This is a genomic window from Candidatus Saccharimonadales bacterium (genome assembly GCA_035317825.1).
Taxonomy (GTDB): Bacteria; Patescibacteriota; Saccharimonadia; order Saccharimonadales; family Saccharimonadaceae; genus DATHGB01.
Genome location: DATHGB010000030.1, coordinates 1 through 49,455 on the forward strand (window position 1 = coordinate 1; position 49,455 = coordinate 49,455).

The 49,455-nt window shown below is 45.2% G+C and carries 54 protein-coding genes; 26 read left to right on the plus strand and 28 right to left on the minus strand.

Annotated elements, in window-relative coordinates; genetic code table 11:
- The first annotated feature begins 373 nt into the window (after positions 1-373).
- Positions 374-805, plus strand: coding sequence for a DUF2000 domain-containing protein (locus VK497_06060; GenBank protein ID HMI09932.1), 432 nt, complete (start codon positions 374-376; stop codon positions 803-805).
- 207 nt (positions 806-1,012) lie between these two features.
- On the opposite strand, the gene VK497_06065 is transcribed toward VK497_06060, so the two are convergent.
- Entirely contained in the window at positions 1,013-2,017 is a 1,005-nt protein-coding gene (locus VK497_06065) for a helix-turn-helix transcriptional regulator (GenBank protein ID HMI09933.1), read from the minus strand.
- A gap of 434 nt (positions 2,018-2,451) precedes the next feature.
- Between VK497_06065 and VK497_06070 the strand changes: the two genes are divergently transcribed.
- Positions 2,452-2,691, plus strand: a complete 240-nt coding sequence (locus VK497_06070) for a hypothetical protein (GenBank protein HMI09934.1) — start codon at positions 2,452-2,454, stop codon at positions 2,689-2,691.
- A gap of 2 nt (positions 2,692-2,693) precedes the next feature.
- Entirely contained in the window at positions 2,694-3,359 is a 666-nt protein-coding gene (locus VK497_06075) for a hypothetical protein (GenBank protein ID HMI09935.1), read from the plus strand.
- A gap of 266 nt (positions 3,360-3,625) precedes the next feature.
- Here the strand turns inward: VK497_06075 and VK497_06080 are convergent, their stop codons facing one another.
- The 4 genes from VK497_06080 to VK497_06095 form a co-directional block, all read right to left on the minus strand.
- Positions 3,626-4,483 carry a Kiwa anti-phage protein KwaB-like domain-containing protein gene (locus VK497_06080; protein HMI09936.1) on the minus strand — a complete coding sequence of 286 codons (858 nt, stop codon included), beginning with the start codon at positions 4,481-4,483 and terminating at the stop codon, positions 3,626-3,628.
- Entirely contained in the window at positions 4,483-5,031 is a 549-nt protein-coding gene (locus VK497_06085) for a hypothetical protein (protein HMI09937.1), read from the minus strand. The genes VK497_06080 and VK497_06085 overlap by 1 nt, the downstream gene beginning before the upstream one ends.
- A 42-nt stretch (positions 5,032-5,073) precedes the next feature.
- A complete protein-coding gene (locus tag VK497_06090) occupies positions 5,074-5,283 on the minus strand; it encodes a hypothetical protein (protein ID HMI09938.1) in 210 nt (69 codons plus the stop codon).
- A gap of 229 nt (positions 5,284-5,512) precedes the next feature.
- Positions 5,513-5,701 (minus strand): YegP family protein, encoded by a 189-nt coding sequence (locus VK497_06095; GenBank protein ID HMI09939.1) that lies wholly within the window; start codon positions 5,699-5,701, stop codon positions 5,513-5,515.
- A gap of 235 nt (positions 5,702-5,936) precedes the next feature.
- Here VK497_06095 and VK497_06100 point away from each other — a divergent pair, with 235 nt between their 5' ends.
- On the plus strand, positions 5,937-6,515 hold the full coding sequence (locus VK497_06100) for an HNH endonuclease (GenBank protein HMI09940.1): 579 nt from the start codon (positions 5,937-5,939) through the stop codon (positions 6,513-6,515).
- Here VK497_06100 and VK497_06105 read toward each other — a convergent pair.
- Entirely contained in the window at positions 6,508-7,515 is a 1,008-nt protein-coding gene (locus VK497_06105) for a DNA cytosine methyltransferase (GenBank protein ID HMI09941.1), read from the minus strand. The two genes, VK497_06100 and VK497_06105, sit on opposite strands and share 8 nt — an antisense overlap.
- Before the next feature lie 306 nt (positions 7,516-7,821).
- On the opposite strand from VK497_06105, the gene VK497_06110 reads away from it, so the two are divergent.
- A complete protein-coding gene (locus VK497_06110; GenBank protein HMI09942.1) occupies positions 7,822-8,580 on the plus strand; it encodes a replication-relaxation family protein in 759 nt (252 codons plus the stop codon).
- Here the strand turns inward: VK497_06110 and VK497_06115 are convergent.
- From VK497_06115 to VK497_06155, 9 genes are all read right to left on the minus strand, one after another.
- Complete coding sequence (locus VK497_06115) at positions 8,572-9,009, minus strand: very short patch repair endonuclease (protein ID HMI09943.1); 438 nt, start codon at positions 9,007-9,009, stop codon at positions 8,572-8,574. The genes VK497_06110 and VK497_06115 overlap by 9 nt on opposite strands.
- A gap of 133 nt (positions 9,010-9,142) precedes the next feature.
- A complete protein-coding gene (locus VK497_06120) occupies positions 9,143-11,536 on the minus strand; it encodes a type IV secretion system DNA-binding domain-containing protein (protein ID HMI09944.1) in 2,394 nt (797 codons plus the stop codon).
- Between the two features lie 4 nt (positions 11,537-11,540).
- Complete coding sequence (locus VK497_06125; protein ID HMI09945.1) at positions 11,541-12,167, minus strand: M23 family metallopeptidase; 627 nt, start codon at positions 12,165-12,167, stop codon at positions 11,541-11,543.
- A gap of 3 nt (positions 12,168-12,170) precedes the next feature.
- Positions 12,171-13,922, minus strand: coding sequence for an ATP-binding protein (locus VK497_06130; GenBank protein ID HMI09946.1), 1,752 nt, complete (start codon positions 13,920-13,922; stop codon positions 12,171-12,173).
- 9 nt (positions 13,923-13,931) lie between these two features.
- A complete protein-coding gene (locus VK497_06135; GenBank protein ID HMI09947.1) occupies positions 13,932-14,546 on the minus strand; it encodes a hypothetical protein in 615 nt (204 codons plus the stop codon).
- A complete protein-coding gene (locus VK497_06140) occupies positions 14,521-15,030 on the minus strand; it encodes a hypothetical protein (GenBank protein HMI09948.1) in 510 nt (169 codons plus the stop codon). The genes VK497_06135 and VK497_06140 overlap by 26 nt, the downstream gene beginning before the upstream one ends.
- Positions 15,030-16,475, minus strand: a complete 1,446-nt coding sequence (locus VK497_06145) for a pilin (protein ID HMI09949.1) — start codon at positions 16,473-16,475, stop codon at positions 15,030-15,032. Before VK497_06145 ends, VK497_06140 begins: the two co-directional genes overlap by 1 nt.
- A gap of 7 nt (positions 16,476-16,482) precedes the next feature.
- Positions 16,483-16,821 carry a pilin gene (locus VK497_06150; GenBank protein HMI09950.1) on the minus strand — a complete coding sequence of 113 codons (339 nt, stop codon included), beginning with the start codon at positions 16,819-16,821 and terminating at the stop codon, positions 16,483-16,485.
- 94 nt (positions 16,822-16,915) lie between these two features.
- Positions 16,916-17,308, minus strand: a complete 393-nt coding sequence (locus VK497_06155) for a hypothetical protein (GenBank protein ID HMI09951.1) — start codon at positions 17,306-17,308, stop codon at positions 16,916-16,918.
- Positions 17,309-17,789: 481 nt separating this feature from the next.
- On the opposite strand from VK497_06155, the gene VK497_06160 reads away from it, so the two are divergent.
- Positions 17,790-18,980 (plus strand): glycosyltransferase, encoded by a 1,191-nt coding sequence (locus tag VK497_06160; protein HMI09952.1) that lies wholly within the window; start codon positions 17,790-17,792, stop codon positions 18,978-18,980.
- A gap of 97 nt (positions 18,981-19,077) precedes the next feature.
- On the opposite strand, the gene VK497_06165 is transcribed toward VK497_06160, so the two are convergent.
- Positions 19,078-19,551, minus strand: a complete 474-nt coding sequence (locus VK497_06165) for a GNAT family N-acetyltransferase (protein ID HMI09953.1) — start codon at positions 19,549-19,551, stop codon at positions 19,078-19,080.
- A 91-nt stretch (positions 19,552-19,642) separates the two neighbouring features.
- On the opposite strand from VK497_06165, the gene VK497_06170 reads away from it, so the two are divergent.
- Both VK497_06170 and dcm read left to right on the plus strand, forming a co-directional pair.
- Positions 19,643-20,158 carry a hypothetical protein gene (locus VK497_06170; protein ID HMI09954.1) on the plus strand — a complete coding sequence of 172 codons (516 nt, stop codon included), beginning with the start codon at positions 19,643-19,645 and terminating at the stop codon, positions 20,156-20,158.
- Between the two features lie 149 nt (positions 20,159-20,307).
- On the plus strand, positions 20,308-21,633 hold the full coding sequence (dcm, locus tag VK497_06175; protein ID HMI09955.1) for a DNA (cytosine-5-)-methyltransferase: 1,326 nt from the start codon (positions 20,308-20,310) through the stop codon (positions 21,631-21,633).
- On the opposite strand, the gene VK497_06180 is transcribed toward dcm, so the two are convergent.
- Positions 21,617-22,291, minus strand: a complete 675-nt coding sequence (locus tag VK497_06180) for an NgoBV family restriction endonuclease (protein ID HMI09956.1) — start codon at positions 22,289-22,291, stop codon at positions 21,617-21,619. The genes dcm and VK497_06180 overlap by 17 nt on opposite strands.
- 175 nt (positions 22,292-22,466) lie before the next feature.
- Here VK497_06180 and VK497_06185 point away from each other — a divergent pair, with 175 nt between their 5' ends.
- Together VK497_06185 and VK497_06190 are read left to right on the plus strand one after the other, a co-directional pair.
- Positions 22,467-22,802: a winged helix-turn-helix domain-containing protein gene (locus VK497_06185; GenBank protein ID HMI09957.1), complete on the plus strand. Its 336-nt coding sequence runs from the start codon at positions 22,467-22,469 to the stop codon at positions 22,800-22,802.
- 53 nt (positions 22,803-22,855) lie between these two features.
- The gene (locus VK497_06190; GenBank protein HMI09958.1) at positions 22,856-23,155 is read left to right on the plus strand and encodes a YciI family protein; all 300 of its coding nucleotides are present in this window, start codon (positions 22,856-22,858) and stop codon (positions 23,153-23,155) included.
- 324 nt (positions 23,156-23,479) lie between these two features.
- On the opposite strand, the gene VK497_06195 is transcribed toward VK497_06190, so the two are convergent.
- The 3 genes from VK497_06195 to VK497_06205 all read right to left on the minus strand — a co-directional run bounded on the left by VK497_06195 (position 23,480) and on the right by VK497_06205 (position 26,933).
- A complete protein-coding gene (locus VK497_06195; GenBank protein HMI09959.1) occupies positions 23,480-26,062 on the minus strand; it encodes a hypothetical protein in 2,583 nt (860 codons plus the stop codon).
- A 207-nt stretch (positions 26,063-26,269) separates the two neighbouring features.
- Positions 26,270-26,623, minus strand: a complete 354-nt coding sequence (locus VK497_06200) for a DUF2200 domain-containing protein (GenBank protein HMI09960.1) — start codon at positions 26,621-26,623, stop codon at positions 26,270-26,272.
- Positions 26,624-26,693: 70 nt separating this feature from the next.
- Positions 26,694-26,933, minus strand: a complete 240-nt coding sequence (locus tag VK497_06205) for a hypothetical protein (GenBank protein HMI09961.1) — start codon at positions 26,931-26,933, stop codon at positions 26,694-26,696.
- A 280-nt stretch (positions 26,934-27,213) separates the two neighbouring features.
- Here VK497_06205 and VK497_06210 point away from each other — a divergent pair, with 280 nt between their 5' ends.
- Complete coding sequence (locus VK497_06210) at positions 27,214-27,918, plus strand: hypothetical protein (protein ID HMI09962.1); 705 nt, start codon at positions 27,214-27,216, stop codon at positions 27,916-27,918.
- A 148-nt stretch (positions 27,919-28,066) separates the two neighbouring features.
- Here the strand turns inward: VK497_06210 and VK497_06215 are convergent, their stop codons facing one another.
- Positions 28,067-28,897 carry a hypothetical protein gene (locus VK497_06215; GenBank protein ID HMI09963.1) on the minus strand — a complete coding sequence of 277 codons (831 nt, stop codon included), beginning with the start codon at positions 28,895-28,897 and terminating at the stop codon, positions 28,067-28,069.
- Between the two features lie 118 nt (positions 28,898-29,015).
- Here VK497_06215 and VK497_06220 point away from each other — a divergent pair, with 118 nt between their 5' ends.
- From VK497_06220 to VK497_06245, 6 genes are all read left to right on the plus strand, one after another.
- A complete protein-coding gene (locus VK497_06220; GenBank protein ID HMI09964.1) occupies positions 29,016-29,954 on the plus strand; it encodes an inositol oxygenase family protein in 939 nt (312 codons plus the stop codon).
- Positions 29,955-30,188: 234 nt separating this feature from the next.
- On the plus strand, positions 30,189-30,980 hold the full coding sequence (locus VK497_06225; GenBank protein HMI09965.1) for a hypothetical protein: 792 nt from the start codon (positions 30,189-30,191) through the stop codon (positions 30,978-30,980).
- Between the two features lie 396 nt (positions 30,981-31,376).
- Complete coding sequence (locus VK497_06230; GenBank protein HMI09966.1) at positions 31,377-31,940, plus strand: antibiotic biosynthesis monooxygenase; 564 nt, start codon at positions 31,377-31,379, stop codon at positions 31,938-31,940.
- Between the two features lie 21 nt (positions 31,941-31,961).
- Positions 31,962-32,840 carry an NAD(P)-dependent oxidoreductase gene (locus tag VK497_06235; GenBank protein HMI09967.1) on the plus strand — a complete coding sequence of 293 codons (879 nt, stop codon included), beginning with the start codon at positions 31,962-31,964 and terminating at the stop codon, positions 32,838-32,840.
- 70 nt (positions 32,841-32,910) lie between these two features.
- Positions 32,911-33,555: a TMEM175 family protein gene (locus VK497_06240; GenBank protein HMI09968.1), complete on the plus strand. Its 645-nt coding sequence runs from the start codon at positions 32,911-32,913 to the stop codon at positions 33,553-33,555.
- A gap of 43 nt (positions 33,556-33,598) precedes the next feature.
- Positions 33,599-34,177, plus strand: a complete 579-nt coding sequence (locus VK497_06245) for an NB-ARC domain-containing protein (protein HMI09969.1) — start codon at positions 33,599-33,601, stop codon at positions 34,175-34,177.
- 114 nt (positions 34,178-34,291) lie between these two features.
- Here VK497_06245 and VK497_06250 read toward each other — a convergent pair whose 3' ends face one another.
- Complete coding sequence (locus tag VK497_06250) at positions 34,292-34,921, minus strand: hypothetical protein (GenBank protein ID HMI09970.1); 630 nt, start codon at positions 34,919-34,921, stop codon at positions 34,292-34,294.
- Positions 34,922-35,032: 111 nt separating this feature from the next.
- Here VK497_06250 and VK497_06255 point away from each other — a divergent pair, with 111 nt between their 5' ends.
- The 4 genes from VK497_06255 to VK497_06270 all read left to right on the plus strand — a co-directional run bounded on the left by VK497_06255 (position 35,033) and on the right by VK497_06270 (position 37,980).
- Positions 35,033-35,887 (plus strand): DMT family transporter, encoded by an 855-nt coding sequence (locus VK497_06255; protein ID HMI09971.1) that lies wholly within the window; start codon positions 35,033-35,035, stop codon positions 35,885-35,887.
- A 19-nt stretch (positions 35,888-35,906) separates the two neighbouring features.
- Positions 35,907-36,287, plus strand: a complete 381-nt coding sequence (locus tag VK497_06260) for a DUF1801 domain-containing protein (protein ID HMI09972.1) — start codon at positions 35,907-35,909, stop codon at positions 36,285-36,287.
- 4 nt (positions 36,288-36,291) lie between these two features.
- Positions 36,292-36,846, plus strand: a complete 555-nt coding sequence (locus tag VK497_06265; protein ID HMI09973.1) for a hypothetical protein — start codon at positions 36,292-36,294, stop codon at positions 36,844-36,846.
- A gap of 156 nt (positions 36,847-37,002) precedes the next feature.
- Positions 37,003-37,980 (plus strand): hypothetical protein, encoded by a 978-nt coding sequence (locus VK497_06270; GenBank protein HMI09974.1) that lies wholly within the window; start codon positions 37,003-37,005, stop codon positions 37,978-37,980.
- 24 nt (positions 37,981-38,004) lie between these two features.
- Here the strand turns inward: VK497_06270 and VK497_06275 are convergent, their stop codons facing one another.
- Positions 38,005-38,442: an SRPBCC domain-containing protein gene (locus VK497_06275; GenBank protein ID HMI09975.1), complete on the minus strand. Its 438-nt coding sequence runs from the start codon at positions 38,440-38,442 to the stop codon at positions 38,005-38,007.
- An 83-nt stretch (positions 38,443-38,525) separates the two neighbouring features.
- Between VK497_06275 and VK497_06280 the strand changes: the two genes are divergently transcribed.
- Positions 38,526-38,873 (plus strand): hypothetical protein, encoded by a 348-nt coding sequence (locus VK497_06280; protein HMI09976.1) that lies wholly within the window; start codon positions 38,526-38,528, stop codon positions 38,871-38,873.
- 323 nt (positions 38,874-39,196) lie between these two features.
- Positions 39,197-40,312 (plus strand): hypothetical protein, encoded by a 1,116-nt coding sequence (locus VK497_06285; GenBank protein HMI09977.1) that lies wholly within the window; start codon positions 39,197-39,199, stop codon positions 40,310-40,312.
- 2 nt (positions 40,313-40,314) lie between these two features.
- On the opposite strand, the gene VK497_06290 is transcribed toward VK497_06285, so the two are convergent.
- A complete protein-coding gene (locus VK497_06290; protein HMI09978.1) occupies positions 40,315-41,013 on the minus strand; it encodes an NUDIX hydrolase in 699 nt (232 codons plus the stop codon).
- 657 nt (positions 41,014-41,670) lie between these two features.
- Between VK497_06290 and VK497_06295 the strand changes: the two genes are divergently transcribed.
- Together VK497_06295 and VK497_06300 are read left to right on the plus strand one after the other, a co-directional pair.
- Positions 41,671-42,225 (plus strand): hypothetical protein, encoded by a 555-nt coding sequence (locus tag VK497_06295; GenBank protein ID HMI09979.1) that lies wholly within the window; start codon positions 41,671-41,673, stop codon positions 42,223-42,225.
- A 49-nt stretch (positions 42,226-42,274) separates the two neighbouring features.
- Positions 42,275-42,673: a DUF1801 domain-containing protein gene (locus tag VK497_06300; GenBank protein ID HMI09980.1), complete on the plus strand. Its 399-nt coding sequence runs from the start codon at positions 42,275-42,277 to the stop codon at positions 42,671-42,673.
- Between the two features lie 107 nt (positions 42,674-42,780).
- On the opposite strand, the gene VK497_06305 is transcribed toward VK497_06300, so the two are convergent.
- The 3 genes from VK497_06305 to VK497_06315 all read right to left on the minus strand — a co-directional run bounded on the left by VK497_06305 (position 42,781) and on the right by VK497_06315 (position 47,494).
- Complete coding sequence (locus tag VK497_06305) at positions 42,781-43,191, minus strand: hypothetical protein (protein ID HMI09981.1); 411 nt, start codon at positions 43,189-43,191, stop codon at positions 42,781-42,783.
- 189 nt (positions 43,192-43,380) lie between these two features.
- On the minus strand, positions 43,381-45,618 hold the full coding sequence (locus VK497_06310; GenBank protein HMI09982.1) for an excinuclease ABC subunit UvrA: 2,238 nt from the start codon (positions 45,616-45,618) through the stop codon (positions 43,381-43,383).
- A 1-nt stretch (position 45,619) separates the two neighbouring features.
- Entirely contained in the window at positions 45,620-47,494 is a 1,875-nt protein-coding gene (locus VK497_06315) for a right-handed parallel beta-helix repeat-containing protein (GenBank protein ID HMI09983.1), read from the minus strand.
- Between the two features lie 92 nt (positions 47,495-47,586).
- Here VK497_06315 and VK497_06320 point away from each other — a divergent pair, with 92 nt between their 5' ends.
- Positions 47,587-48,135 (plus strand): PadR family transcriptional regulator, encoded by a 549-nt coding sequence (locus VK497_06320; protein ID HMI09984.1) that lies wholly within the window; start codon positions 47,587-47,589, stop codon positions 48,133-48,135.
- Between the two features lie 768 nt (positions 48,136-48,903).
- Here the strand turns inward: VK497_06320 and rsgA are convergent.
- Positions 48,904-49,455, minus strand: a 552-nt coding sequence (gene rsgA, locus VK497_06325) for a ribosome small subunit-dependent GTPase A (protein HMI09985.1), incomplete at its 5' end; no start/stop codon positions are given.

Genomic DNA, 49,455 nt, shown 5'->3' on the forward strand with positions numbered 1-49,455 from the left:
TGAAGTTATTATCAATAATAATGACTCATTCGTCATACATGGTCTCATCAACAAACAGCCGTAGATCTTCTAGCTTTTGGTAAGCATCAAGCAGGCTTGGGTAAATAGTGTTCCAATTTCGAGACACTAGGTCAGCCAAGATTATTAACAGATGTGCAGATGCCTCATTTTTTGAGGCATCTGTCTTTGTCTGGCACCCTTTTCTCAAATCAGATGAATATGTAAAGGTTTCAAGCTCACGAAATAGTTGTATACTGAAAGAAATGACTAAGATAGTGCTTCGCCGAATACAACTTCTCCTCGCCCCGTAGGGCGTATATTTCTCACACACTATTTTATTTCGCATAACCCTAAAGCCTAAAAGGACTAAGACATGGACTACATTCCGACTACACACAAATTCGTTGCCGTATTGAACAAGAAAATCCCCACTGGTAACTTGATGAACGCACTGGGGCATATTACGGCAGGTTTTGCCGCTTCGTATCCTGAACCAAAAGAAATGCGCTTTGACAACTACGAAGATGCTAACGGCAATACTCATCCAAATATTTCTGACAATCCCTTTATCGTTCTGCAAGCCGACAATTCGAATAAAATTCGTACCTTCCGCCAAGCGCTTACTGACGAAGGTATTCGTTTTGTTGATTTTACGAGCACTATGACTGTCGGTACCTACGCCGAGCAACAAGAAAAGACCAAAACAACACCCGAGGCTGAACTTGAATATTGGGGCATTGTTACTTTTGGTGAGATAGAAAAGATTAATGCTCTGACCAAAAAATTCTCGCTCTGGCGAAGTTAGTAGAAAGTTATTAATCATAGCGAAGGCTCGATAATAATGACATCGCCTTGGTTGTAGACAAATCCAAATTTCTTTAACTTCTGTCCGACAAGAAGAAAGTCTACGACCAAGGGGTGCCAGCTGACAGACCCACCGCCAGCCAAGTAATCATTTCTAACAAAATACGTCCATTTCGGGCGTATTTTTTTATTTCATCGCTCTTTATACCTAAGAAGCATAACTATCTAGTACCCACTTAAGTATGTCTTCCGTTTGGTCAGCTCCAGGAATGCGCTGGGCTAGCTCATCGAAAGCCTCGACATATGATGCCGTCTGAGCCTTTGACAGTCCATCATTACTTTGACCATGAAGATTGCCATTTACATATACAATTTGTTCATTGTCATCATCCGGCATGTCTAAAATTGAGTAAGGGTAATTCATTAACGGATATGGCCCAGCCTCGTATGGCACTACCTGGATAGTAATATGAAGGTTGAGCTGACCGTTTTTTGCGCCAGTTGTATCGTTAGAGCTGCCAGTTGAATGCAAGCTACGCAACCCGTTTATCGCTAGTGCCATAACGCTATATTTTGTCGGGTCAGAATCAGATAATTTCTCACCACCAATTGCTCGGTGCAGAACAGTTTCGTCAAGAATGACATGTAGCTTTGGGCCGTATTGACCCAAAAGGTACGCAGCACGATTCAGTCGGAAATCATCTAGATCTCTGGCTCGTTCAGAGTCTACACCCGGCTTGAGTACTCGCGCCAATGCGTGGGCATATTCAAGTGGCTGCATCACATCGGGTAGGAAGTCTGGTTCGTATATGCGTACCGCGGATGCTTCGGCTTCATGTTTCAAAAAAGAAGTTTCAGCTTTAGAAAATAAATCATCACCCTCTCTCTTGTGTAGGTCTTTAACAAAACGCGTTTTTTCAATTAGCTCCGAAAAGGTCTCGTCTTTTATACCGTACATCTGAAGCATATTACGAGCGTCAGCAACGCCTATGGGGGTTGGACCATTTTCGATACGATGTAGTTTCGACTTAGACCAGTCGAAATATTTCTGTACATCACCCTGTGTTAAACCAGCAGCAGTTCGAAATTCTAAAAATTGGCGTCGAAGCTCCTCTTCGGCTAAGCCAGGATGCGGTGGTTGCGTATCGACCGGATGGGCAGGATTCGCAACTAATTTGTCAAAGGGACTATCGTGGATAGTATTAGCAGACATTATATTCCTCAATAAGTACTCAATAGTATAACCTTAATAACTTATTGCGATCATAACCTAGATATAAATAAGTGTCAAATTAGTAAACTACTTTAGACAAGGTACTTTCTCCACCCCTATAGTAGCTCAATAAACAAGATACTACTTTCTGGATCTCTGCATACTTCTAGCTCCTACAGTCTCTAGCATATAAGATTCTACGATGATAAATAAAACCCAGTTTTTCTAGCTTCCTGGCAACAAGAATAAAGTCTTCGACCAAGGGGTGCCAGCTGAGAGACTTACAGCCATCCAAGAAAAATGACACATGCGCAAGTATCTGTCATTTTTCTTGTTCGTGAGTTGTGCGGGCTCGAATCCCTTGTGACAATGGCATCTTACCGCCTAGTTTAATAACTCCATCTCTTCTACCAGAAGCTGGTATAATATTTCTTATGGAAGAGGCTCGTAATCCGCATAAAATTATCCAGATCGCTACGGTAGGTTATGGCATGTCCAATTCTGATTATGTCGGCGCAGTGGAGCAGCTAATCGTTCTAACTAGCGAAGGCGAGCTTTTCATTAGGGACTTAAGCACGAAAGGCTCGAAGTGGAAGCCTCTCGAAGGCCCAGTCCTAGGAACCAACATCGGTGAACACGCACACGCAGATCAACAACCCCTGAGCTATGGTTAATAATGGCATCAAATGAGCCTACACTTGACCAACAGTATCTTGCAGGCCGCATTCTAGAGGCAGAGATTGAAGGCATTTTAGAAGTTTTACTAAGCAACTACAAAAACGGAACGAATTACCAAAAGGCATTGGCAGCTATTTCCGTAGCCCAATGTGATCTATTTTCCGGGTTTCTAGAATTGCTTCCTAATAACTTCATCTTTAGTCGAGCCATAATTCTTAGATCGATACTCGAAAACTACGGGATGATGATTCACATAAGAGATAGTGACGATAGATCGAAAGCTTTTCTGAGCACTAACATTGAATTCAGCTGGGAATTAAAGAATGCTTATGCCGATATCAATCCAAGAGTTGAAGACAAATTCTGGTCATCGTCATCTATTAAAGACCGAGTGAAGAAAGTTGGCACAGATTCACATTTTATTTATGACTTATTAAGTCAGTTTACGCATGGAAATAACGTCGCTAGTCTATTTACAGCTAACGAGCAGGCTGACAGTATCCACTTTCTGATAATTAACGAGTACTTGAAAACTTTCGTTCAATTTTACTTTGTACTCGTGCATGATCTTGAAATCTCCGAAAAAATGAGAGACGGGCTTTACGCCGCAATGGAGAAGGCAAGTAAAATCGGTATCGGCCAACAAGCAGTCCAAAAGTCTTAAGCGAAATTATTTACAATGTTCGAGCTTGCCTGACATTGAGCAACCTTGATCTAAATCTGCTAATTTCTCATGCATCACTAGCAGACTTTGATAAACAGTGTTCCAATTCTGGGCTACATGGTCAACTGGCGTTCTTATACGGACAGGTGGTTATATCCTGACCTACGCACACGCCGCCTTCAACGATTTTCGTCGAGTACAAGAATTCCTCTTGCGCCTTGAGATCTAAGAGATATTTGGTTTCAGTAAGAGTGACGATGAGCGATTTAGCTTATTTTTGCCGAACCATACGATTCCATTCGCAGACCGGTGATCTCAGACGTATAGTACCGACTTAGGAGTGCTTTGACTACTTTCGTAACGTCCTTCTTGTCTTTAAGAACGATTTTATTATTTACTATTGTGATTCCGAGGTAATCAGCATACTTGCCAACTGCATTGATGATTTTTTGATGTTGTGATGTGTTCTCAATGTCAACTGATTCATCTTGAAGAATTGTTGCAATGCGCCTAGAGTCAATTTGACCTATACTGTCAGGGCTCACTCCTTGGTTGTCAAATACCGCACAGTCAAGGAATTTTTGTTTTTCGGATTCCGTTGCACGACGGAAGAATTCTTCAACACCAGGGAATAATGATCGAATAGTTTTAAAGCTTCTAAAGTATAATATTCCCGCACCATCATAGAACGCATGTGGTTCTCCGCTGAACTCAACAGAATTTTCTTCGGTAAAGACTTGTGCTCTTTCGGAATCAAAAAACTTCAAAATTCGTTTATTCGCAATTCGGTAACTGTCTGTGATTTTCGTAAAGACAGCTTTGCCTGCGTCAACTCGATAAATAACTTCTACTGAGCCGTAGTCCGATTCAACGGTATGATTTAAATCCCCAGACGACTCTTCGTTTCCTATATAAGGACTGATCATAGATTCTCTTTGCTCATCCGATAGCGTAACGTAAAACCACTGGCCGCCTTCAAGCACCTTTTCTGGGTCAAATTTAGTCGACAAGTGAATATTCGGAAAGGAGTAAAACGTGAAATCTCTTAGTTCACTTTCGCCTGAAGCGATCAAACGGTACTGGGGAAGGTTGCGACCTTCGGATTTCATCTTTGCAAAAATCATTAGCTCTCCAAGAATGTGTAATTGTTTATCCGCCTTAAGCCCACCAGTGATTGCTTACCCTTAAGTCTATCTCTTTTTGTAATTAAAGTATAGGTGTTCTCACGGTCGCTTTTTATCTCGTAAAACCTATACCCAAAGAAGAGCCAGATTGGGTTAAAATAAAAGATTCTTTCAAGACGCATCCAGAAGAGGAACATAATGATTAATATGACAGCTGCAATAGGTGCTACGACTGAGTTTAGACCTATCGCTATTACGAATAACCCGATATAAGTTGGAACGGCGACGCTTTCAATTGGCTTAATTTCAGTCACCCGTAGCGTATCTTCTGCCTTGAACGTTCTTCTCGTAAGGATTAAAGTCAGCAACGCGAATGAAAAAAAGACTAGCAAATAAGATACTTGTCGAACTATAAATGTATCAAAAGGCATCAACCCGAATAAGTTCATTTCCTTAACTTGTGCGTCTAGGTTTGTGAGTACGAAGAAATATAGTACGCCAGAAAATGAGCTTATTGATAGTAACATTTTGATGAATATTGCTGCCATTAGCTTAATGATAGCATTTCTTCATTAAATAAAAGTGTTATTTTAGTCGTCAACGTTATGAAGCCTGGATAATACAAACTCGCGACCACTATTATGCTGCTCGAGGATTTGCAGAACTTCGTCGAGCGCCTTTTCGTAACCTGCGTAGTATGACTTAAGGTTTTCAACATTCTCGTCAACAGCTATTGATCGCAGTACGCGGTAGCTCTCTGGACGGCTCGTTGTAAAGGTCTTGTCTATAAGTAAGTGCATAGTCTTCAATCTTCTCCCTATTATCTATGTAGTTAAATATTATATGATTACTGTCTATTTATCCAGAGTTGGACATAACTCCTGAAGCATGGCTGCTATTTCTAGAAATTAAAATAGAGCGATTTCTCGCTCTATTTTAATTTGGGAGGTGTGATTTTTCTAGCGCAGATGGGGTCGCAATTGACCCGTAGCTCTCTATAAACCAGTCACTTTTCCATTTACCTCTTATTTATTCGTCGGTGTCATCGACCACTGAAGTGGTCTTACCGTTTGCCTGAACCCATGCAATGGAGTTTTTAGCTCCTTGCTTGGAATCGTATGACTCACTGCTCATTGCGACAGTTTTGTAGTTCTCGTCAGAGCGCAACACCCAATAGTAATTATGCTGGTTGTCTTTGCGGATGATATACGTTGCCATTTTCCTCATAGCCCCTTCTTGCTATTCTATAACCCTGTGTGACGTAAGCAATACGTCATCTCGACCTCGGTTTTTGTGTTATTCCTGTCTTTTAGCAGGTTCACATGACCGCTCCTATTTTACCATAAACAGGTTGTTTGTGCGAATCTATACCGACATTGGAAAGCTAAGATTTGCATATTTTTCAGAACATTGTATAGTTGACTTTTGAATATACGTGTGTTACTATTTCGCTATGATAGCGCCTCAACATAGTCAATCAAGTTTGATCCTACAGTACTATAAAATGCGACCGAACGAACCCGTGCCCCACTCGGAGGCGGTAGACTGGGCAATTGCTGAATGGCTGAGTCTTACTGGTAAAATATTTCGCGATCCTGACAGAGCTGTGCGAGACCTCTCTCAGAAAGGCATCTTGATTAAGGTAGAAAAGGGTGTTTACATGTACGACCCAGACCACGTCAGGCGTAATGACCTTTATGACTTCACTCCTCAGCAAAAAGCCGAGATACTATTGCGTGATAATTACCGCTGCGTGGTTTGTGGAAATGGCAAGGCTGAAGGTGTAGACCTACAGGTTGACCATGTCAAACCAAAAGAGAAGGGTGGACGAGCAACCATAGGGAATGGCCAAACATTGTGCGGACAACATAACTTTATCAAAAAGAATTATTCACAAACCGAGGCTGGCAAAAGGTTTTTCCTGAAGATGCGTGAACAAGCTGTCTCTCTCGATGATGCCAATATGATCGCTTTCTGTGACGATGTACTCGCTATGTACCAAAAGTACGGATACGACACCCGGATTAGCTAAGAACTTTTGCCATCTTCTTTGCGACCGCAGACACTACTGGTACGACTATTGAATTGCCGAATTGTCTGTACATCTGAGTTCTCGATACGGGAATCTTATAGTCGGTAGGGAATCCCATTATTGCCTTACATTCACTTTCCGTAAATAAGCGCATTCCAGTTTCACCATCACTTACGAACGTGCCAGTTAGCCGTTGGATCTTATGGTATGACGCCACTAATGTCTTAACGTGCACTGCAGTACTGTGGTCTACTAGCATAGGCCTTCCGTCATCAAGTTTGCGCATATAGCCATCTTGCAACTTTTTACTAATAGAGTACCCGACCGCATCACGCTCCAGGAACTGATTGATATATACGTCCTTCTTCATTCCTACTGGAAACTCAAAATCAAAATCATCCGCGACAAGTTCCTTCCTGAACCCGACGATATAAATGCGCTTACGTTGCTGTGGCACGCCAAACTCAGCTGAGTTCAGAACCTTATAACCTACTGTGTAACCGATTTCATCGAGGGTTTTCTTGATGATTTCAAACGTCTGGCCTTTGTCGTGAGTTAATAGTCCAGGCACGTTTTCTAGCATAAATGCCCGAGGCTGCTTATCTTTTATTATTCGGGCAACATCGTAAAATAAAGTACCCTGTGTCGCGTGTTCAAACCCCTGGCGTCTACCTATACTACTGAATGGCTGGCATGGGAAGCCTGCTAATAGTACGTCAAAATCTGGTATATCAGACGTGTGTATTTTCGTGATGTCTCCGTGGGGTTTGTCGCCGAAATTTGCCTCGTATGTTTTCTGGGAAAAAGTATCCCATTCGGATGTAAATACACATTTGCCACCAGCTGATTCGAAACCAAGCCTAGTACCGCCAATACCCGCGAACAAATCGATGAAAGTGAATTTAGTCTTTCGTGAACTTTTTACTGGTTTTATCGTCATACTATCTAATACGCCATCCAGATTAATATCTTCTTGTTCTGTTATTGTTGCAGTTTTCATCAGTTTATACCCCTTATACTTAAGTCAATAATATCATATTAACTGATAAATGTTACGGACGATTAGTAGTATTATTTACAATATTTATGATTACTGAATGTCAAAGATATCATAGTACCTCGGAAGACTAGAAAAAGCGGTTTCTGCAGCCATTTACCTACAAGATAACTACACTCCCCGAAATGTAGTTATCTCGCTGCTTTTTACCCTTTAAACACTCCTTTTCTTTTCTCTCTTCTTAATATATAAATATATAGAAGGAAATAAATGTATGGATAATGGATAAGTTGTAGTAGGTAAGTAGTTATGGATAGGTTAGAACTAACATACAGACAAGCGTTAAATAATGAACAAGTACAGATACTAGAATTATTGTATAAGTTCCGGTTCGTGACGGTAGCGACGTTGAAGGAATATTTTATTGAATCAAATCCAGGCATGGATGTATTTAGAAGACTGGAAACATTAGAGCAACAAGGCTTTATAGCGAAACGCTATTTTGACAATTACAAGCTTCTACATAAACCAGTCGCGTATTATTTGCTGCCGGCTGGAGCGCGTAAGCTTGGCGAATACCGCGATGAAGATGATACGGATGAGATTAACATCAAAGGTATTTACCGCGACAGTATGGTGCGCGAGCAGTTTGTCATGCACTGTGTGGCTGTGTTTGGGCTTTATAGCCAGCTGATGGCTGATTATGGCGATGGGCTGGACTTCCTATCTAAAAGTGACCAATATGTTTTGAATAACTTACCAAAACCTCTACCCGACGCCTATTTGACGCTTCAGACGGACAACATGAAGTATTTCTTCCTTGATATCGTAGACGATGATGCGCATCTGCTTATTGATGTCTCAAAGAAGATTAAACGTTATTTCGATTACCGGATGAGTGGTGAATGGGCTGCAATTGGTTCGGAGTTCCCGGTCATTGTGTTTATCTGTAGGTCAGAAGCTGCCTGCAAGAAAGTACGGAAACGTTGTGATGCGGCAATTCGCAAAGCTTGGATACGTGATATTGAATTCAGAGTAATAACAAAAAATACGGTCAGCCTAGACTAAATTTCTTCCATCAATTAAGAAATTAGCAATGTGCTCGAGCGCCTCGTCACGAGTTGACTTCCTTAGTATTTCACGCTCCCAAACACGTGATATTCGCCATCCCGAGGCCGCGAGTATTGCTTCTTGGCTGTGATCACGCTCTACATTGCGGGTAATCTTGGCTATCCAGTAATCATCGTCACTCCCGCCCCGTCTGATCCTTAACTGATCCAGAGTACGACCGTGCCAGAAGTCGCCGTCGATGAATACAGCCAACTTACGGCGTGGTAGTGCCACGTCAGGTTTTCCTGGGGCTCGGCCATAGTGCTTCTGGAAGTATATATGGCGTTGACGCAAGTAACGGAACGTTATTATTTCCGCTTTTGTATTTTTGCTCCTAATAAGACTCATAACTTCGCTGCGTTTTTCTCTACTGAAGATGTCTGCCATTTAATTAACTCCAACTATCAGGTTGCTCTTTATAGTATAAGGGATGTCGTTGAGGTATTACGCGTCGTTGACTTCCATCGTTCAATAGCATAAATAATCTGATGCTAAAAAGTATACGGGCTAGAATCTGAGCCTATGTAATGCTTTTTTTGCGGTGTGTTTTCAGTTTATCCTTCTTTTGGACTGCTTGTTTAGTAACTCTGCTCTCGCTACTTTGCTTCGGGTTCTCTTTTTCAGTTTCCATCATTGGTGGAATATATTTTCTAGCGTACTGTAACTTTGAGAATCCAATAACTCTTTCAGCCATTTCTTCGCTACCAGCATCGTCCAATAATAGTGTCTCGCCCGAAAACGGTTCTTGTGGCTTGGTCGCGGATATACGCATATAGAAATTGTACGGCGGCAAGTTTGAGATACCGCCTTCTTCGAGATATGGGCTGAACAGTGGCAGTATGAGTTTTTCGTCGGCTGGGTTGCCAGTGCGGAAACAGATGACCGTGCCGACATTCGCAAGGATTATATTAACCATGTTCTGGTCATCTTGTTGCGATGTGGACTGTTCGGCCATGACAAGAAATAACTTATACTTACGCGATTCAGATAGCATTTGTACGAAAGAGACGGTCGCGAAGTTCTGAAATTCATCAACATAAAGATAAAATGGAATACGCTGCTTTTGTGGTAGGCGAGCGCGTCGCAAGGAGGCGAGTTGCAGTTTGGCAAGAACCGCGATGCCGAATAGCTCTGAGGTGTCTTCACCGATTAACCCCTTAGAGAAGTTACATATTAAAATCTTACCGTTAAGAATATCATCGAAGTTGATAGTAGATTTTGGTTGCTCGAGAACACGTTTTGCGGACGCAGAGAATAAGAAGCGCCCAATCTTTGCGGTAATACCGGCAACCATTTTAACCTGTTGCATGCCGCCAGCTTTGCCCATTTCATTTATCCAGAAGTTCTTGAGGTCTTTATTTTCGAGCTTGCCAACAACTTTGTATCTATAATCTGGATCATTTAGTAAATCATAGATCGTAAACAGCGTGGCGTCTTCTACGGTAAGGGCTGTATGGACGGCACTTCGGAGAACATACTCAATACGATGCCCGCCATTATCATCATCGGAGAATATCTTACGAAATATCGAGATGACAGATTCTGTCACAAGATCTCGTTCCCGCAGCGCATCTTCTTCATCAAGCCCAGGTGTCAGTTCTAGCAAGTTAAGCCCAATTGGGTAAGAGAGATCATCAGGATTAAAGTAAATAACATCCTTCTCGCGTTCTTCTGGAATTGAGTTAAGCAATGACTCGGCTAAGTCGCCATGCGGATCAACGATGGCAACACCTTTACCATTTTGGATATCCTGCACTATGCCATACTCAAGCAACGTCGTCTTGCCGTTTCCAGTTCCACCGATAATATAAACATGCTTTTCCCGCTCCTTGGCGGTTAATCCAATGTCTATATAGACGCCCCGATGAAAGTTGCGGCCTAAAACAACGTCGTAATCCGTGTTGTTAATAATCGAGAGAGGCGGTGCTAAAGAGCGGCTTAGTGACACGACGAGGTTTTCTGTCGACGTTTGGCTCGCAGGGAAGTGATAGAGATTCGCGAGTTCGAGCGATGAAAATATATTTGAGTTACGCGGTATCAGTGACGGCATACGGTGTGCAAAAGCCCATTCGCGGTAACGCCCACGCAAAGCTTGAGGGAAATTATAGCGGGCTTTGAGCGTCTGCACTTTCGGGATACTAAATGAGGCAATTGCGGATTCGATGCCGTGGAGTCGTTCGTCTTTACGCTTCGAGCTGGTAGCGACAACGCGAACCCGTAGCTCGGAGCGGAAGAGGTGGCCGTAACCTTTGTTGTGCGTCGCATCTGATACCTTATAGAATTCATGATAGCGATCGACAATCGCCGCCATATTACGAATACGAGCTGGTGAAATAACGAGTTGCAGTGTTACCTGTTCGTCGTCGGAAAGCCTATTCATAGCGCCAGTGACATAGGCAATCGGGTCATGCTGTTCAAAGGTAGCCTGCGTCCGAATTGGCAACGCGAAGTGCTTTGTTTGCTTAAACTCTTTTACCTTCGTAAAAGCATTCTTCCGAAGTAACGGATCATCAATTCTCTTTACTCGTGAGTCACTAAGAAATGCTGCAATACTCCGTTCAATCGAATCAGCTTCACGCTCACTCGTTCCGATAACGTAACGCACGCCTTCATGTCGGGTCGATGTTACTTCAAGAGAGAATATGTTACTCCGACGCAATAATTTTTGTTTAAGCTTTTGGGTTGCGCCTGCGCCGTGAAGAATGTGGAATAACTGCTCCATTGCCTCGGGGGTTTTACTCGCCTCATACGGCGGGGTTACTTCTATGAAGACTGTCTTTTGCTGGTACACTCTTTTAAGATCAATGAAACGAATGTAGATCATAAAGAGGAGTACAGCCGCAAGCATAGCAATACCAATTACTACATAAGTAATCATAGTTTCGCTACTACCGATTCGTAAAATATATTCCATACGACTAACTCCTGGGAGGCGGATTGCCAATCATAAATACCCGAGGGTTAACAGGAATATGAGCAATCCGTATCTCAAAGTGGAGATGCGCGCCCTCAGCCCAGCCTTCAGCGCCTTCTTGCCCGATAACATCGCCTGGTTTTACGGTTTGTCCGACCTGAACCGTATGCGCTGACATATGGGCATAGACCGAATTAATACCAAAGCCGTGGTCTACGATCACGCAGTGCGACCCACAGCCTGCGAGCGCATTGTCACCAACCTTGATAACTTTGCCCAGCATAAAAACCGTTACGGATGAGCCAAAACCACCGTCAATATCAATACCGCTATGAGCCGTTTGATAGGGCGGGTTAGGATGGCCGAACTCCTGTGTCACCACTCCTTTGATTGGCCACGCTGTTGTAGCGTCCATCGTTGTTATAAGCGCGCCCTTAGCGTCGCGCACTTCAACTTTGTGCGTTACGGGATTAACAGAGACTAAAGCATCTGACGCGCCCTGAACGCCGTTGTTAAGCAGCCCGATGGTAGCAAATATAGGTAAGACAAGAATTGCTACAAGCACACCAATAACAACGCCTATTTCTCGGCGGAAAGAATAGAGGGTAGTTACTATTCGGACATAATGCATAGGCTAGTCGTCTTGCCTGGTTAACGTTTCTAATGGGTTAGTCGTAATGAGAGGATGTTCTTCTTCAGAGGCGGTGACATGAAGGGAGACATGTTGCTGATCAGCAATGATCAATGCGTCACCTCGGTCACTCGTAAGAAGATATGACTTCTCGTAATCACTCAACCGAAACTCTCTTGTTACTTGCTCGATAGTCGTCGTATCTTGACGCATAAGAATACGGAGTGAACTCTGCGAGGCAATAGCCCGGCCATACTTATTAGATAAGAAGTCATTGGCCTGTTGCGTAATAATTGACACACCTAGACCATACTTGCGTGCGCGCCGAACGAGGCCAGCGACAAAACGCGCCGTCTCTTCATGCTCAAGCAGCATCCAACCTTCATCAATCACAAGCATACGTTTCTGCGGGTTTAGCTTAACGGTATTTTGCACAAAGTTAGCAACGATCATCATCATGATTTGTCGGATTGATTCCGGCAAATCCTTAATGTCAAACACCACAAGGCGGTTCTCCAGATTAATACTTGTCTGGTGATTGAAGACGTTGGCAAGCGATCCCGTTATATATTTCTCCAGGCGTTTACAAAGCTCTGCCTCTTTCACCTTCTTGAGCTGCTTGTATAGATCTTCAAGGATTGGTGGTTTCTTCGATTTAAGGGAGTAGACGGCGAGTATGGCTTTATCCAGTGCTGCTTTTTCCGGCGCGTTTAATCCATCAACCATTAAAGCAATCACATCGGTTAAGTCTTGAGCATGAGAAGATAATTGCCCTGAACTGCGTGAAGTAGTCGCCATATCAAAAGGATTAATCTTTTGATCCGATTGAGCCGATAACTTAACATACGATCCACCGACAGAACTTGTAAGGTTCTGGTATTCACGCTCAGGGTCGATAACAATCACTCTCGTTCCTTGCATAAGCTGGCGAAGGATTTCTACTTTTGTCGTGTAGCTCTTACCACTTCCAGACTGCGCAAAGGTAATACTGTTGGCGTTGTGCAGGCTAAACCTGTCGATAATAACCAGCGAGTTGTTTGAGTTATTAACCCCGTAAAGAATACCCCCTGGCTGAACGAGCTCAGATGAGACAAACGGAAAGGTTAAGGCTGCGGTTTCACTATCTAAGTTACGGCGCTGCGCAAGCACATTTTCACCACGAGGCAGAGTAGACTGCAATCCTTCAATTTGCTGATACTGTGCAGTTTTAATATAGAACAAACGGGCACTTAGCGAAGACTTCAGGCTATTCGTCGTATCGTTTAACTCCTCAAGTGAATCAGCAATGAGGGTCGCGTAAATGGAAACATGAAAAAGCTTTTGTTGGCCGCGACGGATAGCGTCACGTAGCTCCATCGCAGAATCGAGAGGGTCGGTAATCTCTGGGCCAATGATTCCACCATCTCGTAGCCTAGCGCGTTTCATTGATTCGAGCTGCGTAATCTTTTTTTCAAGCTTCTTGAGGGCTTCGTTTGAGTCAGCTTGCTCGACATGATATGAAACGTCGATATCATGGTTCAGGTGAGTTAGGGAGTCAAGCCAACCGACTTCCGCCGTGAATGGATAACCCGATAAGAAAATAGTACGACGAAACTGCCCGTCGATTATGAGGTGGTCAGGCTGCTCCTTCATGCCAGCATAGGAAATAATATCCATCGGGTCTTGTTCGCCAAATGAAAGAATATGCTGTTTTGGCTTCGCATCACGTTCGCGCTGAATTTCTTTGATTTTCGTGAGAGGATTTATTAAGTTCATGATGAGTCCTTAAAAGTAATTCTTCTGCAACAAATCAATCGTTTGCTGTGATAGAGGTTGTTGTTTTGCGTCGGCTGCATTGTATGAACTATAGAATAAATCCAGTAGCTCAAGACTGCTCAGGAGGCGCGTCTTAATACCAACGTTTCCCAGACCTTTTTCTGCTATTGCAAGACGGTTAGCTAGTTGTTCGCGAGCAAATTCAATACTTTCTTTTCCTTTAGTATGATAGGGAATAACAATATAAAACTGCCTGGAAAGAATCTTGTTTGTCTTAACGAGAGACTTTACGTATTTCGTGTAGCCATCAATCTGGTTCTTATATACCTCAACCGTTTCGCTTTTCTTCTTGTCCTCGAAGCTTTGTAGGTAATCATCCAGATCAAGAGCCCGAACCTTTTGTAGGATTTGAATAGGGAACGAAAGAGAGTTCAAGAATGCTTTATAGATATCTACTACGGCATCCTGCTCATCTTCACTCATCAAATGAAAGTTAATGGACGACGTTTCGATAACGACCCTATACTCATCGTTAGGTAATATTAAAACACCGTCTTCAACGCCTTTTATAGCGATCTGATGACGCGACGAACCTTTCTTACTTAACTTCGGTAACGCGAACATTGAGTTCTCCTTTCTTTCCAACTTTAAACTTCATTCCAGCCCTTGAATCGGTAGCAAACTGTTCAAGACGAACAAATTCTTTTGGCGAGATGCTATGTGAAGCTACAATTGGTTTTTTAACTGGTTGGATATCAGCAATCACTTCCCGTACGGAGACTTCTACGGTCTCTGAGCGGCGGAGATACGTTGAATTCTTGTCATAGACATAGTGAAGTGGTCGGGCATAATATACGGCAAGTAACTTAAGCCACTGTGCGACAATCCGGTCTTTTATACGTATTGCTAGCGAGCCGAATATGACAAAGAGGGTGAGGACGATGGCTATCTTATAGGCGACAAACTGTCCTGAAGGGGGAAATACCAAAGCGATGATAAAACCGATTAGGATAGGAACACCGAGTAACATTGCCTGCTGAACGGAAACGTTTCCAGCGATCTTATCTTCGACTGTCGTAATTTGGGCTGGAACGATTGAAACTCTCACTATTTTCCTCCTTTTGGAATTCGAGGGGTTTTTCTAGCCGGTGTTCTGGTGACGGTAATGCTCGGCTTTCGGGCGCTACCAGACCTGGATACTTTGCGAGGAGTAGTCTGCTTATGCGTTAATTCAGCAGCTGCTTTCTGCGTAGGTGTCCGGCGAGTTTCACTTGGAACAAACGCGTAGCTCGCAGGTATTGCTGGTCGTGCACCCGCCGCAGCGGGGCTGAGAGTGCGGGACACCGACACGGTAGGTCTAGCGGATGATTGCTTGACGGAACTCGCGACATGACTAACCCCGCGCACGAATGTATTTCCAAGTTTCCGCATTCCGTGACCACCGACACTCACCATCGTCAGATGGTTCATCGTCCTGTTTGTCGACAGTAGGACGGAAAGGGTAGCGATGACTAATAGCGCAGTCATCATCGGATCACCGTCTCCTTTTACTAGGCCGGAAAACAATGAGACGGCGAGCATAAGTACGACCACTTGTACGAACAACGCGAATATTGTCGTTATATACATCTTCGCCGAAGATACGGCAAAATCCCTAAAACTTGGCAGTAGCCAGAGCAAAGCAATGAGCGGCGACAGCACAGCGCCAATGTATAAAACAATAATACGCTTGAGATAGTAGACGAGAAGCATCACGGCGAAAATGACAGCTATAACAATCAAAATGAGAATGCCAATATTAGCGCTTGCCGCAGTAGCGATAAGACCACCCAGGGCTGCCCATATAATGTCATTGGACATGCCAATTAATAACGCCTGTATCATCGCATTAGAAACTGAAATAATTGCGTCAATCGCGAATATTGAGACATTCGCGATTATAAAAACAAGAATGATTTGAGGAATGAGTGATCGGATATCGACATCTTCAAACCCTACCACCGACGAACTCATGATTCGAAATCCAATAAGACCGATAACAAGCAAGAATAGAACATCGGCAATTGCTACTATTACCATCCATAAATTAAATACAGAGCCGTTTTGTGCCATAAGAGGAGTGGCGGTCGTAAATTGTTTTAGTGCATAGACTATCGGTTTTCCAATTGATTCTATCGTGACTTTCATGAAGCCTTTAATTGCCTCATTAACAACATCCCCTATGCCGACAGATTCTTCACCTTTTGGTTGTTGAGTAACAATCTGAACCGGGCTTACTGGTTTAGACGAGTACGCGTTTTGCATGACAGCCACGAGCGCTCCAGCTCCTAAAACCACCACAACTCCGATAAACGCATTTCGAAGCGTTTTTTTTGCGCGTTCAAGCTTTTCTGGATTACCTGAACTCGTCATATAGTAATAGCCGCCGAATACGACAAACAAGATACACAAAACAGCCGCTATGGTAATCATAGTAGAGAATAACGGTGAAATACTCGACTTCAATGTTTCAGAAGCGGCCTGTGCGTCCGCAAATAAAATGAGGCTTGGCATCAATCTACTAGCCTCCGAAAGATGACTTAGCCATACCGGCGACAAAATCTACGATCGTATATGCTGCGAGCACGATTACAAGGCCGATACCCGAATAGAGAAGTGTTTTCTTTGCCTTATCAAGTTTCTCAGGATGTCCTGAGCTGGTTATGTAATGAAAGCCGCCAATCACCATAAACACGACTGCGACTGCTCCCGCAATACCCACCAGAGTTTTTACGATGTTCTTAATGAAGTTCTCTGTTTGTGCCGCCCCGTCTACAGCCAGTGCTGTATCCGCATTGAATAAAGCCGCCACTATTCCAATAACGCCAACAATAAGTATGGCACTCCTAATATTTCTCATTTTTTATTTCCCCCCAAATAAAACTTATAGATATATGATAACAGATTTATATTAAGGAAATAGATTCCTTAATATAAACTTATGCTAAATGGATCTAGAAGTCTTTACAATTTGAGTTAATGTAGGCTGTTCGCCGACTTTCTGAGGCACTCATTCCAAAACCTGAGCTAAGAGTGTCAGAGGGATGTTTAATGATCTCTTCGTATCCTTTTCGTATCGTTATGATATCTGACCGAATATCATCAGGAGAGACACTTTCTAACTTCTCATAGGTATTAAAACGTTTTTCATAATTCACGTCTCCAACAAGCACCGATTTCTCTTCCTTTGCTACACGACAAAAACTAGCTATTGATCGTTCTGGTTGCGTAAAGAATATAAAACTCATAATAACAACTACAGCAGCAGTGACTCCACCTATAATTATTAAGTTTTTCCGTTTGGTAAATTGATTAAAATCATACCCAACCTTGTCCTGATGTTTCATCTGAAATATTCCTTACACTAAAGGTTCTTACATTAATCATACCTCAGCTCATTATTATGAGAGATCGAGATTTTGTCATGATATCCTTTTTACTTCTATGGTTTTCTTTATTTTAGCACGGAGATACTAGAGCGAGACAGTCTGACACAATGAACAAAACATACTCGCCGCTAGTCTCCGTTAGGAAGGTTCTGAAGTGCTAAATACGGTATTCTCTCCTTGCAGGAGATTATATTTTAAATGATTATTTACATAATCTCAAATTAATGTTACAATATGTAAAGTTAATCAAACAGGAGATTCATATGTACTCAAATGAAAGTGCCGTCCTCGGTACTTCTACCGTTGCGGCTCCAACTATACTCGGTATAGTCCTTTGGCCAAATCTAACCCTTGTATTTGTTGGTGTAGCTTTTGCGTTACTAGGGGTATTATATCTATTATTTAAAAGGCGCGTGCGCCGGAGCTAGGTTTTTCAAGGGTGGATATACTCATTACAATCGTCACCATTTATATCGTATTTGGTTTCATACGAGCGATTTACCGTTTGGCAACTGGCTTCTTATATACTCCATTAGCGAATAATTCAACAGATGATAAAAAGTACACACCGTTAGTGACCGTAGTCATTCCAGCCTGGAACGAAGCAGTTGGCATCACCAGCACAGTGCGTTCAGTCATTAACAATGGCTACCCGAAATTAGAGATAATTATTGTAGACGATGGATCGACAGATACTACCGCTACGAAAGTAAAAGAGATCATTAAAAAAAGCCAGCAGTTGGTTAAACTGATAACACAAGTAAATAGTGGAAAATCAGGAGCTCTAAATGCCGGCATCGCTAGAGCAGAGGGCGAACTTATACTTACGCTTGATGCAGACTCCTATCTCGAGCCAGGCAGTATCGCTAAAATGGTTAAAGCTCTTGCTGATGACGCCTACAGTGTAGCAATTGGTGAAGTTGTGGTCGGAAACACAAACACATGGCTTGGACGCGCGCAACATTACGAGTATTCTGTTGGTTTTCATATAAAACGAGCTCAGCATGTATTCGACTCCGCATACATCTTCCCCGGTGCATTAACGATGTTTCGCACTACAGTATTGCAAGAAGTTGGTGAATTTACTGATTATAGTAGCACTGAGGATTTAGATATTTCTATGCGCATCAAGATGGCAGGCCACAAGATTGCTTATGTAGACTCGGCTATCTGCGTAACAGAAGGAGCATCTACTGTACGCGGTTTGCTAAATCAACGAACACGCTGGCGTCATGGCTATCTTGAGTGTTTGCTCCATCATAAAGATTTCTTGCTCTCTCCGAAGAAAGGTTGGTATCTCACGCTTGTAGATTTACCTTTGCAGATATTTGGCGTAATTGAAGTTCTTATGTTCCCTCTGATTCTAGGCCTTTTATGCTATCTGCTGGCGGCAAATATAAATCCTCTAGCACTTGTTGCTGCATATTGTTTAGTCCCATTTATACTTTTGATGCTAGGCGACCTGCGTGAAAAATATCAACAGTTAAACTTGTGGATATTCGCGGTACCGATCATGCTGATTTTCATAGAGACTATTGAGTATATAGCTTTACTCAAGTCACTTTACCGCACAGTATATCGAAAACGTACAGTATGGACAGTTTGGCAACGTACTGGTGTGGATAACTAGGCAGTAAAAAAGCGGCAGAAATGCCGCTTTTTTTATGGGGTGTTTCACGAGGCGAGGGGAGTCTAGAACTCTACGAGAAGGATTGCAATACTAATCATCACGCTTCCTTAATATATTCAACATAATACGGTTTAAAACCATATTTTTCATGGAGTTTTTCGGACGCGGTATTGCTGGCGTAAATTCCAGCCTTAAAACGATCTGCATGCTGTTCCTCGACAGCCCAGCGTTCGGCTTCTTCGAGAAGTCGCGCCGCAATGCCAAGGCCGCGTAGTTGGGGCTCGACATAGATGGCTTCAAGATGACATTCTCTGTTTTTGTCCGCGAGATAGTCGAGTACTTCAATATAACTATACTGATACCCGACGATCGAGCCACTACGTTCCGCAACGATAATGTGCGCTGCGTCATTTTTAAGTTCTGAAGCATAGTACGACATCGCCTCGTCCGCGTTAAATGTTAACCCTGGCTCAAACTGGCGCGATTCCGCCTGAAGTCCTTCACTCATGGAGATAATCCTGTTAAGATCTTCGTGCTTGGCACTTCGTATAGAGACTTCCGTATCTGTCATGTACCCTATAGTATCATGACTATCTGGGTAGAACTTAATCTCCCTGTTGCCCGGGTAAGATTCAATTGTCCTGGTGTTATATACTGTGAATATGCCACAGCCCCCTAACGACAGAAAAAACGAAGATACGCCCGCCAGCCGGCTAGACCTTAATAAAATGTATCCGAGAGCAAAATCATTTGATGAATTAGCCCATGAAAGGGAGGAGACCGACAGGCTGCATGCCCAACGCGCGCCAAAACATGTCATTTTACTCATTGGTCTTAAAATCTACAGTATACTGATTGGCTTCGCTCTAGCCCTTACTATTAGCTTTGCTATCATACCGACGAATATCATCGCCGGCGTTTTCTTAAGCTTTTTTATCGGCCTGGTCTGGCTTGGATACACCGTATGGATGCTCACCAGCATCTCAAACTCATTCCAAAGATTTGGGTTTAGCGCAGAACCCTTTTTCCAATTATATGCGCTCGTCTATTCGATATTGGCGTGTGCTTCCTACTATTTTGTCGCCCACATTTCACTCGTCATATTCCTGACGCTAGCTACATGCCTCCACTTTATACTGGTGTATGTTCTACTGAGGACAAAGCTCAAGGCTTCTTGAGATATATTTATTACTTTAGCAATATCTTACTTTTACATGGATAGTTTGGAACATCTCAGGATAATATAGTGTCTCGTATTCGATTCGTTCATCCGCAAATTTAATTATTACTCTGGACCCACTACAACAATTGCTCTATAATGAATTATATGACGAAAAATAATCTAATGACCGTTAAATATATAGACCTTTTTGCCGGACTTGGCGGGACGAGAATTGGATTAGAACAAGCCTTAAAAGAAAACGGGTTTCTAGGAGAGTGCGTATTCACGTCAGAAATCAAGCCACACGCGGTAAAAGTCTACGAGGATAACTTCAAAGGCGAAGAGGTGAGTGGCGATATAACCCAAATTGACGCGAAAGACATACCTGACTTTGATTTCCTGCTAGCCGGATTTCCGTGCCAGCCTTTTAGCTCAGCAGGAGTGAGAAGAGGCTTCATGGATACAAGGGGAACGCTCTTTTTTGATATCGAAAGAATATTAAAAGAGAAACGTCCACGGGCATTCTTACTGGAAAATGTCGAGGGTTTAGTGCTTCACGATAGAGTTGATAGAAGCCGTCCGATTGGACGTACTCTTGAGACCATTATTAATCATCTGGAGAATTTGGGGTACGAAGTAAATTGGAAAGTACTGGACGCGAGTGAATACGGCGTACCTCAAAAACGTAAACGTATTTATATTACCGGATCCCTCTCCGCGAAAACGGATTTAAATGACCTGAATAAAAATAGCTCAAAACTTGCGAATGTTTTAGAAAAAAACCTTCCTCAGTCAGCCTATCTTAATGACAGCGTCTTAGTTAAGAAATTACTTGAACACTATAGCGTTGACCAGATGAAAGGAAAACAAATAAAAGACAAGCGCGGCGGCGCAAACAATATACATAGTTGGGACGTTGAATTAAAAGGACCTGTCTCGGAAGAACAGAAGGCACTTCTAGACGAAATGCTAAAACAGCGCAGACGAAAATCCTGGTCACTATCCAAACAAATCCCGTGGTCGGATGGCATGCCGTTAACGTTAGAGGAAATAGCGACGTTCCATACCCAAACATTGTTCGAGCATAAAATGTCAGATAAGAAATACCTGGTGCATCTAAAATCAATCCTGGACGACCTCGTAAAAAAGAAGTATCTCACATTTGAAATTCCAAAAAAGACAACGCCTGAATACCAGGTAAAAGGATACAATATCGTCGTTGGAAAGCTAAGTTTCGAAATCAGCAACATCCTAGACCCAGAGCATGTAACGCCTACGTTAGTAGCGACGGACGTTACGCGCATGGCCGTCGCGGATAAGAAAGGTCTTCGTAGGATGACAGTAAGGGAAGGACTAAGGTTATTCGGTTTTCCTGAGTCATACGAAATTGACGGCCTTAGCTATACGAAAACATTTGACCTACTCGGAAATTCAGTTAGCGTGAATGCGGTACAGATAGTTTGTGACCGGATAATTAAGGCTGCGTTTTAGTAAACTCACTATAGGAAGCTCCTACTTCCGCCAACCATTCCTCTGCGGATGCGGTGTCACCGGTATATTTCGCAAGCGTTTCTTCTATCGCGTTAAGAAAAGCGACTCTGCTATTGAATGGCTGAGCGCCCTTTGACATAGTCTTGAAATTATACGGCCGGATATTATGGATTTTACCTTGCTTTACTTGAGCACGAATGGCATATTCTTTCATGCTACATGTAATTTCCCAAATCTTTTTGATCCAAATACCGTTTATCTTGATCACGCCATTAGACAATGAATAGCCAAGTATTAAATAATCAACATCGAGTTTGTACGCTTCCGTCCTGAGCGATCTTGTGTACGCGTCAAATTGGGCTACGTCAAAATTAGGTGTTTTCGCAAAATCAAAAGCCTTCACTTCTAAAAGGTTAACGCGGTCATCTTCACTAAGATAAAAATCCGGGAATTGCTGCGTATTAGGATTACCTCTACTGTATACGCCGTTTAAGGTCATCCATTCGCCCAGCCACTCTTGGAGTAGGTTTCCGGTTGCGCTTTTATCGTTAACTTTCAGTTCCGTATTCAGCAGTTCCAAGCTAATTGATCCCTGCGCGCCAACGATACCCTGTCGTTTTAGTAATTCATATAGTTCAAGTGCTTTTGTTCCGTACATACGGGTTATTATGGCACAGAAGCATGTAATTGTCGCTAGACTATCCCGGCGCGCTTTCCGTACGCGTATTTCAAGTCTGGAGCTCTGTTTTTGCCGTATGGCGATCAGCATCATCACAAAACTCCCGTTGACACGCGTAAGAATATGAGTATAGTTAACATATAGGTTAACTATCATGAATATTCCTTATGACTCACTCCAGCTGGACACAATACTCAATGCGCTTGCTAACCAAGTACGCCGTGGGATTATTCATGAATTATCACTTCACCCGGCAACGGTCGGGCAGATGGCAAAGCGTCACGGCATTTCATTGCCTGCGATCCATAGGCATATCCGTATCCTGGAAGAGGCCGGCCTGATCGTCCGTAAGAAAGTCGGACGAACCAACTTTGTCGCTCTCAATCACAAAACCTTAAACCTGACTCAAAAATGGCTCATGCAATACAAAACCGAATGGGGCAGCGCTGATGCCTCATTAGAAAACTATATTTCCAGGATGCAGGAATGATTTCTGGGAATTAAATAAAGGGTTCGGTTACCGGGCCAGAAGGAGAAATAACAATGGGAAAATACGTGTACGTATACTACGCCGGTTCGGATACTGATGCCGGAGACAGCCAAGCATGGGGCGAATGGTTCGGGAAATTAGGCGACAAGCTCGTTGATGCCGGAAATCCTTTCAACGAAGGTGGCCAGGCCGTGTACCAAGGCGGCGTAATGCCCGTCACGGATAAGCCGGTTACCGGGTACAGCATCGTTAGCGCTGACAGCATGAAAGAAGCCGAGGAACTAGCCAAGGGCTGTCCACTCGTCGCTTCAAAAGATGGTGTTGTTTGTGTTTACGAAGCATTACCTATGTAAAAACCGCCCACTCATGTGGTTCTGGTAGCCTACCAAATGAAACGCAGGTGCGGTTGCACCTGCGTTTCATTATGAGGCAGTGATGTGCTGGGCACGTCTTGAGGAGAAAGAGGGTCCGCAATACTGTGAATCCTGCCCGATAGCCTACCATACCTCGTGGTGGTGGCCGACACATCGTGATCCGATAACTGAAATTGAGACTCCTGAAGCCGGGCTTTAGTACGAAAGCTGGGAGCTACGTGACCTGTCCCGCCGGACAGAATGCCGTTTTCATACACGCCTCAGAAACGGACGGGACATCGGATAACACGAAAATCTTTCTTTCTAGGAATAGTGCAGTAGCGACCGTAGTCTTCGTAAAAGCCAAGTACGGCGACCTATTACCCGGCTACTCAGGTCAGACATACTCCACAAGAGGCGAGGGACAAAAGCCTGATTTTCAAGCCAGTGGTTATACAGCACCAACGCCTCGATTTTACGCAGCGTATCATTCATTTTAACGTCACCAAAAACGATCACGGAGGTCATGAAAGTTCCCGTAGGCCAGTCCAGGTGCAGCAAAAGGTTATCAGAAATTTTTTGACGGTAAGACGCTAGATCCTCTTGCGGCTCTTCGCCCGCAATAGCCAGTAGCACTTCAACCGTACTGCCTATCGTGCTACGCATCCGCACCGTATGTTGCAGCGCCTGCTCAACCTGCGAACGCACTTGCCGGAATTCACCTCCATACGCGACGGGCACTATGACCACATGCTTAGACTGTAAGACAAGATCCACGCCCTCGTCATTATGCACTATCGTGGTGTACTGCATATCATCAACCTCAAGCCAACTCACATCGGCATACGTCATCGCCACCCGAAGCCGGTGAGTCGAAGCCGCCACTTGTAGCCGCGTACGCCACGACAGACGATAAGGCGTCATTTGCCGGAGAAGCCGTTGGCGTAGCAGTTCGGTAGCCCGTAAATCTTCTGGCTCGCGTACTTGTTTCCAAGCCGATATAGGGGTAAGGCCTTTCATCAGCTTCTGCAAGCTACCCGTGCGTGTTCCATCGCCATTGATAAGATCTGCCAATATCCCACCTCGCAGCAGTTCGTTATGAGAATTAACGATAGCCACCTGATGATCTACTGAATCTACGCCTGTCTTCCAATACGAAAGCGCCATCACGCGTATAATTTCAGACTCCGGTTTTTTGCCAGACGCAGGTCCGATAGTCGAAAGGAGCCGCATGTTCGTACCTACGGTTTCGAGCATTATCCGCGCCAACAAAAACTCACGATAGGCATCAACGTCGCTATTATTATCATGATCCACCCAGATTATAAGATGGATTGGCGCGTTCTTTTTATTCACTCGTATAACGTCTTGGGCAGCCTTGACTATAGTATCGACAGGTTCATGAGCGCGTACCACCATCACGATGGTGCCGGCTGGCTTGTTATAACTAAGGGATCTGATCGGACGGTCATACCGCAGCCGCTGTGCCCATGTAACTACGTCTACCATAGAGAGGTGGTGGTGTTGAAGATAACGGGAAAGAATCCACGTGGATTCCAGACCAGCTATTTGCTTGTTCGTTCGCGTTATTGGCGGTAATCCCGCTATAGCCCTGCGCATGCCTTCAGGACTATACACGCGGTATGAAGCTGCCTCAGACGCATCATACATCTCACTAAAATCAGCTCTGTCCTCTACGCCCAAGCTGACGAGTGCCCCCTGGAGATCGGCAGCAAGAGCGTTCGTACCGGAACGAAGCCGGTCTTGCCAGGCCAACACGTCCTCAGCCCACCGTTCTATCCACTCAACGAGTGCCTGGGGCTGAATACCATCTTGTTGCTGATCACCCACAAGAGTAGTCCGGGACGCCTCCAAGGCTGTCTTCATTCGAGCTGTCTTCCTATTGAAAAAGGACCGTTTACTATGACGAAGCAAGTCTTGAATCACAACCGCCCGATGCAGTAGCTGCTGCTCCCAATATGACTTATCAGCTGATTGGACGAGTTTCTTCAGCCGCTCATTAAATTTGGCTTCGGGATTATCCGATACGACCTGCATCACAAGCCGGAGTATTCCTTCGGCAAGCAGATCGCCAGCCTCTTCATGCGTAGCCCTTCGTCTCGTGAACCGGTTATAGTTGCGCTGAGGAATACTTCCTGCCCATGCGGCTTGCCCATCCGTAAGAAGATAGGGCACAAGGAAGAACCAGTCTTCGCAGTATATTTGCGGATAAAATCCGAGTACGGCCTTGCGCGTATCGACCAGTATAGCCTGGCTACTCATGTAACTGTCTACGACTACCGATCCGTAGGCCTCCAAGTAGGCACCCACTACTACGGAGTGGTCCGCTTCTTGCCTCGCGTTACTTGCAACCACTTTTGCGCCAGATCGCATAAGGTCAACCTGTTTAAGAAAGTGGCCCTCTTGGATTTCCACATCGTCGTCAACGAATAGCACGGAGGGCCAACCCATTGTCAGGGCTAGCTGGAGACCAAAATTGCGCTTATCTGAAAGATCCCAGCCTGGAGGGCAGTCAAGCACGGACGCCGGCCGCGACAGGGCATCATGGTTATTGTCAAAAGGCCCGTCTACCGCCAGCCATTTTAGTTGCTCGAACCTACGCGCCAATAGTATTACGTCCTGCCGCTTCGCCTCACCGCTACATAGCACGACAAAATATAGCCCGTACCGTTCAGCCAGACCCATATTCCGAAGAAGAAACTGCTCGACTCCTCTTATACTGCGGGAAACCGGCATGATAATCGCGCCGACATGGGCAGAAGCATCTATATCAACCGGTGGAACATACTGGCTGGCATCACGGGCCGTTTGACGTAGGTTATCGCCCATAGCCGTGACCCGTCCGGTCGGATAGTCAGCAATAAACTCAGGCGGTGGTACCGACATAGTAAACAATCTCCATTGCCACCCTAATTATTTTATATGATTGACGCTTATCTTAACATTAAATGCTCTAAAATTCAAGCGACCAATTAAAAAGACGGCTGGATTACGCCAGCATACATACTAGGTATCTCCTAGTGACAACAGGCTAGGGGAGCAGCCATTAGCAAAACGACTGATAAGAATTTTACACGTTTAATGCGTGCGGCTTTACTGCTTCCGCAAAATCTTCTCTATTGCTTTTCCCTTGGCTAACTCATCGATTAATTTATCCAGGTAGCGGATCTCCTGCATGGTTCGTTCTTTGATCTCTTCCACCCGGACACCACAGATCATGCCTTTAATTAAAGCCCGGGAAGGGTTCAGCCTGGGAGCTTCCGCAAAAAAAGTCTCGAGATCCGTTTGCTTTTCCATCTGCGCTTCTAGCTCTTTTTGGCTATATCCTGTCAGCCAGCAAATAATTTCATCGACGTCCGCTTTCGTACGTCCTTTTTTCTCGGCCTTAGCGATATAAAGGGGATAGACTCTTGCGAAGCCCACTGTATAAATCCGAGGTTTCATCATGATATCCTTTTGCTTCTACGGTTTTCCTTATTTTAGCACGGAGGCATGAGAGTGAGACAACGGGCGGAGGTTACCTGCCTGGCTCAAGATCATTCTGTTTTACCACTTCGCGCATCATATTGATCATGTTTGGTAGTGCTAAAAGATCCTTGGCGGTAGTTGTTTCTTCAGGACTTGCGACGCATAGCTGTCTAACCTTTCCTTGTTCAGCAACAGCAAGAATAATGTCGTCTATCGCAAACTCATCAGCATCTTCGGAATGGTACGGCAAAAAGGCGTAAGAACCGACCTCATTATGGACGGATGTCACTTGCTCAATAGCATCCACAAGATGACTTGAATCAAATGCATAAATAGAAGCATTACATCCAGATATTTATTTTATCGCATATGATTCCAAGATTAAATGGATTAAATGGATTAGCTCATGGTTAAAGCTCATATTGATAACGAAATATCCTGGACTCCGGCTCACGTAGCCTGACGCAATTGATGAGACCGAATGGCCTTTATCGGTGGGCTGACTTATACTAGACATTGTTCTGAAACATAATATAAAACAGCTAATACGTTCCATCGAAGGGAGCTGCATGCCAAAGTTCAACAAGCATTTTTTACATGGTGAATCGGGAATTATCTTTTATGCGGGTATAGCGTTAGCCGTAGGAGCTTTCGGCATAACCATCGCCAGTCTGCTTTACGCACTAACGCCCGTGGAAGCTGCGCTTCCTATCCCTAATCCAAATCTTTCGGATGCGTTTACCGCTACGAAATTAGGGCACGAAACCATGAAGGCTGCCGGTGTCATTGGAATCATTTTTGATATCGTTTTTATGGCGGCAACACTCGTACTGCTAGCTTTTCGAAAACCTAAAACCCTATCGGTCGAACCACTAGGTTGGGCATTCGTGACACTGAGCGTTTTAATGTTTGTCGTGGCTGATGCATTAGCAGCAACCGCGCTGCCAAGGTTAGCACTGGGATTTCAGTTAACGGACGCGTTCATAGGGTTCAAGCTTCTATTTGACATCTTTTTCGTCATGGGTAGTATTAGTTTCGGGCTGGGCGGCAGCGCGATTTTTATCAGTGAATTAAGAGCGCAACATGCACCGCGACCGCTAAAAGTTTTGATGTGGAGTGGCCTTCTTTTTGCGCTCGCAGGGCTTATATCAGGACTGCTATATATTATGAACGTCAGTCTTCCGCTAGTAATGGGAGCGGCTATACTAGGCGGGGGATTGATCTTCTGTATCTATGGCGTACATATCGCAAACAGTACTCGCCGCTTGCAATAACTAGGGTATCGCGCATGATTTAAGTGAGGCTTTGATTCTTCAGCATCGCAATCTATATCGTCATCGTTAAAAGTTAGATTAACGTACTGCCACTCCTGCCAGAATGATTATATTTAAATGGTCTTACTTATAGGATCTTTATTATTTGTTATGGTTTATCGAAGTCAGTGATTGGATCTTTGATTGGCGGCTCACATCCAAAAAGATCTCTTGCGCCACAGCCAAGAGACTTACTGAAATAACCATAATCTTCACCAATAGATAAGTAGGATTTGTCATGAGCCACGTCATTTGGATTATATGATCGTATAAGATGAGTGGCTGTATTTCTCGATAGTCCGGATCGATTTGTTGACGGGTCGTAAAGCTTGCATGAAAGATTATTTCCTCTTGACCAGTCTAGGAAGCCAAGAGAAAGATTACGAGGATTTGCGAAGTCGTCGTAGAAGTTGGCGCATTTGTCATCCCGACCGCTATTATAGCTGTGTGGAGTTCCAAAAACCTGAACGAGAGAGTTGCTCTCGGCCAGTTTCTGAAAGATCTCGTCCCTCGTAAGTGATGTCTCTAGTATATCGACATATCGTATGAAGCAATTTTGAGTCCAGTTAACTACTGTAAATTTATTTTTTGACTGAGAGGTAAAATAGCATGTATCCACTTTTGCTGAGTGGGTGGGTGTCTCACTGTTAATCAATCCTGCTAGGTACAGTAACTTGATTCGATTATTTTGTTCAGCGTCGAAGCCCTGCTCTACTTCCTGTCTTGATTCTGTCAGCTCTTGCCGTATAGCGTAGCTGCTCGAAGTGACCTGTAAGAATGCAAAAAATCCTGAATAATAAGAGTATACGCCTGCTATAGCAATAAGTAGCAGTAGACCTACGGCTATAATGGTGTTACGAACCCATGTAGGGGCTTTCTCTGAGATTCTGGGCCGGCGGTTACGAGTATTCTTTTGCGTATTTTTATTTTGCTTAGCCATATGCACATTGTATCATCCATACATTCTCTTCTTAAAAGACCTCCACCTTTGGTTAAGTCTATGCGTTTTGAACGTAGTGTGATATGTTCATTCTATATCTATAAGTAAGGGAGCTAATATGTCCGCAGATACGTCAGTGCTAGAAGACCCTAAAGAGCAGCAACTTGAAGATAAACCACATATGGATAGTGACGGGGAGCATCTATCCGCTTTGCCCGTAAGAGATTACGATTCCGCACCCGAGCACGTAAAGCAATTCTATTTAGACAATCACACCCACCATACGTACGAATCAACCCGTAAGCTATGGAATGACTACGCCTCACCCAAAGCAAGAACGCTTAAAGCCCCTATGTGGGATATGCTCGTCGCCGTAGGGGAGTTTTTTGACGCCAGCGATCCCGATGTCGAAGACCCGCAAATCGTCCACGCGTTCCAGAGTGCGGAATCCGCAAGGGAAAACGGGGAAGATGACTGGATGCAGGCAACCGTCTTAGTCCATGACGTCGGTAAAATTCTCGCCACCAATCTGCTTCCAGGCAGAGAAGCCCTGCCTCAATGGTGCGTTGTGGGTGATACGTTCCCACTCGGCATAAAATTTGATGAGCGGATCGTTCTATCCAAATACTTCTTCGAACAGCCTGCCGTGCCCGATAGCAGCGATCCTTTGCTACGCAAGGGCTGGCCAGGAAACCCTGATGTCAAGCATCCTGTCTACGGTACTGAGCAGGGCGTATACGAAGACGGCGTAGGCCTGGATAATCTTACCGTTTCATTCGGCCATGATGAATTTTTGTTCCAGGTCCTAAACGGGAACTGTAACCTGCCAGACGGCGCGCTCCGTATGATCCGCTACCACTCCCTATATCCTATCCACTCAGCAGGTGCATATAGCCGCTTGCTAGGTGAGGGTGACGACGAAATACTTGCAGGCGTCAGACGCTTCAACCAGTACGATCTCTATTCAAAGGTTGAAAAAAAGCCGGATATCGCAGCACTCATGCCTTACTACAAGAACCTGGTTGATAAGTTCTTCCCAGAACCACTTAACTGGTAGGAACTGGTTTAAAGTAAAAGGGTGCTGTTAACAGCACCCTTTTACTACGCTAATTTTGTAAAATCATATAGTTAATGCTATAGTCATGACATGAAATCGTTCAACGGCAATACGTATCTATATACCGACTATATCTTGGCGGTATTTGCTGTTCGCTCGTAAATTTAATTCTTATTTTTCTCAGCTAATTACCGCCTAAAGAGCGGTAATTTAAATTTTAGTAGAAAGATAATTATGAAAAACGATGCATTTAACAAACGAAAAGAACATATCATAAGTCTCGCGACCGGGCCGGTTGCTCCGCCTGTACACATCGCGTACCTTCCGCACGAAAACAAAGTATGGGAAATAGTGAGCACGACGCTTAGGCCGATTTGGGATGCCGTGGTTATTGATGAAGTGCTTGAAGCACGCGAAACCATCAAGTTACCGTTAGATTTTGTCCCGCAACTGTCGGAGGTGTCAGATAAACTTCTGGCAACGAGTGGTTTTACGTACCATGCAGTTGGAGGTCTTGCTCCTAAGGACGAATTCTTTGGCGCACTTGGCAGGAAATCGTTCCTATCAACACAATACTTGCGCCACCCGAAATCACCCCTCTACACGCCCGAGCCAGATATCATCCACGAAGTCATAGGCCACGGGACCTGTCTTGCCAATGTTAAACTTGCCCAATTACACCAGCTGGCAGGCTCAGCGCTTGTGCGCGTATCGACCGAACAAGCCAAGCAGTTCATCGCGAACGTATGGTGGTTCTCAGGTGAATTCGGCGTTATTCGCCATACAAAAGGCGTCAAAGCGTTTGGCGCAGGACTACTTTCTTCCGTAGGCGAGCTCCAGTCTTTCACGAGAGAGGCGACTATACGACCGGTTAATATCAAAGAAATGGGGACAACACCATACCAGATAGATATTTTCCAACGGACGCTTTTCGCGGCCGATTCTGTCGACCACTTGCTTGCATACGTCGGCGGGTTTTTCGCCCAAGTTGACGACATAATGATAGAAGAAATGCTACGTGCGTAGCTATCCATGACTATTAATCAAGCATCAATACGTACAGGGCAATATGTAGGACTACGCCTTGCACTACGTGCACGCCTTACTCGGATACCAGACATCAGAGATTTCGTGATTCGAGGCTAGAGTATTGCATTTATTTTAGCAATATAATACAGTTCACAGACTCACCTGGGGGGTGGACACCATGTGTAGCGGATGGGATTGGAATCAGGAAGACGCTCCGAAGGAGTCCTGGGCGTAAAGCCCGCCACGCATAATCAAGATATAGGGGTCTTTTCTTTTTAGGCAGAAATCTTTTCGATAATCTTTGGTACTGCTACGAAACGATCAATTATGCGAATTCCACATTAATCACGGACTGTCTTATAATAAGAGTAGGATAACAGTGGAGGGTGGATCATGGCAGAAGCAAATAATTCCTCAAACGAACCCGTTACGGCCGTGTTCAGCTGGACGGTAAAACAAGGTGAGGAACAGTCATTCCAGCACATGATGCATGCCGTGCATAAAGTCGCCCGTACCTTTCCAGGGCACATGGGCGTTACCACTTTAAACTCTCCTACGCGTAAAGAAAGTTTTCAGACCATATTACGGTTTGATACCACTCAGCACCTTGAAGATTGGCTGAGTTCACCCATACGTCAAAAGATGATGAAACCCCTGGCGAAGATTGCGAGTACGGATACAGCTACCAAATCAACCGGACTAGAAACCTGGTTTGAAATTCCAGGTCAGCAAGTTACTCCACCCCCAAGATGGAAAATGGTAGTCGCTACCTTTATTGCAATCTACCCCGTAAGTTTACTCTTTTCACTCTTTTTGTCTCCGTACATTGAAGATTGGCCCATCCTGGTCCGGGCATTGTTTCTACCGATCATCGCGCCGGTTATTTTGACGTATCTATTCATGCCATTTTTGACACAGCGAATTTTAAAACGCTGGTTGTATAAAAAGGATTCGTAATCAGGGAGGGGAGGTGTGTCTATGAAAAAATCAATCGGGTTTATAGGAATCGGGACTATGGGAAGCCGGATGTCCGCCCGGTTTCTTAATGCCGGTCTGGAAGTAACCGTATTCAACCGGGATAAAAACAAAACAAAACCCTTAGTAAAACAGGGCGCTAAGGTCGCGGGTTCTATCCCGGAACTCGTAAAAGCAGCTGATTATATCTGCATATCCGTTTCAAACGACGACGCTATAAAAGATGTGGTTAGCCAAATAATACAGGCTGGCGTCCGCAATAAAACGATCCTCAGCCTCAGCACTATTTCTCCAGATACCGCAGTGGAACTAGATAAAAATATCTCGGACTGTAAAGCTCGGTTTCTTGACGCGCCCGTGTCTGGAAGTGCGCCTCAGGTAGAGTCAGCGCAATTACTCGTGTTCGCTTCGGGTGAGGAGAAGATATTTGAAGATGTTAAGCCAATACTGAGCGCTATAAGCAGGACGGTGTACTACCTAGGACCAGCAGGGAACGGATCACGCATGAAGCTCGTCACGAATACTCTTTTGGGACTGGGCGCCCAGTCGCTTGCCGAAGCGCTACTTCTGGGTCAAAGAATGGGGATATCCAAGGACAAAATGATCGAAGTGCTGAGTGAATCAGCAGTCGTATCGGCGTCTCAAAAAATAAAGATGCAAAATGCGCTTGCAGATGACTACCCGGTAGCATTTTCGCTGGCCAATATGTATAAAGACTACGGCCTTATCCTAGAACAAGCCCATGCTACGAATACCCCCATGCCAGCAACAGCCGCAGCACGACAAGTCAGTGCTGTAGGTATGGCTCGCAAACTGGATGCTGACTTCGCTGTCGTTATACGGCTCCTAGAAGAAATGACACGTCCGACGACTCGAAGTTAACAGAGGTCTTAATCTAAGAGCTGTAGTTCGCTTAAGAAAATATTCAGGGGTCTCTTGCTATAATTCACCTATGGAAAAAGAGTACTCCCCTCCGGAAAGTGTCACGACGCCTCACAGGTTAGAAACCTTCAGCGACGGCGTGATGGCAATTATCATCACCGTCATGGTGCTTCGTCTTAGTGCGCCGTCCGTCCCAACGCTCAGCGGCTGGCAACCGTTCCTGCCTCAGATAGTAGCCTATGTCCTTAGCTTTATTTTTATCGCCCAGTACTGGAATAGCCACCACCAGTTGCTCCGCTTCACCAAACGGATCAGTGGAGGCGTCATGTGGGCAAACATGCATTTACTGTTTTGGTTATCGTTAATCCCCGTCGCTACGGCGTGGATTGGCGAAGATGACAATTACCTCCATGAGTCTCCGACTGTTCTATATGGGGCAATCGCGCTCATGGCCTCAATCGCGTATGCAATTCTTACGCGGCTCATAAAAAGGATCGAACCCGAGGAGGTCGCAGCGCACCACACAGTAAGGAACACGAAAAATATTACCTCTATTATTACCTATACGGGAGGGGTTGTTATTGCCGCGCTCGGATTACCCCTCGTGGGGATTGTCTGCTACGTCCTAGTGTCGGTATTGTGGCTTATTCCTGACCGCCGTCTTGCTCGTCTGTGGCAGCGATCGCCGGTACGCACCTCCATTAGGGGTAACTAGACGCTTTTTTAAGCAACTCAAATGCATACGCTATGATAAGATCATGAACTTCGATAATTTAACAAAAGAAATTCAAAACCTACTCAGTGAAAAAGAACACGTCGTCATCGCCGTGTCCGGTTTTGGTGGCTCAGGAAAAACGACGCTCGCAGAAAGGCTAGCGTCTCACTTCAAAGACTCAACTCTTCTTCAACTAGATAATTTTCTTATCAATCGCGGCGAAGGAAGTGGCTGGAGCGGTGGCTATGACTGGAAACGCTTCGAACACGTCCTACTAGATGCCAAAGCCGGAAAGGATCTGCATTATCAGTGGTACGACTGGCCTAAAGACGAAACGAAAGACTGGATTGACCAGCCACTACCTCCGCTTCTTATCGTGGAAGGCGTAAGATTACTTCAACCAAACCTACATCCTTACTTCGATCTAAAAATCTGGATTGATTGTTCCATCGAAACCGCGACGGAGCAGGGGAAAGCCCGCGACCGCGCAAACAAGGCCGATGCTGACTTTGATATTGAATCCCATATACGAAAATGGGATGACATTTGGATTCCGAAAGAAAAAGAGTATCTTGCGCACTTTAGCCCAACAAAAGATGCCGATATTCTTTATACGTATTAGGTTAAGAATCAAGCTTTCCAACGCGACCAAGTTATAGCTAATTAAAATCCATATATGAAAGCAGGCGCCAACGACCGTAGTCGCTGACGCCTTGGCGCTTCCGTTACTGCTTCCTCACTCGAAGGCGTTCACTAGGAACCGGCCGTAGTGGCCGCAGCTCAGCTTCGAGTTGAACATCTGAGCCTTCGCCAGGCTGGGACCACCGACCGTGATGTTCTGTGCGTACAGCGGAACGGACGTCTTGTAACTGTTCTGCAGGTTGGGGCACACCCGCTCGACGAAGGCGAAAAAGCCCATCGAGCGGTCTTCGTAGTAGCCCGCACGAGCCTTGGTAGGCGCGCTGTTGATGCGCCTGATCTCGGCTTGCACGATCTTGACCTCTCGCTCGAGCAGTAGCTCTGGCATGTGCGGCAGATACCTGTTAAAGCGAAGCGAGAACCGACCTCCGACCCGTTCCACCCACATGGATGCGTCCAGCGCACCGAAGTAGACCTCGCAGAAATCGGCGAAGTGCAGATCGAGTGTGGCACGAGTGACGGCTCCGAACTCGCCCGGCTTGCTAGCCAACGCGTCGAACAGCGTCGCCGCATCGTCCTTGTCGATACTCAGATGAGTGTACACGGTAGCTCCTTGCTGCCAAAAGTAGTAGAAGGTGCTCACCGTGGCAGAAACGGAGAGCTGTATATGCGTAAAAAGCGCACATGCAGCTCTCCGTTTAATGATTTTAATGTACTGACTATGCATACTTTATCATAAAGTTAACATAAAATCAATAGCTACGTTCCCGACACGCATCATAACGGAGAAAAAAGCTTTCCGGTACGATGGAGCTGTATGTTTGGTATGATAGGGTAGATGTTTAACTCTTGGCAAATAAACCTGATCTTTTTTTATATCTTCACCGTCATATTCTTCCAATGCTATAAGCTAGCAGTAAAAAACGTAAAGAACGACGGAGCCGCAACGATAGCGCTTCAAGTCATTGCGGGTATCACCGTGCTCATACTCGTGCCATTTTTTGCCATCAATTGGCCGGCAGGAATTGGAATAATCCTATTACTCGTTGCGTCCTGCGTCTTTTACGCGATAAATGACCGGATGCAAACGACCGCCAGAAAGCACCTCGAGGTTTCTACCTTTTCGGTTATTGGACAGCTATCGACGGTTTTTGTCATCCTATACGGCTTAACGTTATTCAACGAGACATTCACATGGCTGAAACTCGCCGGAGCGGTACTGATTATCGGAGCTAACGTTTTAATTTTTTACCAGAGCCGCAAACATAAAATAGAGATTAATATTTATTCCATACTGGCAATTTTGGCAGCATTTGCGTTCGCGACCGCGCTTGCCATTGATGTCGGCATATCCAAAGAGTTTAATCTGCCACTTTATATAAGCCTGACCCTCCTCATACCGGCAATTATGATCGCTATTGCAGGTAAGGTATCGCCCCGCCAATCGGTTACGGAATACAAAACCAACAGCAAGCTTTTCCTCGCTACTGGTATTAGCTGGGCGTTGTCTATTTTCTTTTCGCTAAGAGCCTTCCAGCTAGGCGAAATGAATACCGTCATCACTCTTGAAGCCGTTGTCGTGATATTAAACGTGCTTGCGGCATATATATTCTTAAAAGAGAGAGGCAAGATAAAGCGGAAAATTGCCGGGGCAATTTTAATCGTTTTCGGCGTGCTGCTCACCACGCTTTAGTTTTTGTTATGATAAGAGCATGAAGACTTATACAACCGTTTCAGAGTTCCTTGACGATCTAGATACCGGCAAACGCCGGCAAGTTGAAGCACTCCGTAAGATTATCCTTGACTGCGTACCCGTGACGGAACACGTCAAATGGAATTCCCCAAGTTACGTATATAAAGACGAAGACCGAATAACGTTCAACCTGCATGGAGATGATATCAAGATCCTTATTCATATGGGCGCTACCCGCAAAGAAGACAAAAAGGCCAAGCCGATCATGGACGATGAAACCGGCTTGATTAAGTGGAGCTCAAATATGCGGGGAATCATTGCATTTAAGGATATGGACGACCTTACCGCTAAGAAACAAGACTTTGAAAATATACTGCAGCGTTGGCTGGAGGTTGAATAAAAATTTGAGCGATTTCCGTCCTTACCGATTTAGCCCAATCACCACAAAAGAAGGCCTGCTTGAAGTAATCGGGCATATCCACTTTTCATGCTATGGATTATGCAAACAATCTTTCGGCTACTATTTGCCAAATGCCGGTAACATGGGCGTGTTTTGTCATTACGACGATGAATTCGAAATCCTAAAGAAGATCAGAAATGAAATGACCGAAAACTCAGATAATCCTGATTTAAAATATTTCACGTTACGTGAACCAATAACGATTCCCGCAAAAGGGGATATACCCGAAATGACGTACACGCATTTATACATCCGCAAACCAGACCCATACCGTTACCAGACAGGTGATGTTGATTTCTATTTGGACAAATCCGACTATGAAAAACTCAAACAAGAAATGCTCAATGGGGAAATTGTCACCGGCGCGCGTATATTCGAACGCCCAGACTTAGATATGATCGAACTATACAATCCTGATATTGACGCGCTTGGTTATATTAGCACTAATACAATGGCGGAAAAGGTACGAATAAAGCTTTCTGATGCAACAAAACTGTAGATGATCACCATTCTAGTGAAAAGATCTGCACTTAAAGATTTCGTATGGACGCATTTTTGTTTGCTATAATCAGAACTGATACGATGACCGAGAATAGGTGATAGCTTGCAAAGCTATATACGGTAGGATAATGTCTGCCTCGTATCTCCAATTATTATGACAGCCAAACAATACTTAGAAACAAAACTCGAAGAGCTGAAACAACCGGCCGCTCTTGATATTCCCGAAAATAAAGAGTTACTTGTAGATGCAATATTCAAACTGCTAATGTCGAAAAAGTTTCGTAAATATGCAGCCACACCTGAATTACAAAAACACATGTTGTCGGCTATTGCATTAAACGTTGAGAACAATGAACCAATTAACCTTACTTTTCTGCATGGCGCCTACAAACTGTGGCGCTTCGACGAAGCCCCTGAGGCTGACTGGGCGGAACTTTTTTCTCTTATGTACTATTCAAACTGGGTTAAACCGGTATGTGCAATCTACAAACCCGGCGTGTGGTTTGATTTCTTCGTAGACGATTTAATCATCCCCGTGCTCGACAATATTGAACCTAGTGATGTAGAGCAATATCTAGCCTCGTATCAAAACATCATGCATTTCCTAAAGCCTTACCAACCAGAAAACTTGAAGATGACGGTTACACCCGTCGGCAGTCAATTTTCATCCCCTGAAGAATTCAATAAGTCTTTACAACTGAATATTAAAAAAGTTGAATCCTCGCCTGATGGCGGCCTTCCGACTTTAACAGATGCAGATAAGGCGATGGTAGAACTTAATACAAAAGCCACTGATGAACAAAGGAGCGATCCGCAGTGGCGAGAAAAAGTCCTGCTCATACATAACGCATACATGTCTACAAAAGCCGAACCGGGATATCACAACCAACCGACAAAGATCAAGGTTTTCACCCAGCCACTTCCAAATGGCATGGTGATGGCGGTAGGGTCATCAAAAGATTCAGTTGCCAAGTTTTGGGTCGGAATAGGAGCTCTTAGGCCGCGCGATGACAGTTTCCGCCAAATTATTCTGACACCCAATCAATTAAAAGAAGCGTCTTACGCAAGGGAAGCTATCGAGCTTACGGGTCTTATGGGGGAAAATTTTAAACGAATACGAATTTTATCCTAAACCACCGCTAGGAGAAGTTGCAATTTATTCGATAACTTCCGCCAGCTTATTAAAGAAACCCGTCCAGCCTTTTTTCAGGTTGCCGGCATATTCTTCCGCCGGTAGATTTCCTCCGGACTGATGAAAGATCATTTCGGTTTTACCACCCAAATCCTGCAGGTGAATATCCATGACTTCAAAAGTTGAGTCTTCTATATCATCTGGGTCAGGGAAATCAAACTGGAGATGCGTAGGTTCATCAATAACCCGGTATACGCCAACTTGGGGATATTTTCCGCCATCAGGCATAACGGTAGTCGCGCGCCATAAACCACGAACTTTAAAATCAATCGTCACACCCGTCAATTTACCAGGCGAGCCATACCACTGGGCAAATAGTTCTGGATCAGACCAGCTTTTCCATACTTTTTCTACAGGCGCGTTAAATACGCGGGTAAGTGTCAGTGACAGATTATCTTGCATGATGAATCCCTCCTATAGTTTTATGATAGATCCGTCTGAGAATAATTGCCAGTACTGAATGCCGTTAGTTTATAATCCTACATATGGCTAAAGAGTATATTAGGAACTTTGCAAAATATGGCGGGCTTGTCACTGTTTTCTTTGAATGGTTTGCCTTGCTCTTCTTTTATCTTCGCGAGCCAATATATTTTACTGGCGAGCATCCGATTAGCTATTTCGCGACGCTTCCTCAAACCCGTGTAGTGTTTACTGTTTTTTATCTTATTGCTGCGGTTAGTTTTTGGATATTTGCAAAACATCACTTGAAAAAACACTACCAGACGCCAGTTAAAATATTCGTGTTCTCTATGATCGGTTTTGCCGGGCTTGCTTTATTTCCCTATGAACCGGCAAGTGTCCTGAGTACGGTGATTCATAATATTTTAGCCTAGTCATCATTTTGTTTGTTCCTACTCGGCATGTATCTCATGGCTAGGAAGAGTGACGATAGGCGATTTAAGATTATTACGATTCTAGCAGTCATCCTGAGCGCTTTACTCATGGCGTCTTTCATTACTTTATTCCAAAAGACAGCCACTTGGTTTTAGGCCTCGAAGCTGGTTCGTGGTTTGTTTTTCAGCTTTGGATAATTTGGGTTTCATATCGTTCTTATAAAAACATGCTGACTTAATACCAAATAATATGAAAAAATATTCATATTATTAAGCAATGTTCCTGTGATAACGTGATATTGCCCGAGCTGGGCATATTATTTATGGCAAATCACGAACACGATATAACCCGCTTCTCTTTTACTCCGTCAGCTTTACGTGACGGACCACCAGACTTGCAACGAAGGTATCCTGGATTCTTTGAGGAGGCTGAGCATTTCGGTGCGCATCTTTTCAATGGCGAAACCTATTTTAATCCAGTCTATGCCCTTGTTCTCGTTATTAGAACGAAAGATGGTGATAGATTGCTCACAGGAGTTCGCTCTAAAGATGAGAAGCGACAGCCAAATGTCGGTAGCGCCATTACCCTCCGCAGGACGCATGCTCAAGTTCGCGCCACAATGAACACATACAGTAAGTACCGCATTCCCATATTAGGAGGCGCGATAGAGGACGAAGGCTATCATATAACCCAGCTCGATCCGCGAAATCCCGTATTAGTCGCGGACTACGAACCTGGAGCAAAAATCTCAGCGGACGACGAGTCGTGGCCTAACGGCGATATTCCCTTTTATGACACTTTTTATTATCTTATTGAGAAAATTCAGGAACGTGGCTACGAAAATGTGAGGAATCGGGACTCACGGATCGATGACATCATGCAAGATGCTGTCATCTGGCCAGGGCCCGAGTTAATGGGTGTCAGTGAGGTCGGTATATATAACAGCAAATTCCCACTACATAGAGATATCCCGATGATAACCGATCCTGAGCTTCCACCGCCTACCAATGGTACCCGCCCATTGGGTGAAGCGATTTTAGAAGCGAATGACTTTCACACCGTTGTAGGTGCCCTCGACCTTAGCGATATGCCAGAGGCTACAGTGCGAAAGCTATTTTTCAGCCATGCTAATGATCACTATAGCCACTTTGATCTGGCACGTCTTGACTCATTTAACTATGCGGTTAGACACAACGTAGTAGACCTTGTTGCTCCAGGATTCGAGAAGCGTAGTCGTAGTCAAAGAGACATGCTGCATCTACTGGCTTGCGCAGGAGGCTTGTGTTTACGAGCAGCAGCAGTCGGATTAGAACGCCACTATGCTTACATTCAAAAGGTGTTGGGTGATAGTACGACTGGGGTGTACAGCTATCCAATACAGCTCAAACCGGCCAATTCCAGTATGACAATCACCAACGAGCCCATTGATCCAGCTTGAACTCAATCTTGATTAGAAATAGACAAGTCTGTCGCTTCCAGGTTGTATTTGTGTTCAATGTAATTATCCCGGCTAGATGAAGCATACTCAAATATATCAATGAGCGAACGACTAGGCGATGGAGATGCCAGAAGCTCATCCGCCATATAGAGCCGATTCACTCCCGCTTTGCTATGGTCTGTCACGATATAGTCGTCGGGTAGTGCACCTGTGTGGACTGCAAAAAGCTTATCATCAAAAACCTCGTCTTTATACGTATCAATTCGTCGGAAAAAGCCAAGAAGCCGAAGTGAAGGCGCAGTTCCTAAACGTTCAAGCGCGACACGAGCAGCAGCGTCAGCCATAGACTCGCCAGGCTTCACCGAACCCGTCGGCCATTCAATACGACCAATAAAAGGCTGCGCCGTTCTATGCATAACGGCAAACTTATCGCCTTGGCGAATTACAAGCGCAACGCTCATTCGTGCCTGACGGCGCATGGTTAGCTTTTCGGTATTCGCGACAAGGAAATGTTTACCCTTAGAAAGAATCTGATATTGCCCGCGATCAATCTTTCCAATATAGCCGTCGTGTATAAGCTGGCGTATGTAATACCCGCCCAGATCGCTAGAATAATCACCAATGTTGCACATCTCAATAAAACTACATACATTTTTGTAGTAAAAACATGACAGCATCTGAAGAGATTTGCTAGAGGCCATTTTGTTATTATATAATATCGTTAACTATACTGCAAAAAACAGTAGATCCTGAGTCTCAAAACCGTACCGATAGCCAGCCAAAGCGCATTCAATTTGACGATGCAATGATAAGCTTGTGATCATTCTACTCTATCATCCAGCAGCCGCACTTAGATAACGGCGATATGCGCCGAACACTAATAGATGATTTCGTGTCGGTGCTAAATCAGATTATTGAAAAAATTAGTCCTAAAAAGAAAAGACCCCGTATCCTGTAAGATACGGGGGATACCCAGGGCCCGGAGGCCCTGGGTATCTTGATTATGCGCGTGGGACTTAGTTACCAGTCCCAGTACTCGTCCCCCTCGGGCTTTACCGTCGGGTCGTCCGACGGCTTGACCTGGGTGGGCGTGAAGGTTACGTCCATAATGTTCACCCCCCTCCGGGTGGTTCTGTGAACTATATCATATTGTTAAAATAAATGCAACTACCCAAGCACATGGATCTCGAGATCCTATCGCTCCCAACAGCAACAACTGATGCTCTAGAAAAATACGCGTATGATATAGCAAGGCTACGTCCTGAACATTATCCTTGCTTGATCTGGGCGTGATCATTACAGCTATTGATACTCTGTCACACTTGGTTCAAACAAGTTAATTTGATACACTCTAGAAAATGTCACAAGGTAGCTTTAATTTATTTGATTTTGACACACCGCTTGTTTTCGCTGACGGCACGACATTCTGGAATAAAATCACCAATGAACACATCACTCATAGAAAAGGATTCTTTATTCTTGGCCCGTCAGGTGCTGGCAAGACACACTTCGTTAAAAACCAAAAAGAACCGCACTGGATAGACGGTGACAGTATCTGGGCTGGAAGCAATGCGTCGCCAGCAGGTGAATGGTGGCTGCGAAGCGGCGAAGATATTGGCATTATTGACTCACGAAGTGATGTTATGACCGTACAGGCCAAACAACTCGGTCTTTGGGTTATCGGTGCTTCAAATTACTGGTTAAAACCAGACGCGATTGTCATTCCGCACTGGAGCACGCATCAAAAATATATTAAGCACCGCGAACGAAACGGATATGATGGCGGCGCAAAATCCGACGCTTTCGATCAGGTACTTTGGCATAGACGATGGATTATGAAATACGCCAAACAAGGCGTACCACAATTCAAATCAGTTCAAGAAGCAGCTGATTATCTCAAAAGTCTAGAATAGCTAACTGTCCTATCGTATTTTGTTCTATGCTATTTGATATGATAAATACATGGACATACGACTCTCAGATAAACGCATTGACCAATACATCGGTACTTTGCCTGAATGGCAGCAGGATATATGCAAACGAGTACGATCCCTCGTTCACGCAGCCGACCCAGACGTCGTCGAAACAATTAAACGCACCGACCGGCCTTACTTTACGCTCGAAGGAAATATATGCGCGCTGCAAGCTACTAAAGACCATGTAAACATTTTTATTTATGATCCTATCGCACCAGACCCAGAAGGAATTATCAATCAAGGAGAGGAGAATCTCACCGCTCGATCTTTGCAGGTATACCAAGGTGATCAAATCAACGAAAAAGCGCTTATTAACCTTTTCAAATCAGTCATTGCAAATAACCGTGCAGGTGGATGGCGCAAAATAAAAACTACTAAAAGCTAACTTTGAAAAAAGTAGAGAGGTACGTCCGTCAGGCGGGGAAGGAAGCTATTGTCGGCAAAGCCGGCTCACTTCTTCAGGTGGATACCTGTCCCCGCCATGGTGAAGGCTCATCGAGACGAAAAACGATCTTCGAGAATGCGCTTCATGGTCGTGTCAAGTTGTCTAAGGCTGATCCGCAAGGGTTTCCCTTCGACTCCCTCGACGAAGGCATATCTGCCGCCTACGTCCACGGTCTCATCGTTGTCAATGAGCTTTTCGTACAACCCGTTGCCGATGAGTTCGATGACGGCCGCTTGGTAGGCCGGGCCCACCCCGGAGCTCAGACGAAGGCAAAGCACGTTGCTATCCGCCGGCTGGCCCTCGATAATCGGAGCGCTGTCTTCCTCAGGATCAAGGTTAGACACCAACATCAGAGGCACCAGCCCCTTGTAGTAGCCGCTAGGGAATTCTGGCATCCCATCCCACGGCAGCCACACGTACAACGCACCGTCGTCATTTGTTACGACGACATTCCACATAGGAGACATGGACGTTCCTCTCTACTCGGGTAAAGGCAATGTATTACATTGCTTACAATATTATATAATCCAAATTACTCTAGGTCAACTATAGGGAGAGGGCGACTATCCCTTGACGTCACGTAACAGATCGGCTACGCTGGTCATTCTTATCAGCTAGGTACACTTCGGTCATTCGAAATGTAACTCCTATATAAAAGCGCTTGTTAGTGATTGCTTTGCCTGCTTTAAGTCACGAGGTGTGCCTTCAAATATAATCCGGCCACCGTTCTTGCCTCCCTCCGGCCCCATATCGATTATCCAGTCGGCACTACGAATAATATCGAGGTTGTGCTCAATAACGATTACCGTATTGCCTGCGTCAACCAAGCGGTTCATGATGGCAAGTAAATGGGTGATGTCTGACATGTGCAGGCCAGTTGTCGGCTCGTCCATGACGTACACGTTGCCTTTTTTGTGTAGATAACTCGCCAATTTAATACGCTGGCATTCTCCTCCTGAGAGCGTACTGAGCGGCTGACCTAGAGTAAGGTAGCCTATGCCGACATCGCTGAGTGCCTGAAGCCTACGTACGATTTCTTTTTGTTCGAAAAATTTAAGCGCTTCAGTTATTGTTATTTCTAAAATGTCGCTAATAGATTTGCCGTTCAGCCGGTAGGCTAAAACCTCATCTTTGAAACGTTTGCCCTTACAGACTTCACATGGTGTCTTCACGCCATCTAAGAAGGCGAGGTCAGTATAAGTAACGCCTAACCCTTTGCAGTTTTTGCATGCACCTTTTGAGTTGAAGCTAAAAAGGCTGGCATCCACATGGTTAGCGCTAGCAAACGCTTTGCGCACGTCGTCCATAATGCCAGTGTAGGTGGCGGGATTGGAGCGAGTGGATGCGCCCACAGCTGATTGGTCGATGACAATTGCCTCTGGGTGCTGGCTAAGAAACTCTTGCAGGATCAGCGAGCTTTTACCGGAACCGGCTACGCCAGTTATAGCCGTAATGACACCAGTGAGGATATCGACGCTAACATCCTGCAGGTTATTAGCCTTGGCGTTAGTAATCGCCAGAATGCCGCGGGCAGTGCGGAACGTGTCCTTGATCGGCAATGCTTGCTTAAGATGTATGCCGGTAAGCGTACCGGTGTTCAGAAGGTCTTGGTAACTTCCTTCGAACACAATATGGCCGCCGTTTTTGCCCGCCCGCGGCCCAACGTCGACAACGTGGTCGGCAATCTTTATAACATCCGGGTCGTGCTCGACAACAATAATCGTATTGCCTTTATCGCGCAGCTTCTTCAGGAGCTCGTTCAGTAGATGAACGTCGCGGGGGTGCAGCCCGACGCTGGGCTCGTCAAAGATATAGGTAACGTCCACCAAGCTGCTGGTGAGGTTTTTGACCATTTTTATACGCTGGGATTCACCACCGGAAAGCGTGTCTGTTTCGCGGTCCAGGCTCAGGTAATCCAGTCCGATATCTATAACGTGTCGCAGCCGTTCAGTAAGTGAATCCACTGTGCTTTTGGTGCGCGGATCGGTGATAACCTGAAGCGCCGGAACGAGATCGCTAACCTGCATAGCGGTCATACCGGCAATAGTGTGACCGTTAATTGTTACGCCTAGAGCGGCTGGGCTTAGCCTTGCGCCATGGCAAAGATTGCACGGTCCATACGCTATGTAAGGTGCGACCGCTTGCTGTGTACGTTCCGAAAGCGTTTTGAGATCGCGCTTAATATAGGACTGCGTAAATTTTTCGATTATACCGGCATAGGTCACATTCATAACGTTTTCGCCAACTTGCATTTTAATCTTGCGCGGCTTGCTATGCAGTAGTAAGTCCATTTCTTCGGGGGTAAAGTCGCGCAATTTTTTATTAACGTCAAAGAAACCAGAGGCACGGAAGGTATTGGTTTCCCACGACGCAAAAACTGATACTTGCACGGCGCCTTCGCTCAGCGACTTGGACATATCAAGGAAATCGTCGGCTATAACGGTCATTTTTCTACCGACGCCACTGCATTCCGGGCACATTCCCTGCGGGTCATTAAACGAAAACAGGTTTGAAGCGCCGATAGACGGCTTGCCGATGCGGGAGTACAGCAGCCGTAAGATCGCGTAAATGTCGGTGATGGTGCCGACCGTGGAGTGCGCACCGCCGCCAAGGCGTTTTTGGTCAACCACTACAGCCATGCTGAGATTGCTAATTGAGTCAACGTCGGGCTGGGGATACCGCGGCAGTAAGTTACGAATGAACGTACTGAAGTTTTCGTATAGCTGGCGCTGTGCCTCGGCTGCGATGGTATCAAAAACGAGTGATGACTTGCCAGAGCCGGATACACCGGTAAAAATAGTAATTTTTTCTTTAGGTATGCGCAAAGAGACATTTTGTAGGTTATTCTCGCGCGCGCCGTGAATCTCAATATATTTGTGCGCCATGTTACCGTACCTCCTTGCGTAAGGGATGATTATGCTCAATGCCTGCCTGCTGGGCTATGTGTTTTGCGACTGGGTTGTGCTCGATTGCCGCTTCGATCGTCTCGCTCGCAAGCACAGTATTATCTGCGACTGCCACGGTTTCGGGCGGTTTATCGTATTTATAAGGCATCTTGTCCCAGAAATTCCCCTTGAATGTCACATTCCTAAGCGGTGGCGTAACATCCAAAACCACCGGCGTGTCGGCTCGGTAAATAATATTGTTTTCTATTTTAGTCCAAGCTGTACCATAATCGGTGTAAAGTCCAAAATTGTAAGAGGTCAGCACGTCACGGATAACGTTGCCGCTTACGACCGCACCGTCTTCATACGACGTACCTTGCGCGCCCGCAAGGTTGATGCCCCCGCCATCAGCTAACAAGTCCATACTGTTGAAGACCAAATTATTCGTAATTTTTGTCGCGCGCGTTGAGTTGTCCCCGTAGGCTACGATCCCGGAATGTGGCACATCGTTGACCTGATTATGGGTAACTACCGTATGCTGCGCTTCTACGAGTAACACTGCCGAGGAACCGTGGTATTCGCATCCCGTATGGTGAAGCCAGTTGTTCTCGATATGATTATGCTTGGTTTCTTGGTTCGGTATTTTATCAGCCGATGTGCTGCCGAGCGTAATTGCCGTGGCCGAAATATCCTCAAAAATATTTCCGGTTACGGTATTGAATGAGCAGCCTGCCGTAAGTTCTATGCCGCCTGTCCCGAAATGGACAAAACGGTTATTTTCAAAGGTGACTGCTCGGGCGTGCTCAAAGGTGAGTGCGCTTGGCGTAAGCTCGGACGCACTCGGAACCGTCACCCACGACTCTTCGTCCAGTGGGATTTTCTGAACGCCACCCCCCGTGTAGTATGTAGCGCCATGGTAGTGCACAAAACCATTCGGCCCGCTGGGCTGTTGCCACGTTGCATGCGCAAACGTCAACCCGCGGAATGCAATGTTACGCAAGGGTGCATTTTCCGTGCCGCGGCCATGAATGAGCGTCTCCAGTACAGGGATAACAGCCCGTACTGTGCTCATGTCTTCGTCGGCTTGAGGAATGTAGTAAAGTCTGTGTGCACCGGGCTTGGAGCTGTCAAATACAAATGCGCCAGGTTCTTTTAAAAATCCAAGGCCATTCTCTATACGCGTAGGCCGGGATAAGCCGTATTCTGAGACGCTGTTTTTTCCGATATTGGCCGCGATTTTGGACTTATAAAGGCTGCTCGCCCATTCGAAAGCCGGCTGTTTCATGAGTATGATCGTAGATTCGTGGTTCGTTTTGGTGGTTTCTACGCCAATACGCGCCTCTGACCATGGGTAGATACCCGTATATACAAATTCTAGGTCAGCGGCATTGCCCCAGGCTTGCGGTTGTGCGTTGTTTACATCGTAGCCAGATACTGTTTGAACGAACGACTCTGGAATATCTTTCAACGTTGCGCGTGCGACACGCTTGTCATTAATAAATAACTGGCGGGTTTTGGCCGCACCTATTTCCGTCATCCAGATATTTTTATCGGCATCATACAGATGCCAGTTGGCAACTTCCTTGCCCCCGCTTACAATAACTTCTTCTTGTGCATCAGTCCCGTAGCCATAGGCCTGATACATAACCCGGTATCCATTTAAGCCGGCGTCGCTCCCGGCCGTAAGTTCTAGGGGCGACGTGAGTTGGTGGGTACCTGCGCGCAGATTAATAATGATATCGGCCTGCATTGTGGAGATATATTCGCGCGCTTTTCTTTGGGCAGCGGAAAGTGTTGCGAGTGGCTGCTCGAAGGTACCGGGCGAATCATCGTTACCGTTTCGTGCTACAAATAGTTCGTTTAGCTGGTGTGTCACGCGCTCTCCTCTGCTTTTGAATAGTGCTACTCTGACCGTAACACAGATGACGACTCTATTCAAATTTGAGTACAATATGATACAGTAGCAGTATGTCAGCAAGATTAATGGTACTCGGTGTTATGAAACGCGAAGGACAAGCTCACGGCTATAAGGTATATAGCGAGCTAACTTCATGGCGAGCGGAGACATGGTCAAAGACGCGGCCAGGTTCTATTTACCATGCGATTACCCAATTAGAAAAAGAAGGTTTTATACAAAAAGTAGGCAGCGCCAAAATCCAAGGTCCGTCCCGTACCAATTACCGTATTACTGTTGCTGGCGAGCAGGAACTAGCCCGCCTCATTGAGAAAGCACTTGTGGATTATGACTTAGAAGTTTTTGCTGCCGGCATGGCGTTTATGCATGAGCTGCCGCGCGGGCGTGTTATCGAACTAGCAAGACAACGCCTTAAAGCTTACGAAGAAGTCAGCACCTTCCTAGAAGCATTACCGCAAGAAAAACGGCCGACCACACCGGCCAAACATCCAGAAATTATAGGTGCTTGGAAGTACTTTTTTGACGGTACGGGCACGTGGCAGCAGGGTTTTATTGAACGTCTTGAGAATGGGTATTATCTGTTTGACGGTGAGGATTCGTAAACTGGCCTTTAAGCCGGAGCGTGAGTAAGTTTCGTGACCGGTGGTTCAACGTGACCCGCTAACTCTCCCTACATGACGTAAGGGTATACTCGCCAGGGAGGGGACGTTGACAACAAGATTGATAAAAAGATATAAATAAGCTTAGGACTGTCCCGCCAAAATTTGGAGGCCACCGTGGAAAACACGAACAGCCCTACGGGAAATGAGGAGTTCCCCGTGAACCTTCTCTGCGAAGCATTGAGCGAATTGGTCGTTGGTCTGCACGAGCGAGTTATCTGCTCGTGCAGCCACGGACATTCCTCACCCGGCAAGATCACAAGAGTGATCCCGCCTGCCGATTCCGAGCAGCATCCAAGCTGGCTCGCTTGGAAAGTCGAGATCACCCCGGACGACGGCACGGATCCGTGGCAGAGAGGTCTGTCCGACTACGTTGAGCCCCGGGAGCGAACCAGTCTTTTCCGCCTCTACTTCGGCGATCGGGCTCATCCCTGAATGATCCGCCCCGTAAATGACAGTAGAACGCCCCGCGTTCCTGCCATATGCGGGGCGTTCTACTTTACTAAAATTTTCCAAATATACATGTTTAACCCTTGTAACGTGGTATGATGGTAAAGATACAAAATAACTTGGATAATAAATATGGCTAAACACAAGAACTGGCACGGAGCATCACGCAAACGCCTTTTGAAGAAAAAAGCAAAATCACAGAAATAATATAAAAGATTCGAAGCTTTATATTACAAAAAGAACTGCTTGGCAGTTCTTTTTCTATTCATTCATTTCGTCACGCATATTTTTCAGTAAATCACGGTTTTGTTTTTTAACCGTTCGTTTCGTTTTTTCACTCGTTCGCCATGCAAGGGCAGTGGTTCGTTTTTCTAGAGCGCTTAGTTCGGTCTTCATCTTTACATACGCTTCGTAATGTGAGCGGTCAAGAGATCCGTTTTTAAGAGCCTCTTGGATTGCGCAACCATCGTCACTGCCGTGCTTGCAGGTAGAATACTTGCACTGCCGGGCAAGGGCAGCCACGTCATCAAAGTCTTCGTCAAGATCTTCCTGCGTTCCCCATAATTGCAATTCGCGGATACCCGGCATATCAACGAGCAGCCCGCCATTTGGAAGAACGAACAATTCCCGGTGAACCGTGGTGTGTTTACCCGTTTCATCAGATTCACGAATAGCCTGCGTTTTTTGGGCCTCGCGTCCAAGCAGATGATTCGTAAGCGTCGATTTTCCAACGCCAGAAGATCCCAGGAGCACCGCCGTTTTACCGGGTTGAATAAATCCGATAATCTCATCGACGCCTTTGCCTTCGGTTGC

Bases quoted from the DNA above. Each gene is read 5' to 3' on its own strand.
- VK497_06180 (HMI09956.1), bottom strand. From the start codon at position 22,291: ATGTACGGAACAAAAGCACTTGAACTATATGAATTACTAAAACGACAG.
- VK497_06320 (HMI09984.1), top strand. From the start codon at position 47,587: ATGTCAGCAAGATTAATGGTACTCGGTGTTATGAAACGCGAAGGACAA.
- VK497_06120 (HMI09944.1), bottom strand. From the start codon at position 11,536: ATGGAATATATTTTACGAATCGGTAGTAGCGAAACTATGATTACTTAT.
- VK497_06300 (HMI09980.1), top strand. From the start codon at position 42,275: ATGGACATACGACTCTCAGATAAACGCATTGACCAATACATCGGTACT.
- VK497_06080 (HMI09936.1), bottom strand. From the start codon at position 4,483: ATGATTTTTGCAAAGATGAAATCCGAAGGTCGCAACCTTCCCCAGTAC.
- VK497_06075 (HMI09935.1), top strand. From the start codon at position 2,694: ATGGCATCAAATGAGCCTACACTTGACCAACAGTATCTTGCAGGCCGC.
- VK497_06130 (HMI09946.1), bottom strand. From the start codon at position 13,922: ATGAACTTAATAAATCCTCTCACGAAAATCAAAGAAATTCAGCGCGAA.
- VK497_06065 (HMI09933.1), bottom strand. From the start codon at position 2,017: ATGTCTGCTAATACTATCCACGATAGTCCCTTTGACAAATTAGTTGCG.
- VK497_06280 (HMI09976.1), top strand. From the start codon at position 38,526: ATGGCTAAAGAGTATATTAGGAACTTTGCAAAATATGGCGGGCTTGTC.
- VK497_06245 (HMI09969.1), top strand. From the start codon at position 33,599: ATGAACTTCGATAATTTAACAAAAGAAATTCAAAACCTACTCAGTGAA.
- VK497_06230 (HMI09966.1), top strand. From the start codon at position 31,377: ATGGCAGAAGCAAATAATTCCTCAAACGAACCCGTTACGGCCGTGTTC.
- VK497_06125 (HMI09945.1), bottom strand. From the start codon at position 12,167: ATGCATTATGTCCGAATAGTAACTACCCTCTATTCTTTCCGCCGAGAA.
- VK497_06060 (HMI09932.1), top strand. From the start codon at position 374: ATGGACTACATTCCGACTACACACAAATTCGTTGCCGTATTGAACAAG.
- VK497_06095 (HMI09939.1), bottom strand. From the start codon at position 5,701: ATGGCAACGTATATCATCCGCAAAGACAACCAGCATAATTACTATTGG.
- VK497_06115 (HMI09943.1), bottom strand. From the start codon at position 9,009: ATGGCAGACATCTTCAGTAGAGAAAAACGCAGCGAAGTTATGAGTCTT.
- VK497_06085 (HMI09937.1), bottom strand. From the start codon at position 5,031: ATGGCAGCAATATTCATCAAAATGTTACTATCAATAAGCTCATTTTCT.
- VK497_06090 (HMI09938.1), bottom strand. From the start codon at position 5,283: ATGCACTTACTTATAGACAAGACCTTTACAACGAGCCGTCCAGAGAGC.
- VK497_06210 (HMI09962.1), top strand. From the start codon at position 27,214: ATGCCAAAGTTCAACAAGCATTTTTTACATGGTGAATCGGGAATTATC.
- VK497_06310 (HMI09982.1), bottom strand. From the start codon at position 45,618: ATGGCGCACAAATATATTGAGATTCACGGCGCGCGCGAGAATAACCTA.
- VK497_06290 (HMI09978.1), bottom strand. From the start codon at position 41,013: ATGGCCTCTAGCAAATCTCTTCAGATGCTGTCATGTTTTTACTACAAA.
- VK497_06200 (HMI09960.1), bottom strand. From the start codon at position 26,623: ATGATGAAACCTCGGATTTATACAGTGGGCTTCGCAAGAGTCTATCCC.
- VK497_06190 (HMI09958.1), top strand. From the start codon at position 22,856: ATGGGAAAATACGTGTACGTATACTACGCCGGTTCGGATACTGATGCC.
- VK497_06105 (HMI09941.1), bottom strand. From the start codon at position 7,515: ATGAAAACTGCAACAATAACAGAACAAGAAGATATTAATCTGGATGGC.
- VK497_06100 (HMI09940.1), top strand. From the start codon at position 5,937: ATGATAGCGCCTCAACATAGTCAATCAAGTTTGATCCTACAGTACTAT.
- VK497_06110 (HMI09942.1), top strand. From the start codon at position 7,822: ATGGATAGGTTAGAACTAACATACAGACAAGCGTTAAATAATGAACAA.
- VK497_06070 (HMI09934.1), top strand. From the start codon at position 2,452: ATGGAAGAGGCTCGTAATCCGCATAAAATTATCCAGATCGCTACGGTA.
- VK497_06185 (HMI09957.1), top strand. From the start codon at position 22,467: ATGAATATTCCTTATGACTCACTCCAGCTGGACACAATACTCAATGCG.
- VK497_06150 (HMI09950.1), bottom strand. From the start codon at position 16,821: ATGAGAAATATTAGGAGTGCCATACTTATTGTTGGCGTTATTGGAATA.
- VK497_06305 (HMI09981.1), bottom strand. From the start codon at position 43,191: ATGTGGAATGTCGTCGTAACAAATGACGACGGTGCGTTGTACGTGTGG.
- VK497_06225 (HMI09965.1), top strand. From the start codon at position 30,189: ATGAAAAACGATGCATTTAACAAACGAAAAGAACATATCATAAGTCTC.
- VK497_06270 (HMI09974.1), top strand. From the start codon at position 37,003: ATGACAGCCAAACAATACTTAGAAACAAAACTCGAAGAGCTGAAACAA.
- VK497_06195 (HMI09959.1), bottom strand. From the start codon at position 26,062: ATGTCGGTACCACCGCCTGAGTTTATTGCTGACTATCCGACCGGACGG.
- VK497_06295 (HMI09979.1), top strand. From the start codon at position 41,671: ATGTCACAAGGTAGCTTTAATTTATTTGATTTTGACACACCGCTTGTT.
- VK497_06165 (HMI09953.1), bottom strand. From the start codon at position 19,551: ATGACAGATACGGAAGTCTCTATACGAAGTGCCAAGCACGAAGATCTT.
- VK497_06240 (HMI09968.1), top strand. From the start codon at position 32,911: ATGGAAAAAGAGTACTCCCCTCCGGAAAGTGTCACGACGCCTCACAGG.
- VK497_06250 (HMI09970.1), bottom strand. From the start codon at position 34,921: ATGCATAGTCAGTACATTAAAATCATTAAACGGAGAGCTGCATGTGCG.
- VK497_06155 (HMI09951.1), bottom strand. From the start codon at position 17,308: ATGAAACATCAGGACAAGGTTGGGTATGATTTTAATCAATTTACCAAA.
- VK497_06260 (HMI09972.1), top strand. From the start codon at position 35,907: ATGAAGACTTATACAACCGTTTCAGAGTTCCTTGACGATCTAGATACC.
- VK497_06135 (HMI09947.1), bottom strand. From the start codon at position 14,546: ATGTTCGCGTTACCGAAGTTAAGTAAGAAAGGTTCGTCGCGTCATCAG.
- VK497_06170 (HMI09954.1), top strand. From the start codon at position 19,643: ATGCCACAGCCCCCTAACGACAGAAAAAACGAAGATACGCCCGCCAGC.
- VK497_06235 (HMI09967.1), top strand. From the start codon at position 31,962: ATGAAAAAATCAATCGGGTTTATAGGAATCGGGACTATGGGAAGCCGG.
- dcm (HMI09955.1), top strand. From the start codon at position 20,308: ATGACGAAAAATAATCTAATGACCGTTAAATATATAGACCTTTTTGCC.
- VK497_06220 (HMI09964.1), top strand. From the start codon at position 29,016: ATGTCCGCAGATACGTCAGTGCTAGAAGACCCTAAAGAGCAGCAACTT.
- VK497_06275 (HMI09975.1), bottom strand. From the start codon at position 38,442: ATGCAAGATAATCTGTCACTGACACTTACCCGCGTATTTAACGCGCCT.
- VK497_06215 (HMI09963.1), bottom strand. From the start codon at position 28,897: ATGGCTAAGCAAAATAAAAATACGCAAAAGAATACTCGTAACCGCCGG.
- VK497_06285 (HMI09977.1), top strand. From the start codon at position 39,197: ATGGCAAATCACGAACACGATATAACCCGCTTCTCTTTTACTCCGTCA.
- VK497_06255 (HMI09971.1), top strand. From the start codon at position 35,033: ATGTTTAACTCTTGGCAAATAAACCTGATCTTTTTTTATATCTTCACC.
- VK497_06145 (HMI09949.1), bottom strand. From the start codon at position 16,475: ATGCCAAGCCTCATTTTATTTGCGGACGCACAGGCCGCTTCTGAAACA.